Source organism: Stenotrophomonas maltophilia group sp. LNF247 (assembly GCF_054083135.1).
Genome location: NZ_JBSRQL010000009.1, coordinates 56,345 through 114,015, shown reverse-complemented (window position 1 = coordinate 114,015; position 57,671 = coordinate 56,345). Strand labels below are relative to the sequence as shown.

Sequence of the window (57,671 nt, the reverse complement as noted above, 5' to 3'; positions counted from 1 at the left end):
GGCAGCCACAGGCATGGGGGTCTCGACAGGTCCTGGTCGGGCCCAGACTTTAGCAGAGCCGCATGGCGGCGTTGGCCGCTCAGCCCAGGTATTCGTCCTTCAGCCGCACGTAGTGGTCGGCCGAGTAATGCAGCGCCTCGATTTCCTTGTCGCTCAGCGTGCGTGCCGGGCGGGCCGGGTTGCCCACCCACAGCTCGCCTTCGCCGACCACCTTGCCCGGGCCGACCACGGCACCGGCGCCGACGAAGCCATGGCGCTCGACCCGCGCGCCGTCGAGGATGCAGGCACCCATGCCGATCAGGCTGTAATCACCGATGGTGCAGGCGTGGATGATGCAGCCGTGGCCGACGGTCACGCCTTCGCCGATCAGGGTCGGGTAGCCGGCCTTGTTGTAGGGGCTGTGGTGGCTGACGTGGATGATGGTGCCGTCCTGCACGTTGGTGCGTGCGCCGATGCGCACGTAGTTGACGTCACCGCGGATGATCGTGCCCGGCCACACCGAGACGTCCTCGCCCAGCTCCACGTCACCGATGATCGTGCACGACGGGTCGATGTACACGCGCTCGCCGAGGACGGGCATCTTGTCGCGGAAGGGGCGCAGCGGGTTCATCGATGTCTCCGGAAATCAGGGCGTCCGCGACGATGATACGCGTGCGTCCGCTGGGGGAGGTACCGCCCTGGGGCCGCGCGGATACACAGTAGATCCACGCCATGCGTGGATGGTGATCTCGGTGCCGACCAAGGTCGGCAGCTACCAGAAACGGGTGCAACCGCTCAGGACGGCGCGTGCTCGGCCAGCATCCGCCGGAACAGCACGTCCAGCCAGGCGCTGTCGCCCTGGCCAGCAGGCAGCCGTGGGGCCTGCTCGGCGCGGGTGGCCAGCTCACGATCGATGAAATCGCTGATCGCCGCGATGCGTGGTCCGGCATTGACCTCGGCACTGGCGCGTTTCACTACCAGCAGGGCATCGATGGCTTCACGCACCGGGCCGTGCGGCAGCAGTCGATCCAGCAGATCCTCGAAGGCCATCGGCGGGGGTGTCTGCTCGTGCTCGATCCACTGGCAGGCCAGCAGAGGGCGCAGCACGTACAGGTACTTCTTGGTGCGTACCGTTTCGCCACGCAGGTAACCGCGATGGTTCGAGCGCGCCATGCTGAAGTAGTGCCACCACGTGCCAAGCGGCGAATAGAAGGACTCTGCTGCCTCCCACAGCTGCGCCACGGCGGCGTCGTCCTGCCGGTACACGATCGGCGAGCGCAGCCATTCGATCAGTGTCGGATTGGATTTTGAGACCAGCCGCAGTGCCTTGCGCAGGTCCCAGCCGCTGACGTCGAGCTCATCGTCGATCGGCAGCTCGATCACATCGCGCTGCGCTTCGCCGGGACCGGTGCTCTCGTTGACGCTGAGATACCACGGCTGGCGATGCACGTAGATGAAGCGTGCATCGTAGTCGCTGTCCGGCGAAGAGAAGCCCCAGCCACGGCTGCCGGATTCGCAGGCCAGCAGCACACGCACATTGTGGCGCTGTTCGATGTCGGCGAGGCTGGAAAGAATGGCGGCGCGCTTGTCCGGCGCGATCGGGTGGATGTCGTCCATGCAGTTGTGTTCTTAATGTCGAGCGTTATCGACAGTAGCGCAGGTCTGCATCGCTGCGCTCGCCGGGCATGGCCCGGCGCTACCAGAGGGTGACGTTCGTCGACGAGGCATGACGGGGTAGCGCCGGGCCAAGCCCGGCGAACGCGATCACGGCTCGTAGCTGTAGCCCATGCCATACACCGAACGGATCGGTTCGCCTTCCATGCCGGCGTCAGCCAGCTTGCGGCGCAGGTTGCGCACGTGGCTGTCGACGGTGCGGTCGACCACCACGCGGTGGTCCAGATAGAGGCGGTCGAGCAGTTCATCGCGTGCCCAGATCCGGCCGGGCGTGGCCAGCAGCGTGCGCAGCAGGCGGTACTCCACCGGCGTCAGGTCCAGGCCCTTGCCGTTCCAGGTGGCGCGTGCTGCCGGCTCGTCGATGTGCAGGCCGCTGTTGGCGCGTGCAGCGGGGTCCGGGCGATAGCGGCGCAGTACCGCCACCACCCGCGCGACCACCTCGCGCGGACTGAACGGCTTGCAGATGTAGTCGTCGGCACCGATGTCCAGGCCCAGCAGGCGGTCGATTTCCTCCACCCGTGCGGTGACCATGATCACCGGTACATCGCTGCTGGCGCGCAGTTCGCGGCACAGGTCCACGCCATCGCGCTGCGGCAGCATCAGATCCAGCAGCACCAGATCGGGCTGGTAGCGCGCGAACGCGTCGATCACCTGGCCACCGTCGTCCACCCACTCGCTGGCCATGCCGGCAGCGGCCAGGTAGTCGCGCAGTACCGAGGCCAGGCGTGGCTCGTCCTCGACGATCAGGATCTTCGCGGACGTGGCGGGCGACGTGCTCATGCAGGCTCCGGCAGGGTGATGACCACGCGCAGCCCGCCCAGTGGCGAGGACTCGGCGTGGATGACGCCGTGGTGGGCGAGGATGATGTTGTGGCTGATGGCCAGGCCCAGCCCGCTGCCACCACTGGCCCGGTTGCGCGAACTCTCCACGCGGTAGAAGCGTTCGAACAACAGCGCGCACTTGTCGGCCGGCACGCCCGGCGCGGTGTCTTCCACGATCAGCTGCACGCCGGCAGGCACGTGCGCTGCCTGCACGAGTACGCGGCCACCGGCGTGGGTGTAGCGCAGTGCATTCTCCAGCAGGTTGGCCAGCACCTGCTGCAGGCGCCGTTCGTCACCGGACACCTGCAACGGCATGGCGGGCAGATCTTCCTCCAGCGCCAGGCCTGCATTGGCGAAGCGCATGCGCATGCCGTTGAGTTCGCTGCGCAGCAGGGCCGCCAAGTCCAGCGGGGCGAAGCGGTAAGCCAGGCCCCCGGACTGCGTCATCGACAGGTCGTGCAGGTCGTCGATCAGCTTGCCCAGCTGGCGGATCTCGCCCTGCAGGCCCACCAGGTTGGCGCGGTCCAGCGGACGGATGCCATCTTCGATCGCCTCCAGCTCGGCGCGCACCACCGCCAATGGCGTGCGCAGCTCATGCGAGATGTCGGCGATGAAGGCGCGGCGGTTGCGCTCGGTATCGTCCAGCGCCTGCGCCATCCGGTTGAAGTCGTTGACCAGTGCGTCCAGCTCATCGTCGCTGGTGCGCTCGATTCGGGTGGCGTAGTCACCGGCTGCCAGCCGGTGCGTGGCCGCGGCCAGCTTGGCCAGGCGCTGGCGCAGCGCCCGCGATACCAGCCAGGCCAGCAGTACCGTCACCAGCAGTAGGGCGATGCCGATCACCCACCAGGCGCGCACCTGGGTGTTGTAGAAATTCAGGTCGTTGGTGGCGATGACGGTCTGGAACGGCACCATGCCCAGCCAGCCGACCGTGTGCCCGTCCACCTGCACGACGTGCGGCTCGTCGTCGCTGGTGGCGTCCGGGTTGCCGGCTACGAACCGATGCTGTGCATCGAACAGGCCCAGACGCGACGGCACGCCGGTCTGGTCGGACAGCGGCGGCACCGGTCCTTCGTGCCCATGGGCCAGATCCGGGCGCAGCAACCGCGCCCAGCGGTCGCCATCACCATGCAGATGTCCCCAGCCACCGTGCTCGCGGTACTCGCGCTGCAGGTGGGGCATCATCCGCTGCATGCGCAGGTCGCCCTGGTCATTGAGGTAGTCCAGGAAGCCGGTCTGGAACGCCACGCGGCTGGCAATACCGTTCACTGCCAGCACCAGCAGGCAGGCGGTGAAGATCGCGAGGAAGGTCTTCGCGGTCAGGCCGAATTTGAGTCGAATCTTCGCCATCGCGGGGCCATTAGCGGCGCATGCGGCGCCGAAAGCAAGCGCCCGCTGAGCCGGTCGCACAATCTCCATATTCTCTGCACAGTTCCACGGCAGCGTGCACGGGTCAACGCAAGGCCCCCCCGCCCCCCATGTCACTCCTGCGCCCGCTGTCCCGCTCCCCCCGTCCGCTGTTGCTGCCCCTGCTGCTGGCCCTGGCGGCCTGCTCGGCGGGCAGGCCCGAGGCCCCGGCCACCCCTGAAGTGGGCGTCATCACTGCCAGCGTGCAGCCGCTGGCCCTGCAACAGACCCTGCCCGGTCGCGCCGTACCGTTCGAGGTGTCCGAGGTGCGCCCGCAGGTCGCTGGGCTGATCCGCCAGCGGTTGTTCACCGAAGGCCAGCAGGTCAAGGCCGGCCAGCTGCTTTACCAGATCGATCCGGCGCCGTACCAGGCCGCCTTCGATACCGCGCGTGGCCAGCTGGCGCAGGCCGAGGCCACTGTGTTGTCGGCGCAGCCGAAGGCCGAGCGCACCCGCACGCTGCTGGGCATGGATGCGGCCAGCAAGCAGGACGCCGACGATGCCACCTCGGCACTGAAGCAGGCCCAGGCCAATGTGATCGCCGCGCGCGCTGCGCTGCAGGCGGCCCGCATCAACCTCGACTACACCCGGGTTACTGCACCGATCGATGGCCGCATCGGCACGTCCAGTGTCACCGCTGGCGCGCTGGTCGCCGCCGGCCAGGACGCGGCGCTGGCAACCATCCAGCGGTTGGACCCGGTTTATCTGGATGTCACCCAGTCCAGCACGCAGATGCTGGCGCTGCGCAAGCAGCTCGATGCCGGCCGGGTGAAAGCCATCGACGGCAAGGCACAGGTGAAGGTGCTGCTGGAGGACGGCAGCACGTACGCGCATGAAGGCACCCTGGAGTTTGTCGGCAGCGCAGTCGACCCGGGCACCGGCAACGTGGTGCTGCGCGCGGTCATTCCGAACCCGGAGGGCCTGCTGCTGCCAGGCATGTACCTGAGGGCGGTGCTGCCGATGGCCACCGATGCGCGCGCCCTGCTGGTGCCGCAGAAGGCGGTGCTGCGCAATGAACGTGGCGAGCCGCTGCTGCGCCTGCTCGACGCAAAGGACCGCGTGGTCGAGCGCCGGGTCAGCACCGGCCAGGTAGTGGGCAACCAGTGGCAGATCACGCGGGGGCTGAAGGCTGGCGATCGGGTGATCGTCAGCAACGGCAGCGCGGTAGCGCTTGGCCAGCAGGTGCAGGCGGTGGCGGCCACCACCGCGCAGCTGGCCGCAATGCCGGCGATCGACCCGACCGGCAACACCGACGAAACGTCGCACTGAGGCCTGCCGCGCATGGTTCGTTTCTTCATCGACCGGCCGATCTTCGCCTGGGTGATCGCCATCGCGGTCAGCCTGCTCGGCCTGCTCGCGATCCTGATCCTGCCGGTGGACCGCTACCCGCAGATCGCCCCACCCACCATCACCATCCGCGCCACCTACACCGGCGCCTCGTCGCAGACCGTGGAAAACGCGGTCACCCAGGTCATCGAGCAGTCCCAGCAGAGCCTGGACCACCTGATGTACATGACCTCCACCAGCGCCTCCGATGGCTCGGCGCAGGTCAACCTGGTGTTTGCCACCGGCACCAATCCGGACACCGCGCAGGTGCAGGTGCAGAACCAGCTGCAGGCGGCGATGGCGACGCTGCCGCAGGCGGTGCAGCAGAACGGCCTGACCATCACCAAGTCCAGTGGTTCGATCTTCGAGGTGCTGTCGTTCACCAGCGAAGACGGCAGCATGGACAACTTCGATGTCGCCAACTTCATGGAAGCGCGCATCGACGACCAGATCAGCCGCGTCAGTGGTGTCGGCAACATCCAGCCGATCGGCCAGGAATACGCCATGCGCATCTGGCTGGACCCGGAGAAGATGCGCCAGTACGCGCTGATGCCGTCGGACATCGAGACCGCACTGCAGGCGCAGAACACCGACGTCTCGGCCGGTGAGCTGGGTGGCCAGCCGGCACTGAAGGGCCAGCAGCTGGACGCCACGGTCACCGCGCGCAGCCGCCTGCACACGCCCGAACAGTTCGCGCGGGTGGTGCTGAAGGCCGATGCCAACGGCAGCGTAGTGCACCTGGGCGACGTGGCGACGATCGGCCTGGGGCCGGAGAGCTATGACAGCATCAGCACCTTCAACGGCAAGCCGTCGGCGTCGCTGGGCATCGAGCTCAATGCCGGCGCCAATGCCATCGCCGTGTCCAAGGCCATCGAGACCCGCCTGCAGCAGTTGCAGAAGTACTGGCCGCACGGCTACACCTACCACGTGGCGTTCACCACCACGCCGTTCGTGACCATCTCGCTGAAGGAAGTGGTGATCACCCTGATCGAGGCGATCATCCTGGTGGTGCTGGTGATGTACCTGTTCCTGCAGAACTGGCGCGCCACCCTGATCCCGACCATCGCGGTGCCGGTGGTGCTGCTGGGCACCTTCGGCGTGCTGGCGGCATTTGGCTATTCGATCAATACCCTGACCATGTTCGCACTGGTGCTGGCCATCGGCCTGCTGGTGGACGATGCCATCGTGGTGGTTGAGAACGTGGAGCGGGTGATGACCTTCGAAGGGCTGGCGCCGAAGCCGGCCACGCTGAAGGCGATGGGCCAGATCACCGGCGCGCTGGTGGGCATCGTGCTGGTGCTGACCGCCGTGTTCCTGCCGATGGCGTTCTTCAGCGGTGTCACCGGCGTGATCTATCGCCAGTTCTCGGTGACGATTGCCGCTGCGATGATCCTGTCGGTGCTGGTGGCGATGATCATCACCCCGGCCCTGTGCGGCAGCATCCTGCACCAGATTCCCAAGGGCGGCCATCCGCATGGCGACCACGGCGGTGAGCCGAGCCTGCTGGGCAAGTGCTTCATCTGGTTCAACCACCGTTTCGAGCGCACCTCCAACGGCCTGCGTCGCCGGGTGGATGGCTTCCTTGGCCGGCGCACGCTGGGCGTGGGGTTCTACCTGGCGCTGAGCGTGGCCACCGGCCTGCTGCTGTGGCACCTGCCGGGTGCGTTCCTGCCCGACGAGGACCAGGGCATGCTCAACGCGCTGGTGAAGCTGCCGGCCGGTGCCACCCTGGAGCAGACCCGCGCGGTGATGGATCGCCTGAGTGCCGCCGCGGTGAAGGACGACGGCGTGCTGTCGATCCAGGCCACCGCCGGTTTCAGTGTCACCGGCAGCGGCCAGAACGTCGGCCAGGCCTTCATCCGCCTGAAGGACTGGGATGACCGCAAGGATGACGCCGACACCATTGCCGCACGGTTGACCGCGGCCATGGCCAGCGTGCCCGATGCGCAGGTGTTCATCACCTCGCCACCGGCCATCCTTGGCCTGGGCGATGCGGGCGGTTTCACCCTGGAACTGCAGGACGAAGGCGGCGCCGGCCATGCCGCCGCCGTGGCCGCGCGCAACACGCTGCTGAAGGAGGCCGCCAGGGATCCGAAGCTGGTCAACGTGCGCTACGCCAGCCTGGAAGACGCGCCGGTGTATGCGGTGAAGGTGGACGACGCCAAGGCGCAGGCCATGGGCGTGAATCCGCAGGACATCAATGACACCTTGAATGCGGCCTTGGGCGGCGACTTCGTCAACAACTTCATCTACAAGGGCCGCATCAAGAAGGTGTTCATCCAGGGCACCGCCGAAGCGCGCATGCAGCCGCAGGACATCGAGCGCTGGAGCGTGCGCAACCAGGTCGGCCAGATGGTGCCGCTGTCGTCGCTGGTCAGCGCGCACTGGACCAGCGCGCCGGCCGCGCTGCAGCGCTACAACGGCGTGTCGGCGATGGAGATCACCGGCCAGCCCGCGCCGGGCGTCAGTTCCGGCGAGGCGATGGCCGAGATCGCACGCCTGGCCGACGCGCTGCCGGAAGGCTTCAGCCATGCCTGGTCGGACATGGCCTACCAGGAACAGCTGTCGGGCAATCAGGCGCCGATGCTGTACGCCATCTCGCTGCTGTTCGTGTTCCTGTGCCTGGCCGCGCTGTATGAAAGCTGGGCGGTGCCGTTCGCGGTGATGCTGGCGGTGCCGGTGGGCGTGTTTGGTGCGGTGCTGATGATGAACCTGCGTGGCCTCAACAACGACGTGTACTTCCAGGTCGGCCTGCTGACCACGATTGGCCTGGCGGCCAAGAACGGCATCCTGATCGTCGAGTTCGCGCGCATCCTTGAACAGCAGGGCAGGAGCACCCGCGAGGCGATCCTGCAGGCCGTCTATCTGCGCCTGCGGCCGATCGTGATGACCTCGCTGGCGTTTCTGATGGGTGTGCTGCCGCTGGTGTTCGCCACCGGCGCTGGCTCGGCCGCGCGCCGCTCGCTGGGTACCGGCGTGGCCGGCGGCACGGTCGCCTCGATGGTGCTGGGCATGTTCTTCGTGCCGTTGTTCTACCTGCTCGTGCGCCGCCTGTTCCCGGGCCGCGCGCCTGCCGAAGCCACTGCCCCGGAGGCAAGCCCATGAAGCCGATGCTGCTGCGCGCCATTGCGGCCGCAACGATGACCACCGTGCTGGGCGGCTGCGTGAGCATGGCGCCGCATTACCAGAGGCCCGAGGCGCCGGTGCCGGCACAATTCGGCAATGCCGCCACGGCCGAGGCCGAGCCAGCACTGGCGGTGCCAGCCTGGCGCGAAGTCTTCCTCGAGCCGCGCCTGCAGCAGGTGATCGCGCTGGCGCTGCAGAACAACCGCGACCTGCGCGTGGCCATGCTGCAGGTGGAGAAGGAACGCGCGCAGTACCGCATCCAGCGCGCGGCGCTGCTGCCGTCGGTGGATGCCAGCGGCAGTGTCACCCGCTCGCGGGTAAGTGATGCCAACAGCGAGACCGGTGCCACCCAGGTAACCGAATCCGATGCCGTGCAGGTGGGTATCAGCAGTTGGGAACTGGATCTGTTCGGACGCATCCGCAGCCTGAAGAACGAGGCCCTGCAGAACTGGCTGGCCAGCGCCGAGAACCAGCGCGCCGCGCGCACCAGCCTGGTCGCCGAAGTGGCCACGGCGTGGCTGGCGTTGGCAGCGGACGAGCAGTCACTGGCGTTCACCCGGCAGACCCTGGACAGCCAGCAGCAGACCCTGCAGCGCACCGAGGCCCGCCACGCCCAAGGCCTGGCCTCGGGCCTGGACCTGGCGCAGGTACAGACCAGCGTCGAAGCCGCGCGCGGTGCGCTGGCCAAGCTGCAGACGCAGCAGGCGCAGGATCGCGATGCATTGCAGTTGCTGGTAGGGGCGCCGCTGGATCCGGCCTTGCTGCCAACCGCGCAGGCGCTGGATGGCAGCGTGGCACTGGCGCCGCTGCCGGCCAACCTGCCGTCCAGCGTGCTGCTGCAGCGCCCGGACGTGTTGTCCGCCGAACACGCACTACAGGCGGCCAATGCCGATATCGGTGCCGCGCGCGCTGCATTCTTCCCGACGCTGACATTGACCGCCAATTACGGCCACAGCTCCACCGCGTTGTCGACGTTGTTCTCGGCCGGCACCCGTGGCTGGTCGTTCGCGCCCAGCATCACCGCGCCGATCTTCCACGCCGGCGCGCTGAAGGCATCGCTGGATGCCTCGAAGATCGGCAAGGACATCGGCATCGGGCAGTACGAGAAGGCGATCCAGCAGGCCTTCAGTGAAGTAGCCGATGCGCTGGCCACGCGCGATCACTTGACCGTGCAGATGGACGCACAGCGCGCACTGGTGGCCGCCAACCAGCGCAGCTACACGCTGGCCGATGCGCGTTACCGCACCGGGCTGGACGGCTATCTGCAGGCACTGGATGCGCAACGCAGCCTGTTTGCCGCGCAGCAGGACCTGATCGCGCTGCAGCAGCAGGAGGCAGGCAACCGGGTGACGTTGTTCAAGGTGCTGGGCGGCGGGGCCGACGCACGCTAGCGCGTTCGCCAATGTGGGTGCGTCTTCCGCTCCGGTACGTGCCGACCTTGGCCGGTACCCACCAGAAGCGGACGGTCCCGCGTTACGCCACGCGGCCGCGGCGTGCACGCTCCAGGTGCACCAGCAGCAGCGAGATTGCCGCGGGGGTCATGCCCGGAATGCGCTGCGCCTGGCCGATGGTCTGCGGGCGCACGCGCTCCAGCTTCTGCAGCGCTTCGGCCGACAGCCCGCGCACCGCCGCGTAATCGAAGGCTTCGGCGATTGGCGTGGCTTCATGCCGCTGCTGGCGCTCGATCTCCTCGCGCTGGCGGTCCAGGTAGCCGGCGTACTTCACGCCGATCTCCACCTGTTCGGCCACCTTGGCGTCGGCCACCGCCGGGCCCAGCGACGGCACCTGCATAAGCTGCGCGTAGTCCAGCTCGGGGCGCTTGATCAGGTCCAGCACGCTGGTCTCGCGGCTGACCGCCACACCCAGCGTGTCCTGCACTTCGCGGCCCAGCGCATTGGCCGGGGTTGCCCACAGCGCGCCCAGGCGTGCGCGTTCGGCAGCAACAGCGGCCTGTTTGGTCTCGAACGCGTTCCAGCGGCGGTCATCCACCAAGCCCATCTCGCGGCCGGCCGGCGTCAGGCGCTGGTCGGCATTGTCCTCGCGCAGCTGCAGGCGGTACTCGGCGCGGCTGGTGAACATGCGGTAGGGCTCGTTGGTACCGTGAGTGATCAGGTCATCCACCAGCACGCCCAGGTACGCCTCGTCGCGGCGCGGGCACCAGCCGTCCAGCCCGCGCACCTGGCGTGCAGCGTTGAGGCCGGCCAACAGGCCTTGCGCGGCGGCTTCTTCATAGCCGGTGGTGCCGTTGATCTGGCCGGCGAAGAACAGGCCGTTGACCAGCTTGGTTTCCAGCGAAGCCTTCAACCCGCGTGGATCAAAGAAGTCGTACTCGATCGCGTAGCCCGGGCGGGTGATATGCGCGTTGCCGAAACCGCGGATGCTGCGCACCATCTCCAGCTGCACGTCGAACGGCAGCGAGGTGGAGATGCCGTTGGGGTAGATCTCGACGATGCCCAGGCCTTCGGGTTCGACGAAGATCTGGTGGCTGGCCTTCTCGGCAAAGCGCACCACCTTGTCCTCGATGGACGGGCAGTAGCGCGGGCCGATGCCCTCGATCTGGCCGCTGTACAGCGGTGAGCGGTGCAGTGCGTCGCGGATGATCTGGTGGGTCTGTTCGGTGGTGTGGGTGATCCAGCAGCTGACCTGCTGCGGATGCTCGTCCACCGAACCCAGGAAGGACATCACCGGGCGCGGCGAGTCGCCGGGCTGCTCATCCATCACGCTGTAGTCCAGCGAGCGGCCGTCGATGCGCGGCGGCGTGCCGGTCTTCAGGCGGTCCACCTGGAACGGGCGCTCGCGCAGGCGCGCGGCCAGCGTGGTGGCCGGCGGGTCGCCCATGCGGCCGGCGGCGTACTGGGTCGGGCCGACATGGATCTTGCCGGCCAGGAAGGTGCCGGCGGTCAGCACCACGGCCTCGGCGTCGAAGCGCAGGCCGGTCTGGGTGATGACCCCGCGCACGGCGTCGCCTTCGATGACCAGGTCATCGACGGCCGCCTGGAACACGGTCAGGTTGGCCTGGCCTTCGACGATGGCGCGGATCGCCATGCGGTACAGGTTGCGGTCGGCCTGGCAGCGGGTGGCGCGCACGGCCGGGCCCTTGGAGGCGTTGAGGGTGCGCCACTGGATGCCGGCGCGGTCGGCGGCATGCGCCATCGCACCGCCGAGCGCGTCGATTTCCTTGACCAGGTGGCCCTTGCCGATGCCGCCGATGGCCGGGTTGCAGCTCATCGCACCCACGGTTTCGATGTTGTGGGTCAGCAGCAGGGTGCGCACGCCGGTGCGGGCCGCGGCCAGCGCGGCTTCGGTGCCGGCGTGGCCACCGCCGATGACGATGACGTCGTGACGATGGAAGGACGGGTTCATGGGGGCTGTTCAGCTGGGGGCAGGCGCGGCCGGGGGCGCCGCCGGGGTGGCGATTTTAGCGCCATTCGGGGTCCGGACGCCGGCGCCGGCCAGTTGGCGGCGAAATCGGCCCTAAAGTTGGCAGGATTTTTGCAGATAACCCAATAGCACCCATCGTGGCTGGCGCCGTAGGCGCCCGTGACCGGAATTGGAACAGGGGCCGGTACAGGCGCACGGTGGGGGAGCAGAGGGCCGGCAGTCGGGGGACTGTCCGGCCCTGTTTTTTTGGGGCTGTCGGGAAGGCGCCATCCACGCATGGCGTGGATCTACTGAAGCTGGGGCTTTCGCCGGTTGGCGACCTGACAAAACAAACGGCCCCGCATTGCGGGGCCGTCTGCCTTCAGAGGTGCCGACATCCGACAGGGCCGGAACAGGGGGGATCCAGATGTTCCTGTCGGATATCGACGTAGAGCTTTTTGCGGCGGCCCGTGTCGTTTTTGTCACTTTGTGACGTGGGCCGTCACTGTCCGCGTAGAGTGCGGCTTGGACCGTGTGAAATGCAAGACGGTTCAGCGCTCAACTGTGCGCTGCGTCGCACGATCCATGTTGCGCCAGGGGGAACCGTTCATCCTCGGCGCACTAGGTGCCGGTGCCGGACGGGCCTGGGGCGCCGGCGGCTGTGCGTTCGACTGCGGCGGGCGGCGCATCGAGTCCATGTTCCGCCACGGCGAACCACCGTTGTACGACGGTCGCGACGGCGGCGGCGGACGGTGCTCGCCACCATTGCCCGGGCGCGGCGGCGGGCGATGGTTGTGCGGCGGGCGGTAGATCGGGCGCGAGTAATACGGATTGCCGTAGCCGCCGTAGTGGCCGCCATAGCCACCGTAGTAGGGGCCGTAGTTGTAGGGATAGCCGGCCGGGTAGCGGTACTCCACCGACGGCGCACCGTGGTAGTAGCTGCCGCTGCGGCCGCCGCCGACATAGTCGTAGGTGGTGCAGCCGGTCAGGGCCAGCAGCAGGCCACCGGCAAGCATCAGGCGCATTTTCATGGTGGGTCCCCCCAGAGGACGGGTGTGCAGTCAGCTTCGGGCGCCAGCGTTGAATCGGCCCTTAATTCTGCCGGCCAGGATGAATGGAGGCGTAGGCCTGCATGCTGGCATGACCTGCGCCCCGGTCGCCAGCGCGAAGCCATACGTTAATCTTGCGTCATGAGCGATTCACTGTTGCCCCGCGCCGATGACGTCCTGCTTGCTGCGGCGAGGATTGCCCCGCATGCCAGCGTGACCCCGGTACTGCGCTCGCGCATGCTTGATGCGCTGGCCGGCGCGCAACTCGCGTTCAAGGCCGAGCACCTGCAGCGCGGCGGCGCATTCAAGTTCCGTGGTGCCTGCAACGCGGTGTGGTCGCTGGAGGCCGATCGCGCCAGTGCCGGCGTGGTCACGCACTCCTCCGGCAATCATGGCGCCGCCTTGGCGCTGGCCGCGCGCACGCGTGGCATTCCCTGTCACGTGGTGGTGCCGGAAGGCGCGGTGGCGGCCAAGCTGGCCAACATCGCGCGCCATGGCGCCACCCTCTGGCGCTGCCCGCCGACCACCGCCGATCGTGAGGCCGCCTGCGCCAAAGTGCAGGCCGATACCGGCGCGACTCTCGTCCATCCATACACCGACCCGGCGGTGATGGCGGGGCAGGGCACCGCCGCGCTGGAACTGCTGCACAGCGACGGCCCGTTCGACGTGCTGGTCGTGCCGGTCGGCGGCGGTGGCCTGGCCAGCGGCACCGCGCTGGCCCTGCAGCACGCCAGCCCGCAGACCCGCCTGGTGCTGGCCGAGCCAGCCGGAGCCGACGATACCGCGCGCTCGCTGGCCGCTGGCGAGCGCCAGGGCGCGTTCGCCCCGGACACGATCTGCGATGGACTGCGTACCCTGATCGGCGCGCCGAATTTCGAACTGCTGCGCGCGGCAGGTGCCGAGGTGATCGTGGTTGATGACACCGCGACGATGGCGGCGATGCGCCTGCTGTGGGAGGTGCTCAAGCAGGTGGTCGAGCCGTCGTCGGCCACCGTACTCGCTGCCGTGCTGGCACAGCCACAGCGCTTTGCCGGCCTGCGCGTGGGCCTGGTGCTGTCTGGTGGCAATGTCGACCTGCCTGCGCTGCGCTGGGGCGCGCCATGAGCCGCGACCGGCACCGGCCCCGGCCCCGCACCGGCCTGCTGGGCTGGCTGTGGCGGCTGTTTGTCCTGCTGGTGATCTGGCTGCTGGGCGTGACCGCCTGGATCGTCTGGGTGGGTGAGCGCGACCAGGCCGCCAAGGCCGATGCCATCATCGTGCTGGGTGCGGCCGCCTATGACGCCAAGCCATCGCCGGTGTTCGAAGAACGTATCCGGCATGGACTAGACCTGTACGAGGCCCAGTACGCGCCGCTGCTGATCTTCACCGGCGGCTATGGCGGCACCGGTGCGCGCTTCTCCGAATCGCAGGTGGCGCGGCGCTATGCGCTGAAGCATGGCGTGCCGGACGATGCGATCCTGATCGAGACCGCGTCGCGCAACACCGTGCAGAACCTGGTCGAAGCCAAGCGACTGATGGACCAGCGCGACCTGCACCGGGTGATCATCGTCAGCGACCCGCTGCACATGGCGCGCGCGCTGCGACTGAGCAAGGCACTGGGCATCGATGCGCTGGCCTCGTCCACGCCCAGCACGCGCTTCCGCAGCTTCCACACCAGCTGGCGCTTCCTGGTGCAGGAGATCTACTTCTTCCACCGCGACCTGGTGCGCCCGCCGCTGAGTTCGCCGGCCAATACCTGAGGGCGGAAGCCTGCGTTGGGCGCGGCGTCGCATTGGGTAGTGCCGGCCGCTGGCCGGCAGATGCCCACCATGGAATCGTGAGGTTGCCGGCCAGCGGCCGGCACTACCAGACGATCAGGTCTGCTTGCGCCGGATTGGAATCGCCGACACCGGTACCGAGGCCACGTCATGCCCGCCTTCGCGGATCGGTGCGCCCGGGTCCGGTGCCCAGGCATGGGCATAGATCACTTCCCAGCTGCTGGGCAGCTTGCCGTCGCTGCGCCGCATCGGTTCATACGCCGCTGCCGCCGCCGCGAAACGGCTACGCCCGGTCAGCGTATGGCGGCGGTCCACCCGTGCGTTGGTTGCGCCCATCGCGCGCAGTTCGCGCATCAACGAGGGCAGGTCGTCGTAGGTCAGGGTGAACAGATCGCGGTCCAGCACCGGGTCACGGAAGCCGGCCATCATCAGCGCATCACCGAACTGGGCGATCTGTGCAAAGCGGCTGACGTGCGGGCGGTCATCGGCGGCGGCGAAGGCTTCGTTGAGTTCGATCAGCGTTTCCGGGCCGAAGGTGGAGCACACCAGAAGGCCACCGGGCTTGAGCACACGGCGGAACCCGGCGAACACCGCCGGCAGGTCGTCCACCCACTGCAGGCACAGGTTGCTGAAGATCACGTCCACGCTGTTGTCGGCCAGCGGCAGCGCAGCGGCGTCGCCGCACAGGCGCTGGAACGGCTTCCACCAGCCGGCCTGGCGCTTGGCCTGGTCCAGCATCGGCAGCGCCACGTCCAGCGCGATCACCTGCGCCTTCGGCCAGCGCTTCTTCATCAACGCACTTGCATGGCCGGTGCCGGCGCCGATGTCCAGCACCACCTCGGGCTTGCGTGCCTCCAGGTAGTCCAGCGATTCGATCAGCCGCGACTGCACCTCGCGCTGCAGGGCGGCGGCAGCGTCGTAACTGGTGGCGGCACGCGCGAACGCGCGACGGACATGGCGGGCATCGAAGTGGGACGGCATTGCGAACTCTCTTAGAACGTACCGGGGTAGGCGCCGCCGTCGATCAGCAGATTCTGCCCGGTGAGGTAACCGGCCTGTGCACTGCACAGGAAGGCGCAGGCGGCGCCGAATTCGTCAGGCGTGCCGAAGCGGCCGGCGGGAATCTGCTGGCGGCGGCGTTCGGCGACTTCGCCGGCATCGCCGTCCTTGCCCGCACTGTGGGCGAAGTTGGCGCGCAGGCGGTCGGTGTCGAACTGGCCGGGCAGCAGGTTGTTGATGGTGACGTTGTGGGCCACGGTGCGGCGCGCCAGGCCGGCGACGAAACCGGTCAGACCACTGCGCGCGCCGTTGGACAACGCCAGGATGTCGATCGGGGCTTTCACCGCCGACGAGGTGATGTTGACGATGCGGCCGAAGCCACGCGCGATCATCGCGTCGACGGTGGCGCGGATCAGCGCGATCGGCGCCAGCATGTTGGCGTCCAGCGCGGCGATCCAGTCGTCGCGCTCGAAATTGCGGAAGTCGCCCGGTGGCGGGCCACCGGCATTGGTGACCAGGATGTCCACCTGCGGGCATGCGGCCAGCGCCGCAGCACGGCCGGCCTCGGTGGTGACGTCGGCGGCGACCGCGCGGACCTCAGCGGCACCGGGCAGGGCGCTCAGCCCTGCGGCGGCAACCTGCAGTGCCTCCTCGCCACGAGCCACGACCACCACGTTGACGCCCTCGCGCACCAGCGCACGCGCGCAGCCCAGGCCCAGCCCCTTGCTTGCGCCGCAGACCAGTGCCCAGCGGCCGTTGATACCCAGATCCATGCGTCAATCCTGCGGAATTCGGAGGGGGCTCATTGTCCGCCATCGGCCGGTGACAGGCCGGCAACGAAGTGTTGCAGGGCGGCGGCCACCTCATCGGCATGGCCGAGGAAAGGCGCATGTCCACCATGGGCGATCGTCAGCGCCTGCGCGCCCGGGGCCAGCGCCGCGGCGGCCTGCATCGCCACCGGAGACACCAACCGGTCTCGCTGGCCGGCGATCCACAGGCTGGGCTTGCCCAGCGTCGGCAGCGCGCCGCGCAGATCGGTGCTTTCGAGCAGGCGCAGGCCTTCCAGCAGGGCGCGTTCGGTGGGCGCACCGCGCTCGACCAGGCGCTGCCGCAGGATGCGCAGCTCCTCGCGGGCGTGTGCCGAGCCCATCACGTCCAGCGCGAGGAAGCGTTCCAGGGTGCCGCCGAAGTCGGTGGCCAGCTCGCGCCCGAACTGCTCGAACACCGCCGGTTCCACTGCATGCGGCCAGTCTTCGCCACGCACGAAGCGTGGCGTGGCCGCGATCATCGCCAGCCCGCGTACCTTGGGCAGCGTCGCCGCCGCGTGCAGCGCGAACAGACCGCCCAGCGACCAGCCGCACCACACCGCCGGCGGCGTGGCCGCGGCAATGGCGTTGACCACGAACGGCAGGCGCAGCGGCGTGCTGTCCTCGCGGCTGTGGCCATGGCCAGGCAGATCAACCAGATGCAGGGTGAACCGATCGGCCAAGCGCTGCACCAGCGGCGCGAACACACCGCCCTGCAGGGCCCAGCCATGGATCAGTACCAGGTCCGGCCCTTGGCCGGTGACGTCGATATGCATGGGAAAACGACAGCAGGCTCAGGCAAAGACAGGCAACGGCGGTGGCGCGGCGTCACGCACCGCCAGGGTCACGCGATCGCGCGCGCTGGCGAGAGCCTCCACCAGGCCGCGCACCTGTTCCGGCGTATGCAGCGCGGACAGTGTCACGCGCAGGCGTGCCTTGCCTTCCGGCACAGTCGGCGGGCGGATTGCACCGACCAGCCAGCCGGCCTGTTCCAGCGCCGTGGACATCGCCACGGCGGTGCGGTCATCGCCGAACAGCAGCGGCTGGATCGGTGTTTCCGAAGCCATCAGGTCCAGGCCATGGCGACGCGCTTCAGTGCGGAACAGCGCGATCAGGTCGGTCAGCTTTGTGCGACGCCAGTGGTCGCGGCGCGCCAGGCGCACTGCTTCAAGCGCAGCAGCGGCCATCGCCGGTGGCACGGCGGTGGTGTAGATGTACGGGCGCGCGGTTTCGGCCAGATGCTCGATCAGGTCGTCGCGGCCCAGCACCAGCGCACCGGAACCGCCCAGTGCCTTGCCCAGTGTGACCAGCTGCAGCGGTACGTCGTCCACGCCCAGTCCGGCGGCGGCCACGGCACCACGGCCATCACCGACCACGCCTACACCGTGCGCATCATCCACATAGAACAGCGCCTGTTGCAGGCGTGCCACAAGCGACAATGCACGCAGCGGTGCGATGTCGCCGTCCATGCTGAAGACACCATCGGTGGCCAGCATTGCCGCGCCGTCGGGCGCGTGCTTGAGCTGGCGCATCGCGCCTTCCGCATCCAGGTGCGGGTAGCGGCGCAGGCGCGCACCGGCCAGCCGGGTGGCATCAAGGAGGCTGGCGTGGTTGAGCTTGTCCTGTACGCAGACATCGTTCTCTTCGCTCAGCAGTGCCTGCTGCACCGCCAGATTGGCGGCGAAGCCACTGCCGAACAGCAGCGCACGCGGATAGCCCAGCCACTCGGCCACCTCGCGTTCCAGCGCCTCATGCAGGGCATGATGGCCGCAGACCAGGTGCGAGGCACCGGCGCCAGCGCCTTCGCGTGCGGCGGCGTCCTGCAGCGCGTTGACCACGCTGAACTGCTGGGCCAGGCCCAGGTAGTCGTTGCTGCAGAAGCCGGTCAGCCACTGGCCGTCCACTTCCAGGCGCACGCCATCACGACGGGTGACCATGCGTCGCGGGCGGCGACGGCCTTGGGCATCGCGCAGAGCGCGCTGGGCGTGGAGGCGGGCGGTCAGGTCGGGGCGGGCCATGGTGGCTGAATGCGTCGACGGGGCGGCTAGGGTAGCGCGTTGCCGCGGCGCCTGCTTGCGGCCCGTCTCAGGCCGCGTGAGCGCAGCCACAGCCGGGCGTATCGGCACTGATATCGGCGTGCACGGTACCGCCGTGGTCGTGGCCTTCGGCATCCACCTGCACCGCCATCGGCTGTAGCCCCAGCCGTGCGAACAGCGCCAGATCGCGCTCGCTTTCCGGGTTGCCGGTGGTCAGCAGCTTGTCGCCGTAGAAGATGGAGTTGGCGCCGGCCAGGAAACACAGCGCCTGCAGTTCGTCACTCATCGCCTCGCGCCCGGCCGACAGCCGCACCATCGAGCGCGGCATGGCGATGCGGGCCACCGCGATCATGCGCACGAACTCGAATGGGTCCAGTTCGGCGCTGCCATGCAGCGGCGTACCTGCCACCTGCACCAGCTTGTTGATCGGCACCGAATCCGGATGCGCCGGCAGCGTGGCCAGCGCCAGCAGCAGGCCAACGCGCTGCGCGCGCGTCTCGCCCATGCCGACGATGCCGCCGCAGCAGGTCTTCAGGCCGGCATCGCGCACGTGTTCCAGCGTATCCAGGCGGTCCTGGTACTGGCGCGTGTGGATGATCGAATCGTAGTAGTCCGGCGCGGTGTCGAGGTTGTGGTTGTAGTAGTCCAGGCCGGCGTCCTTCAGCGCACGTGCCTGCTCGCCGCTGAGCATGCCCAGCGTGGCGCAGGTCTCCAGGCCCAGTGCCTTCACCCCGGCGATCATCGCCGCCACCTTCGGAATGTCGCGATCCTTCGGTGAACGCCATGCGGCACCCATGCAGAAGCGCGACGCACCGGCGGCCTTGGCCTGGCGCGCCTTGGCCAGCACCGCGTCGGTCTCCATCAGCTTCTGCGCGTTCACCCCGGTGCTGTAGCGCTGCGCCTGAGGGCAGTACGCGCAGTCTTCCGGGCAGCCTCCGGTCTTCACCGACAACAGCGTGGACACCTGCACCTGCGCCGGGTCGAAGTGCTCACGGTGGACCGCCGCAGCGCGGAACAGCAGCTCGGGCAACGGCAGGTCGAACAGGGCCTGCAGTTCGTCGTGTTGCCAGTCGTGGCGGATGGCAGCAGCCATGGCGGACCTTGGGTACGAGTGGAGCGAGGGCGGCAGTGTGGGTGGGGGGGCACGGGCTGTCAACTTTTAGTTTGATGTTTTGGTTTACTTGGCCGTGACTGGAATGGAATCCCATACAAGCGATGGCCATGGCGCTGCATCGATTGCGGGCATCGCTGCTGCCGCGGCGAACCCCGTCCTCGGGCCGGGAGCGGGGGCAGCCTGCGCGGTGAGCTTGGCCCGAACATCGTCAGGATCGACCCGCGCAGCGCGTTGGACGTAACCTCAAGCACAAACGTTCAATCGGGCAGCGCTGCAATGGACAATCCGGACAACTGGCAGCCGATCACCCGGGAAGAACTGGAAACCCTGGTCGCACGGCAGTTGCAGGATTGCTCACCTGTCCAACGAGCCACCTTCGAATCCCTGCGCGTGCCATTCCATGCGGTTCGGTTGCACAGGCTGGGCATGATTGAGTGGGTCTGGGCGGTCGCACAGCTGCCCGACGGGTTGCTGTACTACGAGGACGTTGAGGAAGGATTCGAGATGGGCACGCCGGGAGAGGATGGTGTGTTGCCGAACCAAGGCTGTTCTCAGCTGACGCTGACCCACATTCTCCATCGTTTGGTGATCTGAGCATCAGATCTCGCAGATCGCTGCATCTGCCCGAGTTCAGGACGCTCTTCTGGCGGCATACGTGCATTTCACCGCATCCTGCAAGGCCTTCGGCCACAGTGGCCGCTGTCTAACCAAAGCGCTGGCGCGCAGACTTTGACTCATGACCGATCTCCATCGCCTTCGCGGCCGCATCACCGCGCTGGTCCTAAGCGAGGCATGGCGCCGCCGTGCCGCGCTCTGGGGCGGGGCTGTGGCCGTAGCGCTGGTGGCCATCCTGTTCGCCAAGGCCAGCGATGCGGCCTTCCATCTGTTCCAGCGCATCACGTCGCACTCGCCATGGTGGGCCCTGCTGCTCACGCCCGGCATCTTCGCGCTGCTGGCGTGGCTCACTTCCGGCGTGCTGAAGCCCACGCGGGGCAGCGGCATTCCGCAGGTCATCGCTGCGCTGGACAAGGCCGATGAGCCGTTCCGGAAAACCAACCTTTCCCCAGCGGTTTCGGCCGGCAAGCTGCTGCTGACCTCGCTGTCGCTGCTGGGGGGCGCATCGGTCGGGCGCGAGGGGCCCACCGTGCACGTAGGCGCAAGCCTGATGTATCTGTTCGGCCGCTGGTTCGGTTTCAAGGATCCCCGCGAGCTCTCGCACTTCCTGCTGGCCGGTGGTGCGGCGGGTATCGCGGCGGCCTTCAACACGCCGCTGGCCGGTATCGTCTTCGCCATCGAGGAGCTCAGCGGCCGCTTCGAGCATCGTTTCTCAGGCACCCTGCTGACCGCAGTGATCGTCGGCGGCGTGGTGTCGCTGGGCCTGCTCGGCAACTACACCTACTTCGGCCATGTGAGTGCACGCCTGCCGCTCGGCCAGGGCTGGCTGGCCATCCTGCTTTGCGGCGTGGTGGCAGGGCTGCTGGGCGGCCTGTTCGCGCGTGCGGTGCTGGCCAGTGCGGCGGGCCGCCCGCGTTGGCTCGGGCAACTGCGGCAGCGGCATCCGGTGCTGCTGGCCGCAGGCTGCGGCATGGCGGTGGTACTGCTCGCCCTGGTCTTCGGTGAAGGCGCGTTCGGCACCGGCTACGAGCAGGCGCGCAGCCTGGTGCAGGGGCAGGCGCTGGTCGGCCACGAGTTCGGGTTGATGAAGCTGCTGGCCAACCTCGCATCGTACGTGGCCGGTATTCCCGGAGGCTTGTTCTCGCCCGCGCTGGCGGTCGGTGCGGGACTGGGCCACAATCTGGCGGTGCTGATGCCGGGCGTGGACCCGCGCGCGTTCGTGCTGCTGGGCATGTGTGCGTACCTCACCGGCGTTACCCAGGCCCCGCTGACGTCGGCGGTGATCTCGCTGGAGCTGACCGACAGTGGTGATCTGCTGCTGCCGATCCTGGCCACGGTGCTGATCGCGCGTGGCGTGTCCGGGCTGGTCTGCCGGGTGCCGATCTACCGTGGGTTGGCAGAGTTGTTGATCGGGCCCGCCGCTACGCCACCGGCGACCGGACAGGGTGAACGCCTTTCCTGACGGGCGGCGGCCCCCGTCGCAGTTGAGGGCAGTTCCGACACTGCAATCGGTGCTTCGCCGATGGCCGCACGCGGCGTGCGCCATCAAGTATTGGGTGATGCGTACTTATCGCCTGCGTTCGGCAACCCGTGTCTCGCGCGCACTGCTTGGTGTGCTGCTACCGCTCCGCTGCCTGGTCTGCGGCGACCCGGGCCACGATGATCTTGATCTGTGCTGCGCTTGCCTGGCCGATCTGCCCTGGGCAGGCCGTGCCTGCCTGCGCTGCGCGTTGCCGTTGCCCGACACCGCGTTGATCGTCTGTGGCAGCTGCCGCGAGGAGGTACCGCCACAGACGGCTACCCACGCCAGCCTGCTGTACCTGCCACCGGTCGACCAGTTGCTGGTCCGCTACAAGTTCCATCAGGATCTCGCAGCCGGACGCCTGCTCGCGCAGCTGATGCAGCGCGCACCGCCGCCGTGGTGGTGTCCACCGCTGGTGCCGGTGCCGCTGCACAATCGCCGGCTGCGCCAGCGCGGCTACAACCAGGCGGGCGAGCTGTGCCGGCTGCTGCCGATGCCGGTCTGGCAGGGGCTGTACCGGCGGCGCCACACCGCGCCGCAGTCCGAGCGCACGGCCGAACAGCGCAGGGAAAATCTGTTCGATGCGTTCGATGTGCGTGGCTTGGTGCCAACGCGGCTGACCGTGGTCGATGATGTGATGACCACCGGCAGCACGGTGATGGAGGTTGCCGAGACGCTGCGCCTGGTGGGCGCTGCGGAGGTGCGCGTGTGGGTCTGCGCGCGGGCGCCGTGATCGCCCTCTTCATCCACAGGGGCTAGGATGAGGCCGGTTCCGGATCGAAGGAGTGGTCATGAATTCCCCCTTGTCTCCCTTGCTGTCGGCGGTTGGCCGTAGCTGGTGGATCCTGCTGCTGTACGGGCTTGTCGCACTGGGTTTTGGCATCGTTGCCATCGGCTGGCCCTTGTCCGCAGCGATGGCGCTGGCGTGGACACTGGGCGTGATGGCCATCGTTGAAGGTGTCATCAGCCTGTTCGCACTGATCAGCGGCGGCAGTGGTGCCTCGCGTGGGTGGCTGGCGCTGTATGCCATCGCCTCGCTGGGCTTCGGCATCCTGGCGGTGATCAACCCGCTGGCCACCGCCAGCGTGCTGGTGTTGTTCCTCGCAGCGTGGCTGCTGGTGGCGGGCATCTATCGCATCGTGTTCGCGATCCGCGTGCGCAAGCAGATCCAGGGCGAGTGGTTGCTGATACTCAGTGGTGTGCTTGCGGTGGTGCTGGGCCTGCTGTTTGCGGCCAACCCGTACGCAGGCGTGGCGGTGACCACGCTGTGGATCGGCATCGGCAGCCTGCTGTATGGGCTGCTGCAGGTACTGGTGGCATTCAAGCTGCGGAAGCTGAAGTGAGGGCTGCGCTTTCCCTGTTGCTGGGCGTGGCGTTGGCCCTGACCGGATGCATGCCTGGCGCCACACCCGATGCCTTGGCAGGCAAGGATCATGCGCCACGCCCCGGCGTGGATGTGCGCCTGAGCGCGGTGGACGCCTCCGGCAAAGGCCGGCCGGCGCAATGGCAAGGCGAAACCCTGGCCCTGCGCGAGCCGCCGATTGCCGGCAGTGCGGACATTGCTGATGTGCGCTACGTACTGGACGATGCCAAGCAGCCCGGCCTGCAGATCCGCTACCGGCCCGAAGCGCACCAGCGCATCCACGATGACACGGCAGCACTGGTGGGCCAGCGGGCAGCGATCAGCGTGGATGGCCGTGTGCTGATGGTGGCGACGGTGCAGGGGCCGTTCGGCGAATCGATGATGCTGAGCGGGCTGCCCAGCGTTGCCGAGGCGCAGGAGCTGGCGAAGCACATCACTGGCGACTGACGGACGCGCCATGAACCCGCGCCGCGCGGGGAGGTCGACCAAGGTCGACCGCTACCGGGCGAACCGCGCCTCGATCTCTTCCAGCGACTTGCCCTTGGTCTCCGGCAGCCAGAATGCGGCCACCAGGAAGAACACGAAGGTACACGCCGCCCAGAACACGAACATGCTCGCATAGCCGTAGTGGCCCACCGTGGGCAGGAAGATCGCGGCGATGGTGGTGGACACGAACTGGTTGATCAGCAGCGCGATGCTCATGCCGTTGGAACGGATGCGGTTCGGCATCAGTTCCGACAGTGCCAGCCACACGCAGACGCCGGGGCCGACCGCGAAGAACGCCACGAACACCAGGATGCAGGCGGCCACGGCCCAGCCATGGGCCGGCGGCGGCACCGGGCCGATGCGGGCCTGCTCGATGCGCAATGGCGCCTGGCTGGCACTGGCCGGGTCGGCGAACGGGTTCAGATGCAGCTTGCGGAAGAACGCACCGATCACGCTGTCCGGCTGCACGGTGCCGGCACGCTCGATGCGCAGCTCGCGGTCGGTCAGGTTGTCGCTGCGGAGGGCGCGCACATTGGTGAAGTCGCCGTAGGCATACGACACGGTCAGTTGCAGCGGCCGGCCTTCGCTGTCGATGCCAGCGCCGAGGCGCTGCCACTGCGCATCATCCAGCACCAGCCGCAGGCCGTCGCCGCTGACCGCTGCCTGCAGTTGCGGCTGCACGTCGGTACGGCCGCGTTCGGCCTGGAAGAACAGCGTGGCCGCGCCCAGCAGGGCCACGCAGATGCCGCCGCTGCCGAGCATCAGCAGGAATTTGCGGCCCTTGCGATCGACCAGCAGCAGCGCGACCACGGTCATCACCGCATTCAGCAGCTTGATCGCCACGTCGGCGCCGTTGGCCACCGAGCCGGACAGGCCGGCCTGGTTGAGGATGTTCACCGCGTAGGCCAGCACCGAATTGATGCCGGTGGCCTGGGTGCAGGCCAGCACCACGCAGGCCAGCACGAACGGCACCACGTAGCGGCGGCTGAGCAGTGGGTCTCGCTTGCCGTCGCTGCTGCTCGATTCCGGCGCCTGGATCTGGGCCAGCGTGGGCTCAACCTCTGCGGCGGGGAGGACGCGCTGAAGGCTGCGCCGGGCTTCAGCGATGCGGCCGCGGCGCACCAGCCAGCGTGGCGATTCGGACAGCAAGAAGATACCGGCGCAGAACAGCAGGCCAGGCGCCAGACAACTCCAGAAGATGGTGCGCCAGGCGTGGTCCTTCACCGTGAACAGTTCCTGCGCCTGCTGCGCGACCGGCAGCGAGCGCACGGCTTCGGCGGCGGCATCCACCGCATGGGCGTGGTACAGCCCGATCAGTGCCGCCAGCACCAGGCCGATGGTCAGCAGCAGCTGGAACATCGCCGCACCGCGTCCACGCCGCTCGGGGCTGAGCACTTCGGCCAGGTACAGTGGAATCACGACGCCGATCAAACCGCCACTGATGCCCTGCAGCAGCCGCCCGAGCAGCAGCGGCGTGTAGCCGGAGGCCAGTGCCATGATCGGAATCGAAGCGGTGAACAGCAGGCCGGCCAGCAGCATCGCGCCGCGGCGGCCAATCAGGTCGGCGACCATGCCGGCGAACAGCGAGGACAGCACGCTGCCCAGCAGTACCGCCGCCACCACGAAGCCGAGTTGCTGGCTGCTGAGCTGCCAGGCGTGACTGGCGGTCGCTTCAAGATAGGGCAGGGCACCGGCGATGATGCCGATGTCGATGCCGTACAGCAGGCCCCCCAGGCCGCCGATGAAGAGCAGGTAGCGTACGGGCCAGCGCGGGGCGGTGCTTGCAGTCATCGGCAGTTCCTGTGGTAGCGCCGGGCCAGGCCCGGCGGCGGTTCGTCGCAGAGTGCATTCTGTAGAGCCGAGCCATGCTCGGCTGCTTTCCATTCCGATATCGAGGTTCCCCATGCCGCGCTTCGCGCGGTGAGCCGAGCATGGCTCGGCTCTACAGGGAGCCCGCGCGGCATCCGGGCCGCATCGCTTGCGTCAGGTCAGATCGACCACGCGCCCACCAATGACCACCTGCTGCAGGCGCAGTTCGGCGTCCAGCACCACCAGGTCGGCGCGGGCGTCGGGCGCGATGCGGCCGCGATCGCCCAGGCCCAGATAGTCGGCCGGGAAGGTGGAAACCCGCTGCGAGGCGTCGGCCAGGTCCAGGCCGACGCGCACCAGGTTGCGCAGCGCCTGGTCCATGGTCAGTGCGCTGCCGGCCAGCGAACCCGTCGCCAGGCGCACGCAGCCGCCGCACTTGTGCACGCGCTGCTCGCCCAGCGCGTACTCGCCGTCGGGCATGCCGGTGGCGGCAGTCGCGTCGGTCACCGCGTACAGGCGCGGAATCGCGCGCGCGGCCAGGCGGATCACGCCGGGATGGATGTGCTGCAGGTCGGGAATGATCTCGGCGTACTGCGCATGTGCCAGCGCCGCCGCGGCGATGCCAGGCCGGTAGTGGTCGACGCCGGTCATGCCGTTGAACAGATGGGTGAAGCCGGAAGCCCCGGCCTGCAGCGCAGCAACACCTTCTTCGTAAGTGCCAGCGCTGTGGCCAAGCTGCACACGGATGCCCATTGCCGAAAGCGCGGGAATCAGCGCGGTGTGCTCGCCGATTTCCGGCGCCAGTGTCATCACCCGAATCGGCGCCAGCGCGTGCAGCTGCTGCACCAGTGCCACCGTCGCCTCGATCGTACGATTGGGCTGTGCGCCCAGCCGCTGCGGGCTGATGAACGGTCCTTCCAGATGTACGCCGACGATGCTGGCGGCGTCGGCATCGGGCGCCGCCATCGCCGCAGCGACGCCGTGCAGCGCGTGCTCGATCTCGTCCAGCCCGGCGGTCATGGTGGTCGCCAGCAGCGTGGTGGTGCCGAAGCGCAGATGGGTGCGGGCGATGGTGCGTGCCACGTCGCCGCCCTGCATCAGGTCCACGCCGGCCGCGCCATGCACATGCAGGTCGACGAAGCCGGGCAGGATCACCGGCAGCTGCAGGTCGTCGGCGCCGCTGTGGTCGTCCACCTGCAGCTGGCGCACGTGCGAATCGAAGTGGACCTGGCCACGCCGCCAGCCCAGCGGGGTGAGGATGCGGCCATGCAGGGTGCGGGTGTCGGTCATGCAGTGGGCTCGGCGATGATCACTTCGATGCCCACCCGCTGCAGCCCTTCACGGGTTGCGTCGTCGATGCCGGCGTCGGTGATGATGGCGTGGATCTGATCGAGAAGTGCGATGCGGTGCAGGCTGACGCGGCCGAACTTGGAGGCGTCGGTCAGCACCACGATGCGGCGCGCGCGCTCGACCATGCGGTGGTTGAGGCGGGCTTCGGCTTCATCGTGGGTGGTCAGCCCGAACTGCAGGTCCAGGCCGTCCACGCCCAGAAACAGGGTGTCGAAGCTGTAGGAGTTGAGGCTGGCTTCGGCCTGGCTGCCCTGCAGCGACAACGACTGCTGGCGCAGCAGTCCACCGGTCAGCAGCACGTTGATGCCCGGCGCGTTGGCCAGTTCCCAGGCGATGTTCAACCCATTGGTCATCACCGTCACGTCGCGCTGGGTGCGCAAGTGGCGGGCCAGGGTCATCGTGGTCGAGCCGGAGTCGATGATGATGTTGTCACCGGGCCGCACCAGGCGCGCGGCACACGCGCCGATCGATTCCTTCAGCGGCAGGTTCAGTGCGTCCTTTTCGTGGATGTCCTGTTCCTGTGGCGGCGTGCGCACCAGCGTGGCGCCGCCGTGAGTACGATTGGCCAGGCCCTGCGATTCGAAGTGGGTCAGGTCGGCACGGATGGTCACCGCCGACACGCCGAAGCGCTCGACCAGATCGGCCACCTGCACCGAGCCGTGCTCGATCAGCAGCTGCAGGATCTGTTGCCGGCGGGAGCGGGTGTTGCGCATGGCCATTCTCGGTGTCGCGGGGAAAGGTAAAGATTAGCCGTTCGCAGCAATGGCGGCAGCCGCGTCTGCGTGATGCGTGCGGGTTCCGGCCTGGTTGGCGCTGCAGGCACGGGCGTACTCGCCCAGGCACAGGCCGACGCGATGCCGTGCCAGCGCGGTAGGCGTATTGGCCAGCGTGCCCTCGCGCACGGCCCGGTACTGCTCCGGCAGGTACTGGCTGAGCAGTACCAGCGGCGGCGCGTGCTGTTCCAGGTTGGCGAACAGGGTCTGCACCGCCTGCACCAGCGCGGGCTCGCCCCAGTAGTAGCGGCAGCGGTCGCTGAAGGAATAGCTGCGCAGCAGGCGCAGCGCTGCCTCATCGCCCTGGTAGTAGGACTGCCAGTACTTCGGCTGCGCCACCATCACTTCATCCAGCACCTGCGGCAGGCGCGAGCACTGTGCGGCCGGCAGCAGTTCGGCCTCGATCGCGGCCAGCGCGAACAGCGCTTCGCGGTAGGCGAAGGTCGCCGCCGGGCCGACCTTGAGGATGGCGAAGTGGTCGCGCACCAAGGCGTGCAGGCCACTTTCGCGCTGGTAGTCGGTGGAATGCGCTTCGAACACGATGCGCGGCTGCTGTTCGAGGAAGTCGGCCAGCGTGCTGGCGGCGGCCGGGTCGTACTCGTGCACACTGCTGTGGTCGAAGTCCACGCCCGGTTGCACCACCATGGCGATCACGCGCTGCCACGCATCGCGCAGCTGCGGCGTATCGAACGCCTGCTGATGAATCGCCAGGGTCTGCGCGGCAGCAGCGGGCGTGGTCACCTGCAGGCCCTCGGCCAGCGAGGCTTCACCCCCGGGAATCGGCACCTCGGTACCGATCACGTAGACCGGCGGCGGCAGGCCATGTTCGGCGGCGGTGCGCTCGGCGATCTCGGCCAGCTCGGCCGAACGTGCAGCGACGACGGCATCGGGCAGCGGCACCGGGTCATCGGCGCAGGACATGCTGCAATCGAGGTGGATCTTGTGGAAACCGGCGGCGACATAGGCTTCGATCAGCACGCGTGCGTGGGTCATCGCTTCAGCGGCCGGGCGCTTCTGCCAGGCATTCGGGCCGAGGTGGTCGCCACCCAGGATCAGCCGCTCGCGCGGGAAACCTTCTTCATCGGCCAGCGTGCCCACGTAATCGCGGTACTGCGGCGGGGTCATCCCGGTGTAGCCGCCGAACTGGTCGACCTGGTTGGAGGTGGCCTCGATCAGCAGCACGGTACCGTGCGCCAGCGCCACGTGCATGGCCGCGCGCAGCACCTGCTCGTTGCTGCAGCAGACGCTGTACAGGCCGACGTTGGCACCGGCGCGGTGGGAAGCAAGCAGGGTCTGCAACGGGGACATGGTCAGGCTCCGGTCAATCAGGAAAACGAGGGTTGGCAGGCGAGCAGGGCGGCACCACGTGCGCCACCGGCATCGCCGAAGCGTGGCGGCACGATCGGTGGCACCTGCACACCCTTGAACAGGTGGGTGGCGATGGCGGCGGGCAGGTGCTGGTACAGCGGCGCGTACTGCGAAAGGCCGCCGCCGAGCACGATCACGTGCGGGTCCAGCGCCAGCACCAGCGCGGCCAGGCTGTGGCCGAGCAGGTCGCGGTGGATGTCCAGCGCCTTGCGCGCGCGGGCATCACCGGCTTCGGCCAGGGCGATCACGGCGCTGGCGTCGGCGGCGCTGCCACCAAGGTGGCGCTCGATCATCGCCACGCCACTGCCGGACACATAACGCTCCACGCAGCCCTGCAGGCCGCAGGCGCAGTCGATCAGCGGCAGGCCGTGGCGCTGCAGCAGATGACCGGGCACGCTCCAGTGGCCCCATTCGCCGGCCAGCCCGTTGAAACCGGTCAGCAGGCGGCCCTGCAGGCAGAAGCCACCACCGGCACCAGTGCCGAGAATGGCGCCGAACATGCTGGGGTAGCCGTCAGCCGCGCCGCCGTGCGCTTCAGACAGGGCAAAGCACTGCAGATCGTTGCCGAAGTGCAGCGGGCGCTGCAGGCGTGCCTGCAGATCCTGCGCCACGCATTGGCCGGTCAGTGCAGGCACGTTCGCGCTGAGTTGGCGGCCGCTGCGGCGGTCGCGCACGCCGGGCAGGGCGATGCCGATGGCCGCATCGCTGCGGCCGAGGGCAGCGTCCGCCTCGGCGACCAGCGCCACCACCGCCTGCAGGAAGCCGTCGTAGTCACCCTGTGGGGTGGCCACGCGGCGGCGCCAGGTGACCTGCATCGCCGCATCGCACGCCACCAGCTCGATCTTGGTGCCGCCGATGTCGATGCCATAGCAGGCGTGGGCGATCAGCTCAGCCATGGTGGATGGTGACGCCCTTGACGACGCGGTTGACGGTGCCGTCCGGGAACGGGTTGTCCGGGGTCAGGCCCAGCGCGGCCGAGCGCTGCAGCGCGAACAACTGCGCGAAGCCCAGCCACACCGGTGCCAGCCACGGATCGTCCAGTGCCGGTACGGTGAGGGTGTATTCGTCATCGGCGCCGATGTCCGAATGCGGGCCGATCGCCAGCACCTGGCCGGCCACGCCGTCGCGGCGCAGCTCTTCCAGCAGGTCCTGTTCGTAGCGGCGCGCCAGCGGCTGCACGCTGCGCAGCACCACCACCAGGGTGTTGCCGTCCAGCGTCGACTTCGGGCCATGGCGGAACCCCAGGGGCGTGTTGGCCAACGCCAGCACGCGGCCGGCGGTCAGCTCCAGCACCTTCAGCGCGCACTCGCGCGCCAGCGCTTCCAGCGGGCCGCTGCCGAGGTAGATGATGCGGTTGAACGGGCGCTGCGCCAGCGCCGCCACCGGTGCATCCCACTGCGCCTGGCCTTCGCGGGCCAGCGCGGCGATCTGCTTCAGGCGCGCCACGCGCGCATCCCACGGCGAACGATCGAACACGGTCAGTGCGGCCAGCAGCATGCAGGTCAGGCTGCTGGTCATGGCGAAGGCGCGGTCGCAGCTGGCCGACGGCATCAGCAGCGTGCAGGTATCGGCACGGCCGGCACCACGACGGGCGAGTTCGCCATCGGCGTTGCAGGTGATGTCGAGGAAGCGTGCCTCATCCACATCGGCACGCACGCGGTCCACCGCGGCCACGCTTTCCGGACTGGAACCACTGCGGCCGAACGACACCAGCAGGGTGGGGCGGTCGCGCTGCAGGTACAGCGCAGGATGGGTCAGCAGGCTGGTGGTGTGCACCACGCGCACCTCGGCCGGCCACTGCGCATTGATCGCGTCGGCCACCATCTCGGCGATGAAGCCCGAACTGCCGGCGCCGGTGAACAGCACGCGCTGGTTGGGATCGTTGAGGCTGTTGCCAAGAAAGGCCTGCAGGCGGTCGCGGGCACGCGACAGATCCTGGGCGAGGGCTTCCCACAGCGCGGGCTGCTGGGCGATTTCGGTAGCGGTATCGGCTCCGCCCAGGCGCTGCCAGGCGGACACATCGGAAAGCAGGGTGACGTCCATTCGGAGGTTCCAGTTGGGCCAGCGCACCATCTGCGTTTTCTTTCGAAATGTCAAACATCGAAAGTAAAAAGAAAGAAAATAGCGCGATGACTTTTCTCGCTGCCGAGTGCTCGGGAAAACGAAAGAACGGGGCAAATGCCGTATCGCACAACGCTTAACAGGCGGCTGCAAGCGTTTACACAAAGTATTGCAACGCAACAACTTTCGTTTCAAAGGAATATATCTTCCTTTTTCCTTTCAATTTGTTGACATCTTTCGAATCGCTGCCCTAGAGTCGGCCCAACCGCTTTCGAAACGCCCGGTAAACGGGTTGGGAGTCCGTGTGGAAATCTGCGTTCGTCGCTCGCCGCTGATGCTGGCCCTGGTGCCGGCCTTGATGCTGGCGTCCATGACGGCCCGCGCCGAGCCGGTCGGCAACCTGCGTTCGGTTGCCGCCAGCGCCAGCCGCGACGGCGTGCAGGGCTGGGACCTGCAGACCGACAAGGGCGCGCGCATCCGCATCGAACTGCCGGCCACCGACATCGTCCGCGTGCAGGCCGGCCGCAACGGCACGCTGACCGGCGCCGGCGACAAGGCCGCGCCGATCGTGCTGCCGCAGCCCAAGGCCAACGTGCAGGCGAAGCTGGAAGAAGACGCGCAGGAAATCCGCGTGCGCACCGAGTCCCTGGTGCTGCATGTACAGCGGCAGCCGCTAAGCATGCGCCTGGAACGGCTGGACAACGGCCAACCCACCGCGCTGTGGCAGGAACTGCAGCCGCTGGACCTGGATGCCACGCAGAGCGTGCAGGTGCTGTCCTCGCAGGCCGATGAGGGCTACTTCGGTGGCGGCCAGCAGAACGGCCGCTACCAGTTCAAGGGCCGCGAGCTGGAGGTGTCCTATTCCGGCGGCTGGGAAGAGGGCGACCGCCCCAGCCCTGCACCGATGCTGCTGAGCAGCCGTGGCTGGGGCATGCTGCGCAATACCTGGAGCGATGGCAGCTACGATCTGCGCGAGGCCGACCAGTCCACGCTGCTGCATCGCGAAGACCGCTTCGATGCCTATTACTTCGTCGGCGCCGACCTGCCGAAACTGATCGAGCGCTACACCCAGCTGACTGGCCGCCCGAACATGGTCGCGCGCTGGGCGCTGTCCTACGGCGACGCCGATTGCTACAACGATGGCGACAACAGCAGGAAGCCCGGCACCGTGCCCGAAGGCTGGAGTGACGGCCCGACCGGCACCACCCCCGATGTGATCGACAGCGTGGCCAAGCAGTACCGCGCCCACGACATGCCCGGTGGCTGGATCCTGCCCAACGACGGCTACGGCTGCGGTTACAAACAGTTGCCGGAAACCGTGAAGGGGCTGGCCGGCTACGGTTTCCGCACCGGACTGTGGACCGAGAACGGCGTCGACAAGATCGCCTGGGAAGTGGGCAAGGCCGGCAGCCGCGTGCAAAAGCTGGACGTGGCCTGGACCGGCAAGGGCTACCAGTTCGCGATGGACGCCAACCGTCAGGCGTTCAACGGCATCCTCGACAACTCCGATTCGCGCCCGTTCCTGTGGACGGTGATGGGCTGGGCCGGCATCCAGCGCTACGCGGTGGCATGGACCGGCGACCAGAGCAGCAGCTGGGATTACATCCGCTGGCACGTGCCGACCCTGGTCGGTTCGGGCCTGTCCGGCATGGCCTACGCCAGTGGCGACGTGGATGCGATCTTCGGCGGCAGCGCCGAGACCTTCACCCGCGACCTGCAGTGGAAAGCCTTCACCCCGGTGCTGATGGGCATGAGCGGCTGGTCGTCGAACGCACGCAAGCACCCCTGGTGGTACGACGAGCCCTATCGCAGCATCAACCGCGATTACCTGAAGTTGAAGATGCGCCTGACCCCGTACATGTACGGGCTCGTGCACGAGGCCGCGCAGACCGGTGCACCGCCGGTGCGCGGCCTGATGTGGGACAACCCGCGCGACCCGCATGCGCAGGATGAAACCTACAAGTACCAGTTCCTGCTTGGCCGCGATCTGCTGGTGGCGCCGGTGTACCGCAGCCAGGCGGCCAGCCGTGGCTGGCGCCGCGATATCCACCTGCCGGCCGGCGGCTGGATCGACTACTGGGATGGCCGCCGCGTGCAGGCCGGCGCCGACGGCCGCCAGCTCGACCGCCAGGTGGACCTGGCCACGCTGCCGGTGTTCGTGCGTGCCGGTGCGATCCTGCCGATGTACCCCTCGATGCTGTTCGACGGCGAAAAGCCGCTCGATGAAGTGACCTTCGATCTGTATCCGCAGGGCGAGTCGCAGTACACGCTGTACGAAGACGATGGCAACACGCGCCGCTACCAGCAGGGTGAGTCGAGCACGCAGCAGATCCGAGTGCAGGCGCCAGCGCAGGGCAGTGGCCCGGTGCAGGTGCAGATCGATGCGGTGCAGGGCCAGTACAACGGCCAGCTGCCGCAGCGCCGCTACGGCCTGCGCGTGCTCAGCCGCCAGGCGCCGCGTGCGGTGCATGCCGGTGGCCGCGCGTTGCCGGCGCTGGCCGATGCGGCGGCGTTCAACGGTGCGGCTGAAGGCTGGTACTTCGATGCCAAGGAGCGCCGTGGCACGCTGCACGTGCGTACCGCTACCCAGGACATCCGCCAGCCGCTGCAGCTGCAGCTGGACTTCGAGGTGGCCGCTGCGGCCGCCGACGATGCCTATCCGGCTGCGCCGGTACTCGGCCGCGAACTGCCGGCCGACAGCCTGCTGGTGGTCAATCGCCCGGCCGAAGAGCCCGGCCATGCGCTGGAAAATGCCTTCGATGATGACCCGGCCACCTGGTTCCGCAGTGTGCGCAACCAAGCCGTGCGCACCGGTGCGCATGAGTGGGTGATCGGGTTCGGCGAGCGCAGGATGATCGATGGCATCGACATCGCGCCGCGCAACGACAAGAACTGGAAGCACGGCCAGGTACGCGACTACGAGGTGTACCTGGGCGACAGCAATGGCGAATGGGGTGAGCCGATCGCACGTGGCCGCCTGCAGCTGAAGGAAGGCGTGCAGCGCATCGCGTTCCCGGCCCATGCCGGCCGCCTGCTGCGCTTCCGCGTGCTGAGCGTGCAGAACCCGGAAGGCGATGGCGCCAGCAGCACCGATCCGATGGTTACCGCCGCACAGGGCAGTGCCCGCGCCTTCGATGCGCTGCAGCCGCGCGACGTCGGCCCGATCGCACTGTCCACCTTCCACATCCTCGAACACCAGGAACCGGAGCGACCGGCCCGGCAGCGCTATCTCTCCGAGCTGCCGGTGCCGGCCGCGCTGGCCAGCCAGGTGCGCGCCGACCAGTCGTTCCGTGGCGACGCCGGCATGCGCATGAACGGCCTGCAGTTCCGCCGTGGCCTGGGCGTCGGCGCCAACAGCCGCATCGACCTGCGCCTGCAGGGCGGCTGGCACCTGCTGCGTGCCGACCTCGGCATCGACGACGCCTGCCGCAGCGCCGGTGGCCTGCAGTTCCAGGTCTGGGGTGACAACCGCCTGCTGTACGACAGCGGCCTGGTGAAGGCACCCGGCGTGGTCAAGCCGGAGCTGGACATCCGTGGCCTTTCCACCCTGAGCCTGCGCACGCTGGGTGCGCAGGGCAGCCAACCCGCCCAGGTCTGTGCCAACTGGGCCAACGCCGTACTGATCGGCCAGGAGGGCGACTCCGCCAGCATCGTCGCCCCATGACCCCCTCGTAACACCGCTCCTCCCCCCGCCCATTCCGACTACGGCCCTCGTGGCCGTGGCCCGGGAGCGTTTTGCCCGCCGAACGCCCACGCGCTCACTTATTGCGCTGCACCCCTGCCAGGAGAGAACCCCGATGTTGCCCGCCCGCCACCACCGCCCCCCCTGTCGTTCGATCGCTCCGCTGTCGCTGGCCATCGCCGGCGTGCTGCTGTCGGTCGCCGTTCCTGCCTTCGCCCAGGAGAGCAAGGACAAGGCCACCGACCTGGCCCGCATCGAGGTCACCGGCTCCAACATCCGCCGCACCGACGTTGAAACCGCCTCGCCGGTGCAGGTGATCAGCAAGCAGGACATCCAGAACATGGGTGCGCGCACGCTGCTGCAGGTGCTCGACAACCTGCCGGCCGCCCGCCCGGCGCAGCAGGACGCGCGTTCGCTGTTCACCGGTTCCGACGGTGCTTCGCAGGCCAACCTGCGTGGCTTGGGCGCGCAGGGCACCCTGGTGCTGCTGAATGGTCGTCGCCTGTCGTACTACGGTGCACCGGCCGGCTTCCAGACCCAGTTCGTCAACATCGACGCGATCCCGGCTGCGGCCATCGAACGCATGGAAGTGCTGACCGACGGCGCTTCGGCGGTGTACGGCACCGACGCGGTGGCCGGCGTGATCAACGTGATCACCAAGCGCAACTTCCAGGGCGCCGAGGTCAGCTTCACCAACGACACCTCCTCGCGCATCGACTCCTACGGCGAGCGCCAGGCCAGCATCACCGCCGGCTTCGGTGACCTGGCCGAGAACCGCTTCAACATCTACGGTGCGGTCAACATGTACCGCCGCGACGCGATTCCGCTGAGCGATTTCTACGACAAGCGGCCCGACCAGTACTACGTCAACAATCCGAACTACCTCAACAACCTGCGCCTGGGCGTGGGCAGCAAGCCGGGTGAATTCAATCCGGGCACTTACTTCGCCTTCGATCCGGTCACCGGCCGCCGCGTGCAGGAAGCCGCGCCGGGCTGCAGGAACGTGCTGACCAGTGAAGCGGCCGGCCCGCGTTGCGTCTGGGAAACCTGGATGAACAACGAGATCGACGCCGGTGCCAAGTCCGAGCGCAACACCGCCTACCTCAACGGCACTTTCCTGGTGGGTGACAGCACCGAGATCTTCGCCGAGGCGACCTACACCGACATCGACCTGCGCGCCAACGGCGGCACGCCGCGCACCTACGGCACCACCACCGGCAACCCGACCAGCTGGTTCTCGCGCAATACCGGCAACACCGTCAACCAGTTCCTGTACCCGTTCCTGGGCCCCAACAACGAATACAACCATGCCAGTCCGCAGTTGAAGGCGATGATGGGCGGGGTGGTCGGCCTGAACTACCTGCTGCAGGATGCCGGCCCGAACTACTTCGGCCAGCGCAACACCGACAAGAGCTACCGCGTGCTGGCCGGTGCGCGTGGCAACCGAGGTGACTGGAACTGGGAGACCGCCTTCGCCAGCGCCGGTACCCACTCCACCACCTACCAGACGATCAACGTCAACACCAAGGGCTTCGAGAAGGCGTTCGGGCCGTACACGATCGATCCGGGTACCGGTCGGGTGATCATTTCCGACCACCCGGCGTACAAGTTCGGCGAGATCAGCGAAGCCAACGCCGCATTGATCCGTGAAGCGTTCCCGACCTTCGACATCCAGTCGTGGACCCGCCTGCATACCCTGGACGGCAAGATCGAAGGACCGCTGTTCCAGCTGCCGGCCGGTGAGATGCGCGCCGCGTTCGGCTTCAACGCCAGCCGCGAGACCTTCTACACCCCGGGTAATGCGGATGCGGCCAACGGCCTGATCACCCAGCAGGGTGGCTCGTGGTTCGATGGCAAGCGCAACACTTACGCGCTGTTCGCCGAGACCGTGGCGCCGATCACCGACAAGCTGGAAGTGGATGCGGCGGTGCGCGTGGACAAGTACCCGAACTTCAGTGCCAACGTGGCGCCGAAGATCGGCTTCAAGTACCAGGCCTTCGACCAGCTGATGCTGCGCGGCACCTATTCCACCGGCTTCCGCGCACCGAGCCTGGCCGAGTCCGGCAATGGCGGCGTGTTCGCACAGCTCGGTGGCTTCCGTGATGAACTGCGCTGCGGCGAGACCAACGCCATCGCCAACCTGCTGCTGAAGTCGCAGCGGCCCGGTGACGTCGACCTCGGCAAGAACCTGCTGAACGTCGACTGCAGCCGCACCGTGGCGCGCATGACCCAGCCGAACAAGGACCTGAAGCCGGAAAAGGCCAAGATCGCCACCCTCGGCTTCGTATACGAGCCAGCAACCTGGCTGTCGGTGTCGGCCGACTACTGGTTCATCTACCGTGACAATGAAATCGTCGCGCCGGACTACCGCCGCATGGAAGACATCATCTCGATGTCGCGCTCGCCGATCACCGACAGCGACCGTGCCAATCTTGCCCAGTTGGCGGCGATGTGCGCCGACCCGGCCAGCGGCGTGAGCTGCCCGGCCACCCTGCCGGGCTACTCCGCCGGCAACGTGGCCAGCGTGGTCGGCCAGTACAAGAACCGCGGCAAGACGCTGATCGACGGATTCGACATCGACGCGCGCAGCCGCTTCTCGCTGGGCGACTGGGGCAACCTGAACATCGGCCTGGCCGCCACCATCGCCAACCGCAACCGCTTCTACATGGACGCGGAGAACGGCTGGTACTACGGCGACGTGGTGGGCTACTACAACAACCCGCGCCTGCGTGCCACGCTCAATGCAGACTGGACCTACAAGCAGGTGACCACCAGCATGTTCGTCAACTACGTGGGCGGCACCAAGTGGGCCACCGACCAGATCGACGAAGAGAGCAACAACAAGGAAACCTGCACCGGCGGCTACCTGGCCCTGCAGAAGAGCAAGTGCGATGGTGCACCGTCGTGGTGGACCGCCAACATGAGCGTCACCTGGCGCCCGGATGACGCGTGGAACCTGAGCTTCACCGTCAAGAACCTGTTCAACCGCCTGCCGTTCTACGATCCGAACAGCTTCCTGGGTGACTCCAGTGACTACGCCACCATCTTCGGTCGTGGTTACAGTGTGACCATCGGCTACCGATTCAAGTAATTCCGTTTGCGTGACCCGGCGGGCCGGCTACGGCCGGCTCGCTGCCAAGAGGAGAGATGTCTGCCATGAAGCGTAGGGAATTCATCGCGGCCAGTGCCGCTGTCGCCGCCAGCAGCCTGCTGCCGCAGACCCCGGCATGGGCACGCGGGCGCAAGGTGCGCCTGGCCATGATCGGCACCGGGATGCGTGGGCTGGTGCTGCTGAAGGAGCTGGTGCGCCGCGACGATGTCGAGGTGGTCGCGTTGTGCGACATCGAGCCGATCATGCTCGGCCGCGCCATGGACATGGTGGCCAAGGCCGGCAAGCCGGCCCCGAAGACCTACGGCCAGGATCGCGACACCAATGCCTGGAAGCGCCTGTTGGATCAGAAGGGCATCGATGGCGTGATCATCGCCACGCCGTGGGAGTACCACGCGCCGATGGCGATTGCCGCGATGCAGGCCGGCGTGGCCGTGGGCTGCGAAGTAGTGGCCGGCATCACCCTGCAGGACCACTGGGACGTGTTGAAGACCCAGCTGAGCACCGGTACCCCGTACATGCTGCTGGAGAACGTCTGCTACCGCCGCGACGTGATGGCGGCGTTGCAGATGGTGCGCCAGGGCCTGTTCGGCGAGCTGGTGCATCTGCAGGCCGGCTACCAGCACGACCTGCGCGGCGTGAAGTTCAATTCCGGCGACCCCAACCAGCCCTACGACAGCGGCGTGGAGTTCGGGCCCAAGGGCTGGAGCGAAGCCCGCTGGCGCACCGAGCATTCGGTGGAGCGCAACGGCGAGCTGTACCCCAGCCACGGCATCGGCCCTTGCGCGATGTACACCGGCATCAACCGTGGCAACCGCTTCACCCACATCAATGCCTTCGCGACCAAGGCGCGTGGCCTGCACGAATACACCGTGGCCAAGAGTGGCGGCATCACCCACCCCAGCACCAAGGTAAAGTTCAAGCTCGGCGACATCGTCACCACCACGCTGGCCTGCGAGAACGGCGAGACCATCCTGCTGCAGCACGACACCTCGCTGCCGCGCCCGTACTCGATGGGCTTCCGCGTGCAGGGCACCAAGGGTCTGTGGATGGACGTGAACCATTCGATCCACATCGAAGGCCGCAGCCCGCCGCACCAGTGGGAGGAGTTCAAGAAGTACCAGGACGAGTACGAGCACCCGCTGTGGAAGCAGAATGCCGATACCGCCGCCAGCGCCGGCCACGGTGGCATGGACTGGTTCGTCATCCATGCCTTCGTGGAAGCGCTGAAGGCCAAGGCGCCGATGCCGATCGACATCTACGATGCGGTGACCTGGAGTGCGATCACGCCGCTGAGCGAGCAGTCGATCGCCAACGGCTTCCAGACGTTGGAGTTCCCGGACTTTACTGCTGGTGCGTGGAAGACGCGCAAGCCGATCTTCGCGTTCGATGGCAGGTACTGATCTGTACAGCAACGGCAACGCCGGGCAATGCGCGGCGTCGCTGTCTGCATCGGTGCATTGACACCCGTAGAGCCGAGCCCACGCTCGGCTGCCTTTCCCGCCGGCCGCATTAAACTAGCGGCCCCACCGTTGGCGGAGCCCCATGCCTTGCCATGGCAGAAGATCAGCGAACTTCCTGACCAGCGATTCGTCGGCCCCTACGGCACCAAATTCTGGCGAATCCACGAAGGCCAAGTGTTCCACCAGGGTCGGTTGCTGTGCAATGCCGATGCAGCGAGCTTCGAGTACATTCCGGCGCACTACTTCATCGGTCGCGACGCGCACGCGGTCTACCATGCTTGGACCTGGCAGACCTCCATCGACCGCGACAGCTTTCGTCAATGTGGCGCGTACTGGCTGGACAACCACGCCGTCTACTTCGAGCACGAGACCTCGCTGAGGGCGCTGGCCGAGGCAGATTGCACGACGTTCCGCGAACTAGGCGGCGGCTACGGTGGCGACGACCATGGCGGCTGGTACTGCGGGCGGCGGATGAGCACTGCCTGCGTGGGGATCTGCTGCAGGTGGTGGCGGAGGACCCGCTGTTCGCCCCTGATGACAGCAATGTCTACTGCGATGGCAAGCCGCTGCCCGGGGGGATTCCGCGTGCTGGTGGCTGCTGGGCGGACACTTCTCGGGCGATGGCCGCCGGGTCTACTACCCGGAGCGGAAGCTGCCGAGGGTGGATGTGGCGTCGTGGCGGAGGCTGGAGGGGAGCTGGTCGCGGGATGCGACTCAGGTGTTCCGCATGCATCTGGTTGAGAGGGATGCTGGGGTGCGGGCGTTGTATGGGGTTGAGTGACGGGGACGCGCGCGGCCGGTTGGCCATGGGTCTGTGTCGCCAGCTGAAGCGCCTGGCGGTGGGGCATCTGGGATACCGGATGCTGCTGGGGAGACGTCCTGCTGGGGGGCGAGGTCTGCAAGGGCAGACTGGTGCAAGGGAAGATGGCGCGCCCGGAGGGATTCGAACCCCCGACCAATGGCTTCGGAAGCCACTACTCTATCCGGCTGAGCTACGGGCGCGTTGTACTGCAGAGAGCGAGACTGGTGCTCCCAATCTGAGGATTGTACGTAGTTTTTCCCGAAGTACCAACTGCTGGCCCAGTGACTGCTTGACCTGGTCCGCGCTGATCCCAGTCGCGTCTGACTATGCATGCCTGTCAGCCGACCTCAACACAGTCAGCTAGCCTCTCGTGACCCCGAGCTGCCTGAAGGCAGCTTCCTCGGTACCTGGAATCGGGTCATTTGGCTTCGCGGGTATCATTCGTACGTCGCGGAACGAGATGCGCTTCTCAGCAAGATCGGAGCGCTCTGGGCAGTAGAGCCCGAACTTTACGAACAGCCCGCGCCTGTCGTTGAACCCTATGCCGCCGGTCTGTTCAAAGGCTTTACCGTTCATCCATATCTTGATATGCCCGTTGTAGTAATCAAACGTCTGATGGACGACTACCTCGTTCCATTGGCCGAATCTGACAGCGCCGAGTTGAACAGTCCCCTTGTTGGTGTAGATGAATCCAGACGCATCTTTGGGGGTGACCCGCTCACTGCTTGACCGGTAGTCATACTGGATGTTCCGGCCGCGAATGACGAAACTGGAAACGGGGTTTCGCCACTCTTCTCCGAGGTCGATGTCAGGCATGCTGTGGTACTGCAGGATGATTGAGAACCGTGAATCACCTGCAAAATACTTCTCTTCTGCAAAGAATTTGAAGGATAACCACTGCTCCTTGAGCCAAGGCATCGGCTTTGTTCTGAGTTCAGTGCCCTTTGTGGCGCGCGTACCGTCCCAGTCAGCCATTCTCCAGTCGAAATCGTAAGTCGTGCCGCTTCCCGCGTCTGAGGCGTTGCCTGAGCCGGCTGCTCGAAGTGAAGGCGTCGTCTTTATCGAGTAGCTGAAAGGGGCCTCACGTTGAAGCTCCGGAATCCCATCTAGAGACGCTTGGCTGGCCCGCACGCAGCCTGCACTGAGCGGAGCCGCCGCAATGAGCAGGAGGATGGCCGCGCGAACAATTACGGGGTTCTCGTTCCAGCAATTCATGTCCTGTAGCCTGTACTGAATGATCCGTAGCCGATTGTCAGCAACGGCATGGGTCTTCAGTGCCCAATGGGCGTCACCGCGCCGCTGCGTTGAAGTCTGGGGTGCGCCACCAGGCGAAAAACCCCATGCACAGTGCCATGTAAGGTGCCGCAAGTCCGCTATAGATGACGTGTCCTGCAGTGACACTGACCGCCAGTAGTATGGTGGAAAAAACCAGGCCAGTGGAAAGGGCTGGACTCTTCCTCAATAGTGCAGTGGTGGATTTAAAGAAGAGCGCAAGATAAGGCAGGTAGTAGATCACGAGGCCTGTGATTCCAAATCCGCCGAGGATGTCCAGGACATCGATCTCAACGGGGTGCCCCAACCGAACAAGCATCTCGTGCCGGCCGGGTCCGAACAGCGATTCTACAATGGTGTAGTTGGCCCACACGTTATCGAGGAAATCCCGGGCAAACTGGTCTCTTCCGCTGAAGATGACGAACAAAAGACCAAATTCGTCGAAGAAGTACTCCATGCGCGCCAGCAGCCCGGTGCGTTCGATCAGGGAAATAGCGAATGGCGCAGCTGCAATGGCAATGATTGCAGAGAATACGCCTATCGCAAGCGCCTTCAGGGACGACATCTTGAAGGTAAGAAGTCCTCTGGCGAACTCGATTGCGGGGAATGCAAAGGAAATGATCAGAGACCCCAGCATGGCGGCCTTGGTTGCTTTGAGAACGGACGCCACAAAGAAAACCGCACAGATCAGAAGGTACTTCACCATGCTTGATCGGTTCTGGCTGTGATAGGTAATTCCGCACAGGACAACCTGACACAGCAGTAGAAGGAATGACATCTCATTGCCGGCATAGATGAAGCCGACGGCGCCGATCTGCTCGGAATCACTGTACTTGCCATACTGCGAGTAGCCAAAACCGAGAGTGCCAAGCATCAGGTTGATGAAGAGTACGGCTGACACGAAGGCGATGCACTTGTAGATCCACGATAGACCGATTCGGCCACGGTCCAAGAGTTGCTTGAAAACGTGGTATCCCAGCCAGACGATGTTGAACCTGAGCAGCCACTGGACATCCGAGGTGAGCGCCTCCAAGGTGCCATTCGGGATGATATGGATGGCAACGAAAATGATGTTGCTCAGCAAACAGGCGCAGATCGTCAGCAATCCAGATCTGGTCCGTGCGCTGTATATGAACAGCAGCAGCAGGTACGCGACCTTGAATGCCTGGGATAGCCCGGAAATGCCAATTCCTCGCATGAGGGCGCCGTTCATGGTATCCACAACGATCAGGAACGGCGTAAGCAGCAGTATCAACTGCGCCACGATCGCCGGAACTGAATTGGTCGTCTGCCAGGCTGATCGGCCGGGCGAATCTGCGGTGATTCGGCTGTTAATCATTGTTCTGTCGACCCGGTGCATCCATGCTCACTTTTCGGTACCGCGTTCAGACCCACTAGTGCCGGTCTGGTTCAAACCCGTGCTTCGGGTTATCCGCCCAACCGTGAATGCGCAGGCAGTGGTATGGATCAATACAGCTGCCACCGATGATGCGGCGAGCAGGGTGGCGGATCCAATATAGGCGGCTGTCAGTGCCACTGCCAGCTGGATTGCAGAGCTGGCGGCGAATATTCCGGCAACACGTGATACCTGATTGTGCATGATAAGTGCAACCGAGAAGGTACCCATTGCCATGTTTGCGGCTTGGCCGAGCAGCAGTATCCGCAAGAGGGTGCTGGATTGCGAGTATTCGGGCCCGAATATTGACAGTGCTTGGGGTGCAAATATGAAAAGCAAAATGATTGCCGGCAGGCCGATCAGGGAAATGCTTCGCGAGGCACTTGCTGCAACGCCCCGCAGATCCTTGATGCTGGTTGTGGCATATGTGCGTGCATAAACCGATGTGGCGGATACCATCAGAAGCTGGATTATCGCGACCAGGCGCGCACTCAGCGCAAAGCCTGCGGCATCCGCTGAGGAGAGAAAAATGCCCGCGATGAAGGTTGGAAGCCATTGTTCGAGCGTATTGGACATGCCAATGACCGCAAACGGTCGGGTTTCACCTTCCGCAATTCTCACCTTGGCGCTTTTCGGGCCCGAAGCTGGGGGCCTCAGGGTCAGGATGGCGAATGCAGCCGCAAGCAGCCAGCCACCCGTGTAGGCGATGGAGAAGATGAGCGCGGAAGGTGCGTACGCCAGAGGAAAAAGCAGGATTGCCAACGCGGCCAAGGCGATGGCTGATGGCAGTACGGAGATGGTCGCGGTTCCGTGGACTGCTGCACCGCTGCCTATCGCAGCAGTGCCAGCAGCGTTGGCGAGCGCGATACCTGCAATGGCGATGGACAGGATTGCAAGGCACAGAAGATTTGCATCCCAGTGCATGGTCGAATCGAGCCAGGCACCGTATGCCACAAGCAGAATGGCGAGCGCGACAGCACCGACGGCGATGCGCAGTCCATACGCGGCAATTACCAAGCCGGCTGCGCTTCGTGCATCCGTACTACGTGACTCGACCGCGCCCAGCTTCATGAACGCCTTGTCGAGGCCGGCTCTGGCGAAAACAGCGAGGAGCGATGTTGCCGCTATGGCCCAGAGGACGCGACCCGCATCGTCGATATCCAGCAATCTGCCAACAAGAAGGCTGACCAGGAATGTAAAAACGGCACCTACGCCGCGCATTCCCGAAATTCCGAGCAGTCTGGAGAGCATTGATGACTTCAAGCGGAAGGCTCCCGCTCGAGGAATTCGAAAATCCTCTGGCTGAGGTCCCCTGCTGCGGCACCCATCGAGGCTGAGACGGATGAATCCAGATTGGCCAGGTGGGCGTCAAGCTGTTCCTGGGTCTCGGCCACGCGGCATCCTGGCAGGTCACTGAAGCGGCGCGCAGTGGCGAGCTGGTGCTCGTTCCTGTGCTCGCCAAGGTCCGCGCGCCGGGGAACGATGATGATTGTCTTGGATGAGAGATTGGCGGAAATGATCGTTCCCATGCCTGCATGCGAGACGATCATGGACGCCGTCGATATCACCGATGGAAATTCCATTGGCGAGATCTCCCTGGTCCAGCGCATATGGGCAGGCTGGAAATCGCCGTCGCCGATCTGGGCGAACACGTCTACATCGGGATGTGCGACTGCCCACAGATCCATCCACTGGATGAGTCGATCAAAGCCAAACTGCGTCCCCACTGTCACCAGAATCATATGACCCGCCCCATGTACTGGGCGCCCGCGCGGCTGGCGACATCCTCCCATTGAGAAAGCCACAGTGTGGCAAAGCGCTTTGCGAGCCGGCCGCTCCGCGACATCTCTTCGGCATTTGCGATGCTGTCCACCCAAACGGTCTTTGCGCCCAGAATGTGGCCCCAGAACAGCAGAGCGAATCCAGGCGCAGCGCCGGTCGAGACGATCACATGGGGACGGACGCGAAGCACGATCCAGAGCGCTCGTGCGAACGTAATCAGCAGTTTCAGCTTTGATTCCGCGGCGGCGTCGTTCACGACCCGGAACTTCTGTCCCTCGACCATGGTTTGTAGTTCGGCACGGGTCGAGACATAGGTGGTGTCATACCTGTCAAACAGCGGTCTCATGCGAAGCAGCTGAACCCAGTGCCCTCCAAATGACGCTGCTGCGATTGCTCGCTTCTTCAATTCATTGCTCCGGTTGTTTGGAAGGCATCTGTCAGGAACGCGTCCAGCTTTGAACTCACTTCGTCGGAGCTGTAGTCCATGGCCAGTGTCGATTGAATGGTTGCGACGGCATCATCACGGGCTGCGCCATCCGCGAGGAAATACAGTGTACGTTCGGCCAGCATGTCCACACCCTGTGCCGATAGCTGCTGGCTCATTTCTGGCGGAAGCAGATTCTCTGTAATGCCATTGCGAAGTACCAGCGGTAGCGCTCCACACATGGCGGCCTCGACCCAGGTCAAGCCAAGTGATTCACCCTTTCTTGTGGAGGGAAAGAGGAAGATCCTTGCCGTTCTGTAAACCTGTGCCAGTTCCGCTTGTGGCAGGGCAGGGAGAAACCTAACGCGGCCCGAAGCAATGTATTCGGCGAGTAGTAGCTGCATCTGCTCTCGCTCCGGTCCTGCGCCGACGAACAATGCAGTGGAGTCGGCACGGGTACGCAGCACCCGCAGTGAGATGTGTGCCGCTTCCATTCCGCCCTTTCCCGCAATCATTCGACCTGCAAAGGCCAAGTCCAGCGAGCGCGGTTCGGAGGCCGTGTCGTGGAAGACATCTGTGTCTACTCCGCCCGAAGGGCTGACGAAGGAGTGCTTGCCCTCAAGTGAATAGCTGGAACGGAGGCGTGCGAGAAATCCGTTGCTTGGCGCAATGACAACAGAAGCCAGAAGATTGGCAGAGTTGCAGACCAGACGCTTGAGGGCTCTACGTGCCAGGCCTTCGGACGACTCTGGGAACCCGTCGCTACCGTGGTAATGAAGGATGATCGGGAGCTTCCAGTTGAACAGCTTCGCAAGGATCACAGGTGGAGCGGAATGACTTACGTAGTGTACGTACACCGGGTGTCGCTGTTTCAGCAGCTTCGTGAAGGCGCTGGCATAGAACAGGGCGTAGCCTTTGAGTCCACTGCCAAATTCCGGCAGCACGATGGTTTCGGTCTGCCAGCCTCGCTTGGCCAGATCGTCGCTGGAGTTCTTGACGAATGTCCCGAATGACGGATTTTTCCTGGAGGGAAACAGGTTCGCGACATAGGTTATTTTTTTCAGTTTATCAGAGCTGTCCATGGCTGCTTCAGGGCTTCTCTCTACTCAGTCATTATTGAAAATATCGCGCGTGTAAACCTTGTCCAGAACATCTTCCAGTTGCTGGTCAACGCGGTTTGCAATAATGATGTCAGACTCGCTCTTGAATGCGGCAAGGTCGTTGACCACCGCCGAATTGAAGAAATCGCCGCCCTTGATTGTGGGTTCGTGGAGAATGACCCGAATGCCCTTCGCCTTGATCCTCTTCATTACTCCCTGTATCGCAGAGGCGCGGAAGTTATCCGATCCCGCCTTCATGATCAGCCTGTAAATGCCGACTACATCGGGCTTCCGCTTTATCACTTCGTCTGCGATGAAGTCCTTGCGCGTCCGGTTCGCCTCCACGATCGCGTGGATGAGGTTCTGCGGAACGTTGCTGTAGTTTGCGAGGAGCTGCTTCGTATCCTTGGGGAGGCAGTATCCGCCATAGCCGAACGAGGGATTGTTGTAGTGATTGCCAATCCTGGGGTCCATGCCGACACCCTCGATGATCTGCCGTGTATCCAAGTTGTGGCTTGCCGCGTAGGTATCAAGTTCGTTGAAATACGCGACGCGCATTGCGAGGAATGTGTTGGCAAAAAGCTTGATTGCTTCCGCTTCGGTCGGATCCGTGAACAGGATCGGCATATCCTTGCGGATGGCGCCTTCTTTCAGGAGTTCGGCGAAGACACTGGCGCGCTCCGAACGCTCGCCGACGATGATACGGCTGGGATACAGGTTGTCATGCAGTGCCTTCCCTTCCCGCAGGAACTCTGGCGAGAAAATAATCTTGTCGCTGCCGGTCTTCAGTCGCAGCGCATCAATGCAGCCGACGGGAATCGTTGACTTAACAACCATGACCGCATTGGAATTAGCGGCCATGACGTCTGCGATCACCGATTCAACTGAACTGGTATCGAAGTAATTGGTTTCGGTGTCGTAATCGGTTGGAGTTGCAATGATTACGAACTCGGTATCCTCGTAGGCTTGTCGAGCATCTGCCGTTGCAGTGAGATTGAGCGTACCCGTGGCGAGGTAGCTTTCAATCTCACGGTCCTCGATGGGGCTGCGTCGGGCATTGATCAGCGCCACACGATCGGCATCGATGTCGACCGCCACAACTTCATGATTCTGTGCCAACAGCACAGCGTTGGAGAGTCCAACGTAACCCGTGCCAACCACGGCGATTTTCATTTCAATTCCTTTTGTATCAACTCTTGGTAAAAACGGGCCGGGGCGAGCCGGGTGTTGAAGGGCACCTCATCGCGGGTGTTCTTACTGTGCACATTCAGAATTCAGTTTGTTCTGCGGTGGCAACCAGAGGCAGCGGGATGCCTTCTGCTCGGGGCGAGAACTTTTGGAGGCGCGAATCCTACTACACGTCGCACATCCGGCGGGCTTGCCATGGGCGGCTGTTGCCCGCCGGCGCGTCTGTGGCGAGCCTCCGACTGTCGACCGTGGCTGTTCAGGTTTTCGCCAGGCAAGCGGAGCTCACTGGCATGGACACCGCAGCGGGCTGGGCTTTTTGCTTGCTCCGGCAGGACCGGCATGTTCGTTCACGTGGCAGCTCGCGCACTTTCGAGAGGCTTGCGGTTCGCCGTCGTACCCTAATCGGGTAGACTGACCGGCTAGGCAGGGGAGCGCCTGGGCTCTGGGAAGCGTGCGAATGGTCGATCAATGGCGTGTGCAGGCTGTGGAAGCCCGTTGCTCACCGTTGCCCCAGGTGTGAGCCGAAGCCTTCGAAGGCTGGAGTACCCAACAGGCAGACGGTGCCAATGCCGCTGCTCTTGAACTGAAGTGGAAGCGATGACGAAGCAATCGGAATCCCGAGTTGTCAAGGAAGATGAGATCGACCTGCGAGATCTGCTGGGTGCACTGCTGGACCGCAAATGGCTGGTAGCAGGGTCGGTCGCGGTCTTCATGGTTGTTGGTGCCCTGTACGCGATCCTTGCTGCCCCCATCTATCAGGCGCAGGCGCTGGTTCAGGTCGAGTCGAAGATGCCCAGCATTCCGGGGCTTGCAGACCTTGCATCGTTGGGCGGAAGCGGCAGCACGGCTTCGACCACTGAGGTGGCCTTGCTGACCTCGCGCACCGTAATCGGTACGGCCGTCGATCAGCTCAACCTGGGAGTCCAGATTGAGCCGAAGCGATTCCCGCTGTTCGGAAATTTCATCGAGCGACGCTTCAAGCCCGAAAATGAAGGCGACGTTGCCGCACCCAAGCTGGGCATGGCCCGCTACGGCTGGGGTGGGGAGGTCTTGGGTATCCAGCGACTGGACGTTCCTGCGACTCTGATCGACACGACGCTCTTGCTGGAGGTTGGCGATACCGGCAAGGATTTCGTCCTGTTCGATGAAGAGGGCGATGAGCTGCTGCGTGGTCAGGTCGGCTCCCAGGCCAAGGGCAGAGGCGTAACTCTGGAAGTGGACTCGCTGCGCGCCAACCCGGGTATGCAGTTCAAGGTGACCCGGCTGCGTCGATTGGACGTAGTGGCCCTGCTGCAGACGGAATTGTTGGCTTCCGAGCAGGGCAAGGATTCCGGCATTCTGCTGTTGACCTACCGGGACACTGATCCGCTGCGCGCCGAGGCCCTCGTCCAGCACGTAGCCGACGCCTACGTTCGCCAGAACGTGGATCGCAGCTCGGCCGAAGCCGCGTCCCAGCTGCAGTTCGTGAAGGACCAGCTGCCGACCATCCGCCGCCAGGTGGAGCAGGCGCAGGCTGCCATGAGCGCCTATCAGTCCCGCTCCAAGTCAGTCGACATCACCATGCAGACCAAAGGGCTGCTGGAACAGGAAGTGGCCGTCGAGGCCAGCATCCAGCAGCTGCGCTTGAAGCAGGCTGAGATGGATCGCAGCTTCACGCGCGAGCATCCGGCCTATCGCGCACTGCTGCGTCAGATCGGTGATCTGGAAGCTCGCAAGGGCGGTTTCCAGAAGCAGGTCGGTGATCTCCCGGAAACCCAGCAGGAACTGCTTCGCCTCACCCGCGACCTTCAGGTCAGCAACGAGCTGTATACGGCGCTGTTGAATCAGGCACAGCAGCTCGACGTGGCCCGCGCGGGAGCGGTCGGCAATGTGCGTATCGTCGATCCGGCCATCGTTGACATCGCCAACCCGGTTGCACCCCGCAAGGCCTTGATCGTCGCCATCGCCACACTCCTTGGTGCCTTCCTTTCGATTGCCTTCGTCTTCCTCCAGCGCATGCTCAACCCGGGCATCGAAGACCCCGCCGAAATCGAAGCTCTGGGCCTGCCGGTCTACGCCGCCATCCCGCTCAGCGAGTCCAGCACCCTTCCGAAGCTGCGCAAGGGCAAGCACGGTACGCGCGTGGTGGCCGACGGTCGCCAGCACCTGCTGGCGGTGACCGCTCCGGCCGATCCGACCGTGGAAGCGCTGCGCAGCCTGCGTACCAGCCTGCACTTCGCCATGCTGGAAGCGAAGAACAACATCCTGACCATCTCGGGCCCGCGCCCGGGCGTGGGCAAGACCTTCGTGTCCACCAACCTGGCCGCGGTCATCGCGCAGGCGGGCCAGCGCGTGCTGGTCATCGACGCCGACATGCGCAAGGGCACCCTGCATAAGATCCTGGGTGTGTCGCACCAGAAGGGCCTGTCGGACGTGCTGGGCGGCAAGCTCAGCGTCGACGACGTGATCCATCCAGTGTCCGGCCTGGACAACATGCACTACATGGTGCGTGGTGACATTCCGCCGAACCCGGCCGAGCTGCTGATGCACCCGCGCTTCGCGCAGCTGCTGCAGGAGATGTCCGGCAAGTACGACCTGGTGATCGTCGATACGCCGCCGATCCTGGCTGTGACCGATCCGGCGCTGGTCGCCACCCACGCTGGTTCGAGCCTGCTGGTCACCCGTTTCGGCGTGAACCAGGCCAAGGAAATCGAGCTGACCCTGCAGCGCTTCGAGCAGAACGGTGTGCAGATCAAGGGCGCGATCTTCAACGCGGTCGAGAAACGTGCCACCGGCTATTACAGCTACGGCTATTACGAGTACAAGTCCGACGAGAAGGCCTGACCACTTCGCAGGGCAGGACACCGGGGCCCGGTGCGCGCAGGCGCATCGGGCCCTGTCGTTTCTGAGCCTCACCCCCAGCGCAGGAGTATCCTATCGCCATGGCTGATACCCCCCTCACTTCGCCGCAGTCGCCGGCGACGCCGCGTTGGCGGCATTACTGGAGTCTGATGCGCGCTGATCGCCCGATCGGCACGTTGCTGCTGCTGTGGCCCACCTGGTGGGCGTTATGGCTGGCTGCCGGCGGCCTGCCGCCGCTGTGGACCCTGTTCGTGTTCACCGCCGGCGTGTGGCTGACCCGCTCGGCCGGCTGCGTCATCAACGACTACGCCGATCGCTGGCTCGACCCGCACGTGGAGCGCACCAAGTCCCGCCCGCTTGCGACCGGCGCAATCAGTGGCCGCGCCGCGCTGGCGCTGTTCGCGGTGCTGATGCTGGTTGCGTTCGGCCTGGTGCTGACGATGAACGGGCTGACCATCGGCCTCAGCTTCATCGGTGTGTTCCTGGCCGCCAGCTATCCGTACCTGAAGCGCTACACCCATCTGCCGCAGGTCTACCTGGGCATGTCGTTTGGCTGGGGCATCCCGATGGCCTTCGCCGCCGTGCAGGGCGAGGTGCCGATGCTGGGCTGGCTGCTGTATGCCGGCAACATCCTGTGGTCCACCGCCTACGACACCTGGTATGCCATGGTCGACCGCGAGGACGACCTGAAGATGGGCTCGCACTCCACCGCGATCCTGTTCGGTGATCTCGATCTGGTCATCCAGGGCGTGCTCTACGCGCTGTTCCTGGCCACCATGGCGCTGGTCGGCGTGCGCGGCGGGTTGGGCGGCTACTACCTGGCCGGCGTGGCGGTGGCCACGGTGCTGGTGGTCTACGAGTTCTGGATCTGCCGCAACCGCGAGCGCGGCCCGTGCTTCAAGGCGTTCCTGCACAACAACTGGGTGGGTGCCGCGCTGTTTGCCGGCATCGCCGTGGACCTGGCGCTGCCTTGAGAAGCGCAGCCGAGCGTGGGCTCGGCTCTACAGCTGACAGTGCTTCCGTAGCGCCCGAGCCCATGCTCGGGCGGCGGCGCACAGCGCCGGGCCTTCCGCCGCCTACGACCAATAGGTGGCTGACAGCCTGCACCCCACCGCCCAGAATCGGTCCATCGAACCTGGGAGGGTAGGCGATGGCCTCGAAGGCAGCAGTACAGGATGGCTGGATGGCGCGCGCAGCGCTGCGCTCGGCCGCCTGGGCGGAAAAGTGGTTCCCCGACGCGTATGTGTTCGCGGTGCTGGGCGTGGTCATCGTCGCGCTGGCCGCGATGGGCTTCGGCTCGACCCCGCAGGCCACCGCCAGCGCCTTCGGTGACGGCTTCTGGAGCCTGATTCCCTTCACCATGCAGATGGCCTTCGTGGTCATCGGTGGCTACGCCGTGGCCACCGCGCCGGTGGTCGCACGCTTCATCGATTTCCTCGCCCGTGTGCCGCGCACCGGTCGCGGCGCGGTGGTGTACGTGGGCCTGGTCAGCATGCTCGCCTCGCTGCTCAGCTGGGGTTTCTCGCTGGTGTTCGGCGGCCTGCTGGTCCGCGCGTTGGCCCGCCGTACCGAGCTGCGCATGGACTACCGCGCGGCCGGTGCTTCGGCATATCTTGGCCTGGGCGCGGTGTGGGCCATGGGGCTGAGTTCCTCGGCCGCACAGCTCCAGGCCAACCCGGCCAGCATGCCGCCGGGGCTGGTGGAGATCACCGGCGTGCTGCCGTTCACCGAAACCATCTTCCTGTGGCAGTCGATCGCGCTGACCGCAGTGCTGATCTTGGTCTCGCTGCTGATCGCTTGGCTGACCGCGCCTGCGGCCGGCAGTGCGCGTACCGCCGAGGATTTCCCGGGCGCCGCGCAGGCCGAGCCGGAGCCGCTGCAGCGGCGCACGCGCCCGGGCGAGTGGCTGGAATACAGCCCGCTGCTGACCGTGCTGCTCTCGTTGCTGGCGTTGGGTTGGCTGTTCAACGAGTTCGCCAACAAACCGGTGGTCACCGCCATCGCCAACCTCAACACCTACAACTTCCTGTTCATTTCGCTGGGCCTGCTGCTGCACTGGCGCCCGCGCAGCTTCCTCAACGCGGTGGCCAAGGCGGTGCCGAGCACCACCGGCGTACTGATCCAGTTCCCGCTGTACGGCGGTATCGCGATGATCCTCACCCACGCCGCCGGCGGTGACGGGCAGACCTTGGCGCACCGGCTGTCGAGCCTGTTCGTGCACGTGGCCAGCACCGATTCGTTCGCGCTGGTGATGGGCGTCTATTCGGCGGTGCTGGGCTTCTTCGTGCCGTCTGGTGGCGGCAAGTGGATCATCGAGGCGCCCTACGTGATGCAGGCCGCCAACGAACTGAAGGCGCACCTGGGCTGGGCCGTGCAGGTCTACAACGCGGCCGAAGCGCTGCCGAACCTGATCAACCCGTTCTGGATGCTGCCGCTGCTGGGCGTGCTGGGCCTGAAGGCACGCGACATCGTGGGCTTCACCTTCATCCAGCTGCTGGTGCATATCCCGCTGGTGCTGGGCCTGCTGTGGCTGCTGGGGATGACGCTGGCGTACGTGCCGCCGGTGATGCCATGAATGCAGCGTTGGCTTCCCTGTGTGAGCCGGGAAAGCCAGCCTCGTTCAGCGCGTGTCTCCGGCTGCGAGCGCCATGAATGCGTGCAACGCCGATGACGGCATGAGCACATGCCGAACCCGCATGAATCCTTCAGGCGCTTGTGCCGCAAGAGGTTCCGCGCGTTCATTCACAGGCGTACACACGAATGTAGCCGGCCACCCACGTGTGATTAACCAATCGCTGCAGACGATGGTCCCGTCCACCGCATTCCGCGCGTGGCTTTGGAGATCGGACATGGCACAGCAGAACCAGAACCCGAACCAGAAGCAGCAGGGCCAGCAGAACCAGCAGGATCAGCAGCAGGGGCGCGGCCGCGACCAGCAGCAGCAACAGCAGCAGGAACAGCAGCAGCGCAACCAGCGCAACCAGCAGCAGGGTGGGCAGGACGAGGAAGAGTGACTTCGATGCCCCAGCCTGGGCAACCGGCGAAGCCCCGCCCTGTGCGGGGCTTCGCTTATTCCAGCACGCCGATGCGCTGCAGCACCGGCGCCGCCGACATGTCATTGGGATTGGTGCCGGGCTGGTCCTGCGGCACGTCCATGCCCATGCCGCGGTACAGATCCACCCAGTGCCGGGCGATCTGCCCGGTCTGCGGGTTGCGGAAGTTCATCTGCTGCAACGCGAACACATGGTGCGCACGGAATGCGCGCTCGATGAAGTCCGAGCAGTAGTAGCTGTCCTCGTTCAACACGTATGACGTGTTGTACGGTTTGCCCAGCATCGTGCGTGCGGTCGCGATCGCATCCTTGATGGCGGCCTGCTGCGGTGCCTGCAGGCGATAGACCACGATCTGCCGCTGCCTGGCGCGGGCGTCCTGGCGGAACTCGACCAGGGATTGCCGGCGCGATCCCTTCTCGTCGGCGTGCAGTACCTCCCACCCCTGCGACGCCAAGGCGACAAGGGCCACGTGGTCGAAGCTGGGGCCGTGCTGCTTGCCGGTGGCATCGTCGATGGCCGCGCTGAGGCCGCTGCGGCCGGCGGTGACGAACAGCAGGTCGCCTTCCCGGACCTCCAGTGCGGCCACAACACCAGGCCACAGCGTTGGCGCCAGCAGGGAGAGGGCAAGCAGGAATGCGCGCATGGGGGCCAGGGTCGAAGCATGTGCGGCGTAGTCTAACGGCTGCTGCGATGACGTTGATTTCAGTCCAAGTGTGATATGAGTCTCAATTCAGCATGTCGGGATATTCCTGACAGCGGATGTTGAAACTGAATCGACAGAGGCATGGCTATCCTTGCCTCCCTACCGCGCCGGAACCGCGCGCGACCGCCCGGAATCAGGAGGATCCCTTGAACCAGCTCCGCCCCGTTGCCCTGCTTGCGCTTGCCCTGGGGCTTGCGCTGTCGGGCTGCAAGCCTGCGCCCCAGGCTGCCATCACTGACGCCGCCGCACCGGCTCCGAGCAGCACGGCCGCCGCCACGACGCCGGCCACGCCGGTTGCCGCGGCCCCGGCAGACGCGTCTGCCAGCTGCCCCCATCCGGTCTTCGACGACTTCCTCAAGCATTTCGGCAACGAGATCGCGCTGCAGGAAACGTCCACTGCCGATCCGCTGCTGGACAGCCACATCGATGGCGACGCCGAGCCGGAGCCACGCAAGGTGGAGGAGAAGGTGCCGCTTGCCAAGGTCGAATGGCCGGTGATGCCGGACCCGGCCACGCTGCAACGCCAGGGCCGCGAGATGCAGGTCACCCGCCTGCCCGACGGCCAGGTACAGGTGCAGATGCGCACCCCCGATACCAGCGACCAGCAGATCTACACCTTTGCCCAGAAGCCGTGCTGGCAACTGGTCAAGCGTGAGGACGAATCGATCTGACCCCTGAGCGACCGCCTGCGGGCGGTCGTGTGATTCACCCAAGGAGCACCGCATGCGTCTGTCTCCCGTTGTCCCCGTGCTGGCCCTGATGCTTGCTGCCTGCAGCGGCCCTGAGGCGGCTGCACCGGCGGCGGCCCCCGCTTCTACTGACCCGGCAGCGTCGCCGGCCGCACCAGCGGCTGCCGTTGCGGACCTTCCCACCTCTCTTACGCGCGACGAGACCGGCATGCATATCGATTGCCAAGGCACCCGCCTGCACCTGGCGGCCCAGCCCACCCAAGACACGGACGCTTCCCGGCTGACCACGCTGGAAATCGAAAAGGACGGCGCACGCCAGGCCATTGCTGCGCCCAAGGAGATGGACGGCTATACCGCCGTTGGCCTGGCCTGCGTGCAGGACCGCAGCGGTACGCCGTACTTCGTCGTGCAGTACGGTGAACTGCCGTTCGGCTGCAGCTTCTGCGAGTGGTACTACCTGTACGACGCCAGTGGCCGCCAGTTGACCCACAGCACACCCCCGCTGCGCGGCGCGGAAGGCGAGGAGCAGGAGCCCAACAACGACGAGTACGAGACGTTGATCGACTCGCTCGGCATCAAGCACCCGGAGGTGAACTACATCGAAGACTGAGCGCAGCGGCAGGACGTCGCACGCGCGCTGTGAACGCAGCACCGCGGCACCGCAGTACCGCAGTACCAGAAGTACCAGGAGCAGTACCCCTTAAGGAAATCCCCTTTTTCATAGAATGGATAGCACAGACATGGCAGACATCTACCAGGACATGGTCCAGCCCCGCGGGGCGGCCTACAGCAGTGACCGCATCAAACCGTGGAGCCACTACCGGGAGCCGATCGACCAGAGCGACGGCCGCCTGCATGGCAATTCCCGCCGGTGGGGCGATGCGACCCCGGAAGTACAGTCACGGGTGATCGACACGATCATCGAGTCGGCGCGCGAGAAGGGCCTGACCCCGCGCGAAACCGCGCACGTGCTGGCCATCGCCCGCGTTGAATCGGGCTTCAACCCCGATGCCGCCGCTGGCACCACCTCGGCCTCGGGCCTGGGCCAGTTCATCGACAAGACCGGCAACCACTACCACCTCAACAGCCGCAACCGCTTCGACGTCGGCGCACAGTCCGACGCACTGGTTGACCATTACATCGATAACCGCACGCTGGCGCACAAGCGCGGCCAGGGTGAGGAGTACATCTACAAGTACCACCACGACGGCCCGACCCGCGATTACGGCGGCCTCACCCTGTCTGAAAAGAAGGTGATGCCGTACGTGGACAAGTACGAGCGGTTCGTGGAGCAGCGCCTGGGCCTGACCCACGGCCAGTCCCATGGCAGCCACGCGGCCCCCGCCGCAGCTGCGGCCACCCACGCGCAGGCCAAGCCGGCAGCGGCGCATGCCGAAGGCCAGACCCGCACCTTCGAGCAGACGATGCAGGTGATGCTGCCCCCGCAGAACGGGGTCAAGCCGCACGTTACCGGTGAGTTCGGCGAACACCGCGCGCACAAGCCGCACGGTGGCACCGACTTCAACTATGTCGGCGGCCAGCACGGCCGTAATCTGCAGCACCCGACCGTCCACGCGCCGATCTCCGGAACGGTGACGTTCGTCGGTGGCGACTACGGCACGGTGAAGATCAGGGATGCACAGGGCAACTCGCACGAGATCCTGCACCTGCACTCGACCCAGGTGAAGGAAGGCCAGCCGATCAAGGCGGGCGAGCCGATCGGCACCATGGGCGGGCGTGGCCCGGGCGGTGCGGGGCAGTATGCCCAGCACGTGCATTACCAGTTGAAGGATCCGCACGGCAAGCTGCTCAGCCCGCAGGACTTCTGGGACCACGGCAAGCTGAAGGAAACCGGCAAGGGTGGCCATTCGCATGACGCCGACCACAACGGTGTGCTGCGCCAGGGGGCCAAGGGCGAGGAAGTGACTGCGCTGCAGAAGGAACTCAACCGCCTGGGCGTGCGCGACGGCCAAGGCAATCCGCTGAGCGAGGATGGCAAGTTCGGTGCCAATACCAGGGACGCACTGATCGCCTACCAGAAGCAGCACGGGCTCACCGCCGATGGCGTGGCGGGTCCGGCGACGCTGGGCAAGCTGGCCGAAGGCCGCAGCCATGCCGAGGCGGCGCCGAAGGGGCCGCAACTGGGCGACAAGGCGCATCCGGATACGCCGCTGCACAATGCGATCCGTGGCCACATGCCGGGCATGATCTGCAACGAGATGAGCGCGCATGTGACCGCCCAGGCCAAGGCCGCCGGCATCGATTCACCGGAGAAGCTGCAGGGCGTCACCGTGCAGGATGGCAAGGCCTTCGTCATCGGCACCGTTCCCGGCTTCCGTACTGCGGTGGACATGACCCAGACGGCACCGAGCCTGCAGGAGACCAGCGCTGCAATGCTGGCCAAGCATGAGCCTTCGCAGCAACACGTGCAGGACGAGCAGCAGCGCGTGGCCATGGGCCGTTGACCGCTGCGTGTGAAGAGGTGTGTGGTAAAGGAGGCCGGCCGGGGTAATCCGGCCGGCTTTTCCGTTCATGGGGCAAGGACATACACGGATGCCGTTTCGCATGATGCACAGCACGCCGCCATTGCAAAGCATGGCGTCCACATGAGCCGGGTGCTGCGGTGGCGCAACGCATGGCAGCGGGTAGGGCTGGCACTGCTGCTCTGCCTGTTGCCGCTGCCAGTGCTGGCGGCGGCCGCGATCCCGGCACTGGATGACCCGGTGGTGGACACCGCCAACGCGCTGTCCGCCAGCACCCGCGCCACGCTGCGCGAGCAGGCATTGCAGCTGCAGGCACGCAAAGGCGCGCAACTGCAGGTGCTGGTGGTGCCCAGTGTTGGCGATGACGGCATCGAAGCCTATGCACAGCGCGTCTTCGAACAGTGGCAGCTGGGCCGCGCCGGTGTCGATGACGGGGTGTTGCTGCTGGTGGCAGTGCAGGACAGGCGCGTACGCATCCAGACCGGCTATGGCCTGGAAGGCACCATTCCCGATGCCTATGCCGCGCGCATCATCGACAAGGCGATCGTGCCGCGCCTGCGTGAGGGAGACCTGGACCAGGGCCTGCTGGACGGCAGCAAGGTGCTGGTGGCGTTGATCGATGGCGATCCGCTGCCGCCCCAGGAAGATTCATCCGCACGCAACCTGTTGCCAGCGGATTGGCGCACAGGGGATTCGGTCGTTGCCCTGACGTTGCTGGTGGGGTTCCTGGCCGGTTTGTGGCGATCACCGCCGCGCCTGCTGGCCACCAGGACCGAGGCCGAGTTCAGCTTTAAACGCCGTGAGCAGCGGCGCAAGGCATTGGCAGCCAATGCGGCAATGCCCAGGCCGAATTGGCCGACATTGCCTGCCTGGGGTAGACCGCTGCT

Annotated in this window: 46 protein-coding genes and 1 tRNA gene (1 of these 47 cut by a window edge); 21 read left to right on the top strand and 26 right to left on the bottom strand. The window is 66.0% G+C overall.

Features of this window, described 5'->3' with window-relative positions:
• Positions 1-79: 79 nt before the first annotated feature.
• From ACTXG9_RS11180 to baeS, 4 genes are all read right to left on the bottom strand, one after another.
• A complete protein-coding gene (locus tag ACTXG9_RS11180) occupies positions 80-610 on the bottom strand; it encodes a gamma carbonic anhydrase family protein (RefSeq protein WP_019661650.1) in 531 nt (176 codons plus the stop codon).
• A gap of 164 nt (positions 611-774) precedes the next feature.
• The gene (locus ACTXG9_RS11175; RefSeq protein ID WP_021203338.1) at positions 775-1,596 is read right to left on the bottom strand and encodes a nucleotidyltransferase domain-containing protein; all 822 of its coding nucleotides are present in this window, start codon (positions 1,594-1,596) and stop codon (positions 775-777) included.
• Between the two features lie 147 nt (positions 1,597-1,743).
• Complete coding sequence (locus ACTXG9_RS11170; protein ID WP_021203339.1) at positions 1,744-2,433, bottom strand: response regulator; 690 nt, start codon at positions 2,431-2,433, stop codon at positions 1,744-1,746.
• The gene (gene baeS, locus ACTXG9_RS11165) at positions 2,430-3,821 is read right to left on the bottom strand and encodes a sensor histidine kinase efflux regulator BaeS (RefSeq protein WP_456115705.1); all 1,392 of its coding nucleotides are present in this window, start codon (positions 3,819-3,821) and stop codon (positions 2,430-2,432) included. The genes ACTXG9_RS11170 and baeS overlap by 4 nt, the downstream gene beginning before the upstream one ends.
• Before the next feature lie 128 nt (positions 3,822-3,949).
• Between baeS and smeA the strand changes: the two genes are divergently transcribed.
• From smeA to smeC, 3 genes are read left to right on the top strand one after another with little or no spacing between them, the layout of a single operon-like run.
• Complete coding sequence (gene smeA / locus ACTXG9_RS11160; protein WP_456115706.1) at positions 3,950-5,146, top strand: multidrug efflux RND transporter periplasmic adaptor subunit SmeA; 1,197 nt, start codon at positions 3,950-3,952, stop codon at positions 5,144-5,146.
• Between the two features lie 12 nt (positions 5,147-5,158).
• Entirely contained in the window at positions 5,159-8,308 is a 3,150-nt protein-coding gene (gene smeB / locus ACTXG9_RS11155) for a multidrug efflux RND transporter permease subunit SmeB (RefSeq protein WP_456115707.1), read from the top strand.
• Complete coding sequence (smeC, locus tag ACTXG9_RS11150) at positions 8,305-9,720, top strand: multidrug efflux transporter outer membrane subunit SmeC (RefSeq protein WP_111103918.1); 1,416 nt, start codon at positions 8,305-8,307, stop codon at positions 9,718-9,720. The genes smeB and smeC overlap by 4 nt, the downstream gene beginning before the upstream one ends.
• Positions 9,721-9,802: 82 nt before the next feature.
• On the opposite strand, the gene mnmG is transcribed toward smeC, so the two are convergent.
• Together mnmG and ACTXG9_RS11140 are read right to left on the bottom strand one after the other, a co-directional pair.
• On the bottom strand, positions 9,803-11,692 hold the full coding sequence (mnmG, locus tag ACTXG9_RS11145; RefSeq protein WP_456115708.1) for a tRNA uridine-5-carboxymethylaminomethyl(34) synthesis enzyme MnmG: 1,890 nt from the start codon (positions 11,690-11,692) through the stop codon (positions 9,803-9,805).
• 548 nt (positions 11,693-12,240) lie between these two features.
• A complete protein-coding gene (locus ACTXG9_RS11140) occupies positions 12,241-12,720 on the bottom strand; it encodes a hypothetical protein (protein ID WP_456115709.1) in 480 nt (159 codons plus the stop codon).
• A 159-nt stretch (positions 12,721-12,879) separates the two neighbouring features.
• Here ACTXG9_RS11140 and ACTXG9_RS11135 point away from each other — a divergent pair, with 159 nt between their 5' ends.
• Positions 12,880-13,842, top strand: coding sequence for a pyridoxal-phosphate dependent enzyme (locus ACTXG9_RS11135; RefSeq protein ID WP_058979056.1), 963 nt, complete (start codon positions 12,880-12,882; stop codon positions 13,840-13,842).
• Positions 13,839-14,477 carry a YdcF family protein gene (locus tag ACTXG9_RS11130; protein WP_456115710.1) on the top strand — a complete coding sequence of 213 codons (639 nt, stop codon included), beginning with the start codon at positions 13,839-13,841 and terminating at the stop codon, positions 14,475-14,477. The genes ACTXG9_RS11135 and ACTXG9_RS11130 overlap by 4 nt, the downstream gene beginning before the upstream one ends.
• Before the next feature lie 114 nt (positions 14,478-14,591).
• Here ACTXG9_RS11130 and bioC read toward each other — a convergent pair whose 3' ends face one another.
• The 5 genes from bioC to bioB all read right to left on the bottom strand — a co-directional run bounded on the left by bioC (position 14,592) and on the right by bioB (position 19,429).
• Entirely contained in the window at positions 14,592-15,476 is an 885-nt protein-coding gene (bioC, locus tag ACTXG9_RS11125; protein WP_111098626.1) for a malonyl-ACP O-methyltransferase BioC, read from the bottom strand.
• Between the two features lie 11 nt (positions 15,477-15,487).
• Positions 15,488-16,267: an SDR family oxidoreductase gene (locus ACTXG9_RS11120; protein ID WP_111103914.1), complete on the bottom strand. Its 780-nt coding sequence runs from the start codon at positions 16,265-16,267 to the stop codon at positions 15,488-15,490.
• A 29-nt stretch (positions 16,268-16,296) separates the two neighbouring features.
• Positions 16,297-17,076, bottom strand: coding sequence for a pimeloyl-ACP methyl ester esterase BioH (gene bioH / locus ACTXG9_RS11115; RefSeq protein WP_111103912.1), 780 nt, complete (start codon positions 17,074-17,076; stop codon positions 16,297-16,299).
• An 18-nt stretch (positions 17,077-17,094) separates the two neighbouring features.
• Positions 17,095-18,318, bottom strand: a complete 1,224-nt coding sequence (gene bioF / locus ACTXG9_RS11110) for an 8-amino-7-oxononanoate synthase (RefSeq protein WP_456115711.1) — start codon at positions 18,316-18,318, stop codon at positions 17,095-17,097.
• Between the two features lie 67 nt (positions 18,319-18,385).
• A complete protein-coding gene (gene bioB / locus ACTXG9_RS11105) occupies positions 18,386-19,429 on the bottom strand; it encodes a biotin synthase BioB (RefSeq protein WP_019661641.1) in 1,044 nt (347 codons plus the stop codon).
• A 297-nt stretch (positions 19,430-19,726) separates the two neighbouring features.
• Here bioB and ACTXG9_RS11100 point away from each other — a divergent pair, with 297 nt between their 5' ends.
• The 5 genes from ACTXG9_RS11100 (at position 19,727) to ACTXG9_RS11080 (ending at position 23,397) form a co-directional block, all read left to right on the top strand.
• Positions 19,727-20,044 carry a hypothetical protein gene (locus tag ACTXG9_RS11100; RefSeq protein ID WP_111098629.1) on the top strand — a complete coding sequence of 106 codons (318 nt, stop codon included), beginning with the start codon at positions 19,727-19,729 and terminating at the stop codon, positions 20,042-20,044.
• 142 nt (positions 20,045-20,186) lie between these two features.
• Positions 20,187-21,527 (top strand): chloride channel protein, encoded by a 1,341-nt coding sequence (locus ACTXG9_RS11095; protein WP_058979044.1) that lies wholly within the window; start codon positions 20,187-20,189, stop codon positions 21,525-21,527.
• A gap of 97 nt (positions 21,528-21,624) precedes the next feature.
• Positions 21,625-22,320 carry a ComF family protein gene (locus ACTXG9_RS11090; protein WP_180832723.1) on the top strand — a complete coding sequence of 232 codons (696 nt, stop codon included), beginning with the start codon at positions 21,625-21,627 and terminating at the stop codon, positions 22,318-22,320.
• Between the two features lie 58 nt (positions 22,321-22,378).
• Positions 22,379-22,930 carry an HdeD family acid-resistance protein gene (locus ACTXG9_RS11085; protein WP_021203354.1) on the top strand — a complete coding sequence of 184 codons (552 nt, stop codon included), beginning with the start codon at positions 22,379-22,381 and terminating at the stop codon, positions 22,928-22,930.
• A gap of 50 nt (positions 22,931-22,980) precedes the next feature.
• On the top strand, positions 22,981-23,397 hold the full coding sequence (locus ACTXG9_RS11080; protein WP_111098672.1) for a SecDF P1 head subdomain-containing protein: 417 nt from the start codon (positions 22,981-22,983) through the stop codon (positions 23,395-23,397).
• Between the two features lie 51 nt (positions 23,398-23,448).
• Here ACTXG9_RS11080 and ACTXG9_RS11075 read toward each other — a convergent pair whose 3' ends face one another.
• The 6 genes from ACTXG9_RS11075 to ACTXG9_RS11050 form a co-directional block, all read right to left on the bottom strand.
• Positions 23,449-25,227, bottom strand: a complete 1,779-nt coding sequence (locus tag ACTXG9_RS11075) for an MFS transporter (protein WP_111103898.1) — start codon at positions 25,225-25,227, stop codon at positions 23,449-23,451.
• Between the two features lie 192 nt (positions 25,228-25,419).
• A complete protein-coding gene (gene nagA / locus ACTXG9_RS11070; protein WP_021203357.1) occupies positions 25,420-26,535 on the bottom strand; it encodes an N-acetylglucosamine-6-phosphate deacetylase in 1,116 nt (371 codons plus the stop codon).
• Positions 26,532-27,308, bottom strand: a complete 777-nt coding sequence (locus ACTXG9_RS11065; protein WP_031270180.1) for a DeoR family transcriptional regulator — start codon at positions 27,306-27,308, stop codon at positions 26,532-26,534. The genes nagA and ACTXG9_RS11065 overlap by 4 nt, the downstream gene beginning before the upstream one ends.
• 33 nt (positions 27,309-27,341) lie before the next feature.
• Positions 27,342-28,676 carry a D-tagatose-bisphosphate aldolase, class II, non-catalytic subunit gene (locus ACTXG9_RS11060; RefSeq protein WP_111098631.1) on the bottom strand — a complete coding sequence of 445 codons (1,335 nt, stop codon included), beginning with the start codon at positions 28,674-28,676 and terminating at the stop codon, positions 27,342-27,344.
• Positions 28,677-28,693: 17 nt separating this feature from the next.
• Positions 28,694-29,632, bottom strand: coding sequence for an ROK family protein (locus ACTXG9_RS11055; RefSeq protein ID WP_111098632.1), 939 nt, complete (start codon positions 29,630-29,632; stop codon positions 28,694-28,696).
• Positions 29,625-30,779 carry an SIS domain-containing protein gene (locus ACTXG9_RS11050; RefSeq protein WP_456115712.1) on the bottom strand — a complete coding sequence of 385 codons (1,155 nt, stop codon included), beginning with the start codon at positions 30,777-30,779 and terminating at the stop codon, positions 29,625-29,627. Before ACTXG9_RS11050 ends, ACTXG9_RS11055 begins: the two co-directional genes overlap by 8 nt.
• A 322-nt stretch (positions 30,780-31,101) precedes the next feature.
• Between ACTXG9_RS11050 and ACTXG9_RS11045 the strand changes: the two genes are divergently transcribed.
• The 3 genes from ACTXG9_RS11045 (at position 31,102) to ACTXG9_RS11035 (ending at position 38,991) form a co-directional block, all read left to right on the top strand.
• Positions 31,102-34,461 (top strand): TIM-barrel domain-containing protein, encoded by a 3,360-nt coding sequence (locus tag ACTXG9_RS11045; protein ID WP_456115713.1) that lies wholly within the window; start codon positions 31,102-31,104, stop codon positions 34,459-34,461.
• Positions 34,462-34,594: 133 nt separating this feature from the next.
• Positions 34,595-37,570 carry a TonB-dependent receptor gene (locus ACTXG9_RS11040; RefSeq protein ID WP_456115714.1) on the top strand — a complete coding sequence of 992 codons (2,976 nt, stop codon included), beginning with the start codon at positions 34,595-34,597 and terminating at the stop codon, positions 37,568-37,570.
• A gap of 65 nt (positions 37,571-37,635) precedes the next feature.
• Positions 37,636-38,991 (top strand): Gfo/Idh/MocA family protein, encoded by a 1,356-nt coding sequence (locus tag ACTXG9_RS11035; protein ID WP_456115715.1) that lies wholly within the window; start codon positions 37,636-37,638, stop codon positions 38,989-38,991.
• Between the two features lie 985 nt (positions 38,992-39,976).
• On the opposite strand, the gene ACTXG9_RS11030 is transcribed toward ACTXG9_RS11035, so the two are convergent.
• From ACTXG9_RS11030 to ACTXG9_RS10995, 8 genes are all read right to left on the bottom strand, one after another.
• Positions 39,977-40,053, bottom strand: a tRNA-Arg gene (locus tag ACTXG9_RS11030).
• A 160-nt stretch (positions 40,054-40,213) separates the two neighbouring features.
• Positions 40,214-41,068, bottom strand: coding sequence for a heparin lyase I family protein (locus tag ACTXG9_RS11025; protein ID WP_329858766.1), 855 nt, complete (start codon positions 41,066-41,068; stop codon positions 40,214-40,216).
• Between the two features lie 73 nt (positions 41,069-41,141).
• Positions 41,142-42,485 (bottom strand): O-antigen ligase family protein, encoded by a 1,344-nt coding sequence (locus ACTXG9_RS11020; RefSeq protein WP_159360683.1) that lies wholly within the window; start codon positions 42,483-42,485, stop codon positions 41,142-41,144.
• Between the two features lie 6 nt (positions 42,486-42,491).
• Positions 42,492-43,772 carry a lipopolysaccharide biosynthesis protein gene (locus tag ACTXG9_RS11015; RefSeq protein WP_329858765.1) on the bottom strand — a complete coding sequence of 427 codons (1,281 nt, stop codon included), beginning with the start codon at positions 43,770-43,772 and terminating at the stop codon, positions 42,492-42,494.
• An 8-nt stretch (positions 43,773-43,780) separates the two neighbouring features.
• On the bottom strand, positions 43,781-44,263 hold the full coding sequence (locus ACTXG9_RS11010; protein ID WP_329858764.1) for a glycosyltransferase: 483 nt from the start codon (positions 44,261-44,263) through the stop codon (positions 43,781-43,783).
• Complete coding sequence (locus ACTXG9_RS11005) at positions 44,260-44,649, bottom strand: hypothetical protein (protein WP_329858763.1); 390 nt, start codon at positions 44,647-44,649, stop codon at positions 44,260-44,262. The genes ACTXG9_RS11010 and ACTXG9_RS11005 overlap by 4 nt, the downstream gene beginning before the upstream one ends.
• Before the next feature lie 56 nt (positions 44,650-44,705).
• The gene (locus ACTXG9_RS11000) at positions 44,706-45,809 is read right to left on the bottom strand and encodes a glycosyltransferase family 4 protein (RefSeq protein ID WP_329858762.1); all 1,104 of its coding nucleotides are present in this window, start codon (positions 45,807-45,809) and stop codon (positions 44,706-44,708) included.
• A 24-nt stretch (positions 45,810-45,833) separates the two neighbouring features.
• A complete protein-coding gene (locus tag ACTXG9_RS10995) occupies positions 45,834-47,000 on the bottom strand; it encodes a nucleotide sugar dehydrogenase (protein WP_159360681.1) in 1,167 nt (388 codons plus the stop codon).
• A gap of 612 nt (positions 47,001-47,612) precedes the next feature.
• On the opposite strand from ACTXG9_RS10995, the gene ACTXG9_RS10990 reads away from it, so the two are divergent.
• From ACTXG9_RS10990 to ACTXG9_RS10975, 4 genes are all read left to right on the top strand, one after another.
• Positions 47,613-49,838, top strand: a complete 2,226-nt coding sequence (locus ACTXG9_RS10990) for a polysaccharide biosynthesis tyrosine autokinase (RefSeq protein ID WP_456115716.1) — start codon at positions 47,613-47,615, stop codon at positions 49,836-49,838.
• A gap of 98 nt (positions 49,839-49,936) precedes the next feature.
• Entirely contained in the window at positions 49,937-50,830 is an 894-nt protein-coding gene (gene ubiA, locus ACTXG9_RS10985) for a 4-hydroxybenzoate octaprenyltransferase (protein WP_111104543.1), read from the top strand.
• A 176-nt stretch (positions 50,831-51,006) separates the two neighbouring features.
• Positions 51,007-52,431: a TIGR00366 family protein gene (locus ACTXG9_RS10980; RefSeq protein WP_180876413.1), complete on the top strand. Its 1,425-nt coding sequence runs from the start codon at positions 51,007-51,009 to the stop codon at positions 52,429-52,431.
• 274 nt (positions 52,432-52,705) lie between these two features.
• Positions 52,706-52,870: a hypothetical protein gene (locus ACTXG9_RS10975; RefSeq protein ID WP_005414774.1), complete on the top strand. Its 165-nt coding sequence runs from the start codon at positions 52,706-52,708 to the stop codon at positions 52,868-52,870.
• A gap of 55 nt (positions 52,871-52,925) precedes the next feature.
• Here the strand turns inward: ACTXG9_RS10975 and ACTXG9_RS10970 are convergent, their stop codons facing one another.
• Entirely contained in the window at positions 52,926-53,552 is a 627-nt protein-coding gene (locus ACTXG9_RS10970) for a YiiX/YebB-like N1pC/P60 family cysteine hydrolase (protein WP_021201972.1), read from the bottom strand.
• Positions 53,553-53,758: 206 nt separating this feature from the next.
• Between ACTXG9_RS10970 and ACTXG9_RS10965 the strand changes: the two genes are divergently transcribed.
• The 4 genes from ACTXG9_RS10965 to ACTXG9_RS10950 form a co-directional block, all read left to right on the top strand.
• Positions 53,759-54,283 carry a hypothetical protein gene (locus ACTXG9_RS10965; RefSeq protein ID WP_019661618.1) on the top strand — a complete coding sequence of 175 codons (525 nt, stop codon included), beginning with the start codon at positions 53,759-53,761 and terminating at the stop codon, positions 54,281-54,283.
• Positions 54,284-54,509: 226 nt separating this feature from the next.
• Positions 54,510-54,911, top strand: coding sequence for a hypothetical protein (locus tag ACTXG9_RS10960; RefSeq protein WP_019661617.1), 402 nt, complete (start codon positions 54,510-54,512; stop codon positions 54,909-54,911).
• 130 nt (positions 54,912-55,041) lie between these two features.
• Entirely contained in the window at positions 55,042-56,766 is a 1,725-nt protein-coding gene (locus ACTXG9_RS10955; protein WP_111104538.1) for a peptidoglycan-binding protein, read from the top strand.
• A 141-nt stretch (positions 56,767-56,907) separates the two neighbouring features.
• Positions 56,908-57,671: the 5' portion of a TPM domain-containing protein gene (locus ACTXG9_RS10950; protein WP_111104535.1), read on the top strand. Its footprint extends 649 nt past the window's final position; the window shows 764 of its 1,413 coding nt (coding positions 1-764); the start codon lies at positions 56,908-56,910; its stop codon lies off the right edge, out of view.

Coding starts and splice junctions, on each gene's coding strand:
- ACTXG9_RS10995 (WP_159360681.1), bottom strand. CDS start 47,000: ATGAAAATCGCCGTGGTTGGCACGGGTTACGTTGGACTCTCCAACGCT.
- ACTXG9_RS11100 (WP_111098629.1), top strand. CDS start 19,727: ATGGACAATCCGGACAACTGGCAGCCGATCACCCGGGAAGAACTGGAA.
- ACTXG9_RS11060 (WP_111098631.1), bottom strand. CDS start 28,676: ATGTCCCCGTTGCAGACCCTGCTTGCTTCCCACCGCGCCGGTGCCAAC.
- ACTXG9_RS11040 (WP_456115714.1), top strand. CDS start 34,595: ATGTTGCCCGCCCGCCACCACCGCCCCCCCTGTCGTTCGATCGCTCCG.
- ACTXG9_RS11085 (WP_021203354.1), top strand. CDS start 22,379: ATGAATTCCCCCTTGTCTCCCTTGCTGTCGGCGGTTGGCCGTAGCTGG.
- ubiA (WP_111104543.1), top strand. CDS start 49,937: ATGGCTGATACCCCCCTCACTTCGCCGCAGTCGCCGGCGACGCCGCGT.
- ACTXG9_RS11135 (WP_058979056.1), top strand. CDS start 12,880: ATGAGCGATTCACTGTTGCCCCGCGCCGATGACGTCCTGCTTGCTGCG.
- nagA (WP_021203357.1), bottom strand. CDS start 26,535: ATGACCGACACCCGCACCCTGCATGGCCGCATCCTCACCCCGCTGGGC.
- ACTXG9_RS11025 (WP_329858766.1), bottom strand. CDS start 41,068: ATGAATTGCTGGAACGAGAACCCCGTAATTGTTCGCGCGGCCATCCTC.
- ACTXG9_RS11120 (WP_111103914.1), bottom strand. CDS start 16,267: ATGGATCTGGGTATCAACGGCCGCTGGGCACTGGTCTGCGGCGCAAGC.
- bioB (WP_019661641.1), bottom strand. CDS start 19,429: ATGGCTGCTGCCATCCGCCACGACTGGCAACACGACGAACTGCAGGCC.
- ACTXG9_RS10975 (WP_005414774.1), top strand. CDS start 52,706: ATGGCACAGCAGAACCAGAACCCGAACCAGAAGCAGCAGGGCCAGCAG.
- ACTXG9_RS11090 (WP_180832723.1), top strand. CDS start 21,625: ATGCGTACTTATCGCCTGCGTTCGGCAACCCGTGTCTCGCGCGCACTG.
- ACTXG9_RS11035 (WP_456115715.1), top strand. CDS start 37,636: ATGAAGCGTAGGGAATTCATCGCGGCCAGTGCCGCTGTCGCCGCCAGC.
- mnmG (WP_456115708.1), bottom strand. CDS start 11,692: ATGAACCCGTCCTTCCATCGTCACGACGTCATCGTCATCGGCGGTGGC.
- ACTXG9_RS11095 (WP_058979044.1), top strand. CDS start 20,187: ATGACCGATCTCCATCGCCTTCGCGGCCGCATCACCGCGCTGGTCCTA.
- ACTXG9_RS11065 (WP_031270180.1), bottom strand. CDS start 27,308: ATGCGCAACACCCGCTCCCGCCGGCAACAGATCCTGCAGCTGCTGATC.
- ACTXG9_RS11020 (WP_159360683.1), bottom strand. CDS start 42,485: ATGCACCGGGTCGACAGAACAATGATTAACAGCCGAATCACCGCAGAT.
- ACTXG9_RS10990 (WP_456115716.1), top strand. CDS start 47,613: ATGACGAAGCAATCGGAATCCCGAGTTGTCAAGGAAGATGAGATCGAC.
- ACTXG9_RS10955 (WP_111104538.1), top strand. CDS start 55,042: ATGGCAGACATCTACCAGGACATGGTCCAGCCCCGCGGGGCGGCCTAC.
- ACTXG9_RS10970 (WP_021201972.1), bottom strand. CDS start 53,552: ATGCGCGCATTCCTGCTTGCCCTCTCCCTGCTGGCGCCAACGCTGTGG.
- bioH (WP_111103912.1), bottom strand. CDS start 17,076: ATGCATATCGACGTCACCGGCCAAGGGCCGGACCTGGTACTGATCCAT.
- ACTXG9_RS11055 (WP_111098632.1), bottom strand. CDS start 29,632: ATGGCTGAGCTGATCGCCCACGCCTGCTATGGCATCGACATCGGCGGC.
- baeS (WP_456115705.1), bottom strand. CDS start 3,821: ATGGCGAAGATTCGACTCAAATTCGGCCTGACCGCGAAGACCTTCCTC.
- smeC (WP_111103918.1), top strand. CDS start 8,305: ATGAAGCCGATGCTGCTGCGCGCCATTGCGGCCGCAACGATGACCACC.
- ACTXG9_RS10980 (WP_180876413.1), top strand. CDS start 51,007: ATGGCCTCGAAGGCAGCAGTACAGGATGGCTGGATGGCGCGCGCAGCG.
- ACTXG9_RS10960 (WP_019661617.1), top strand. CDS start 54,510: ATGCATATCGATTGCCAAGGCACCCGCCTGCACCTGGCGGCCCAGCCC.
- ACTXG9_RS11075 (WP_111103898.1), bottom strand. CDS start 25,227: ATGACTGCAAGCACCGCCCCGCGCTGGCCCGTACGCTACCTGCTCTTC.
- smeA (WP_456115706.1), top strand. CDS start 3,950: ATGTCACTCCTGCGCCCGCTGTCCCGCTCCCCCCGTCCGCTGTTGCTG.
- ACTXG9_RS11180 (WP_019661650.1), bottom strand. CDS start 610: ATGAACCCGCTGCGCCCCTTCCGCGACAAGATGCCCGTCCTCGGCGAG.
- bioF (WP_456115711.1), bottom strand. CDS start 18,318: ATGGCCCGCCCCGACCTGACCGCCCGCCTCCACGCCCAGCGCGCTCTG.
- ACTXG9_RS11000 (WP_329858762.1), bottom strand. CDS start 45,809: ATGGACAGCTCTGATAAACTGAAAAAAATAACCTATGTCGCGAACCTG.
- smeB (WP_456115707.1), top strand. CDS start 5,159: ATGGTTCGTTTCTTCATCGACCGGCCGATCTTCGCCTGGGTGATCGCC.
- ACTXG9_RS11140 (WP_456115709.1), bottom strand. CDS start 12,720: ATGAAAATGCGCCTGATGCTTGCCGGTGGCCTGCTGCTGGCCCTGACC.
- ACTXG9_RS11015 (WP_329858765.1), bottom strand. CDS start 43,772: ATGCTCTCCAGACTGCTCGGAATTTCGGGAATGCGCGGCGTAGGTGCC.
- ACTXG9_RS11130 (WP_456115710.1), top strand. CDS start 13,839: ATGAGCCGCGACCGGCACCGGCCCCGGCCCCGCACCGGCCTGCTGGGC.
- ACTXG9_RS11050 (WP_456115712.1), bottom strand. CDS start 30,779: ATGGACGTCACCCTGCTTTCCGATGTGTCCGCCTGGCAGCGCCTGGGC.
- ACTXG9_RS11080 (WP_111098672.1), top strand. CDS start 22,981: ATGCCTGGCGCCACACCCGATGCCTTGGCAGGCAAGGATCATGCGCCA.
- ACTXG9_RS11175 (WP_021203338.1), bottom strand. CDS start 1,596: ATGGACGACATCCACCCGATCGCGCCGGACAAGCGCGCCGCCATTCTT.
- ACTXG9_RS11005 (WP_329858763.1), bottom strand. CDS start 44,649: ATGAGACCGCTGTTTGACAGGTATGACACCACCTATGTCTCGACCCGT.
- bioC (WP_111098626.1), bottom strand. CDS start 15,476: ATGCCGTCCCACTTCGATGCCCGCCATGTCCGTCGCGCGTTCGCGCGT.
- ACTXG9_RS11170 (WP_021203339.1), bottom strand. CDS start 2,433: ATGAGCACGTCGCCCGCCACGTCCGCGAAGATCCTGATCGTCGAGGAC.
- ACTXG9_RS11010 (WP_329858764.1), bottom strand. CDS start 44,263: ATGATTCTGGTGACAGTGGGGACGCAGTTTGGCTTTGATCGACTCATC.